The sequence below is a fragment of the Pseudomonas sp. P5_B3 genome (genome assembly GCF_056400405.1).
The window spans coordinates 1-57,671 of sequence record NZ_JBFULI010000023.1; the positions used below are offsets into that span (position 1 = coordinate 1).

The following is a 57,671-nucleotide window of genomic DNA, read 5'->3' on the forward strand; positions in this document are numbered from 1 at the left end:
GTCACTTTGGAAAAGCCCCAAAGTAACCAAAGGGCTCTTGCCCCTGACGTTCGGTGCCTAGCTGTGGCTCGGCATGCCCTCGCTCCGGTCCTGCTCCGTGGGCCCGCCGCCATCGGCCATCCATGGCCGGCGGCGGCTAACCCGGCATCCATGCCGGGTTGCCCACTGCGCAGAACCTGCGCTCGGCCTCACGAGGGGGCGTACACCGCAACAGCGCTCGAGGCGGCCTACCGGCCGGCCTGTTTGTTGGGTTCGTTCGTCTGTGGTGTATTTGATCGACTGACAGGCCGCTTTCGCGAGCAAGCTCGTTCCCACAGGGTTTGTGGTCGGCCACAATGTTGTGTTCGACCCCGATCCACTGTGTGCGAGCTTGCTCCGGGCGGCGATCCGACGATTGCTTTTCTGAAGTCCACCGGATTTACAGAATGCGGTAAAGCAACCGCTCGATCCGCACACGACTCACGCGCTTGAGGAACCTGGCCACGCCCGCCGGGTACTCGGCGAGGGTTTCCAGGTTCTGGAAATGCTCGATACGCGAGGTGTGCTGGAAGATCTTTGTCAGCTCATCGCGACGCGGCTCCAGCAGTTCGCCATGGGGATCATCGATCAACAAGGCGTTTTCCAGATCGAGTCGAAACGCCCGTGGGTTGAGGTTGTTGCCGGTCAGCAAGGTATAGCGCCGGTCGATCCACATGCCCTTGAGGTGATAGGTGTTGTCGCCATCACGCCACAGGTGCAGGTTCAACTGGCCGCTGTCGATGTCGCGCTGATGGCGCTTGGCAAACCGGCGCAAGCTGATTTCGTACAGGTACGGCAGCGCCGAAATAACCCGGAACGGTTCGCTCGGCGGAATGTAGAAATCGTTGGCCGTCTTGTCGCCGACCACAATGTCGATCTTCACCCCACGGGCCAACGCACGGTTGATCTCGCGGATGACCGCCAGCGGCAGGTTGAAGTACGGTGTGCAAATGGTCAGTTGCTGCTGGGCGCTGGCGATCAGTTCGCAGATCACCCGGTTCAGCGGATTGTTCTTGCCGACGCCGAGCAAGGGGCTGACAGACAAACCGCTCCTGTCGGTAGTGCCCCGCGAAGTGTCGTACGCCGCGTGCTTGAGGCGGCTGCGCAGGTCGCCGATGTCATGGCGCAGGCTGCGGGTGGTCGGCAGGTTCGGCAGGTCGAGGCGGTGCACCGCCTTGGAAGCCACCAGGCCGTGCTGCACCAGGTGCTGCATCGAATCGGCCAGATCACGATTGTGCAGCAGGTGATAGCGGTCGTAGCGGTACTTGTCGAACTTGTGCAGATAGACGTTGTTCAGGCTCGCGCCACTGTAGATCACGCAGTCATCGATCACGAAGCCTTTGAGGTGCAACACACCGAACAGTTCGCGGGTTTGCACCGGGACTCCGTAGATCGGCACTTCGCTGGCATGGGTGCGGGTCATTTCCTGATACCAGGCGGAGTTGCCCGGTTGCTTGCCGGCACCAATCAGGCCGCGCTGGGCGCGCAGCCAGTCGACGACCACCACCACGTCCAGTTCCGGACGCGCCAGCTTGGCCGCGTGCAAGGCATCGAGAATTTCCTGGCCGGCTTCATCCTGTTGCAGGTACAGCGCAACGATATAGATGCGCCGGGTCGCGCTGGCGATCTTCTCCAGCAGGCAACGACGGAATTCGGCAGCGCCAGAGAGGATGCCGACGGCATCGGCCGTCAGCGGAAAACTGCGCAGTTTGGGCAGCAGGGAACGTTTGAAAAGCAACGGCATAGGGCTCGCAATGGGTCGAATCCGAAGAACCCGAGAGCTTACACCATGCAAAGGTTCGGGTCTTGTTACCGTCAGTAATGACGCCATCGCGAGCAAGCTCGCTCCCACATGTTGATATGCGCTTCCCTGTGGGAGCGAGCTTGCTCGTGATAGCCATTTGTCAAACGACACAAAAACCGATTGACCATGGAGAACGATCGTTCTACTGTTAGCTACATGAACGAATTCACTAGCAATGAAACACGCGACATCATTCTGGATGTCACCGAAAAGTTGATCTACAAAAGTGGCATAGCCGCCACGGGCATGGATCTTCTGGTGAAAACCGCCGGCGTCTCCAGAAAGAGCATTTACCGCTACTTCGCCAACAAGGACGATCTGGTGGTAGCCGCCCTGCAACGTCGCGACCAGCGCTGGATGCACTGGTACAGAGGCGCAGTCTGCCAGGCACAAACCCCGGCCGAACGACTGCTTAACCTGTTTACCGTGCTCAAATCGTGGTTCGCGTCCGAGGGCTTTCGTGGCTGCGCCTTCATCAACACCAGTGGCGAAACCGGCGACCCGCAAGACCCGGTGCGCCTGGTCGCCAAAGAGCATAAACAGAAGCTGCTCGACTACGTGTGCGAGCTGTGTACCGAACATGGCGCCGAGGATCCGCAGATGCTGGCCAGACAACTGCTGATCCTGATCGATGGTGCCATTACCGTGGCGCTTGTAATGGGTGATCACAGTGCCGCCGATAATGCGCAATGCATGGCGCGAAAGTTATTGGACCTGTAGCAACCTGATCAAGCTCGACAATTGCTTGAACTTTAACTTGATACGGAGACTTGAAATGTCTGATGCCGAAGTTCGTCCGCCATTACCCCCTTTCACCCGTGAATCGGCCATTGAAAAAGTTCGCCTGGCTGAAGACGGCTGGAACTCCCGCGACCCCGAGCGCGTGTCCCTGGCCTACACCCTGGACACTCAATGGCGCAATCGCGCCGAGTTCGCCTACAACCGAGAAGAGGCCAAAGGCTTCCTGACCCGCAAATGGGCCAAGGAGCTGGATTATCGGCTGATCAAGGAACTCTGGGCCTTTACCGGCAACCGCATCGCCGTGCGTTATGCCTATGAGTGGCATGACGACTCGGGCAACTGGTTCCGCTCCTACGGCAACGAAAACTGGGAGTTCAACGAGGACGGCCTGATGGCCCGGCGCTTCGCCTGCATCAATGACCTGCCGATCAAGGAAAGCGAGCGCAAGTTCCACTGGCCGCTGGGGCGTCGGCCTGACGATCATCCGGGGCTGTCGGATCTTGGCTTGTAAACACTGATCAAACTGTAGGAGCGAGCCTGCTCGCGATAGCGATCTATCAGTCAACATGAATGTTGAATGTGATGACGCCATCGCGAGCAGGCTCGCTCCTACATTGGTTTTGTGTGTGCAGGTGGTTAAGATGCTGCCCTTCCCCGCAGCCTCTTCCTGCACCCGCCGAATAAGCCGATCCCATGCCTTTCGAACTCAGCGTTGACCTCTCCACCCTGGCCATCCTGGCCCTTGTCGCTTTTGTTGCCGGTTTCATCGATGCCATCGCCGGTGGCGGCGGCCTGTTGACCACCCCCGCCTTGTTGACCGCCGGCCTGCCGCCGCACCTGGTACTGGGCACCAACAAGCTCAGCTCGACCTTCGGTTCGGCGATTGCCAGTTTCACCTTCTACCGCCGCAAGCTGTTCCACCCCGCGCAATGGATGCACGCCATCATCGGCACCCTGGTCGGCGCGCTGACCGGTGCCGTGGTCGCGCATTACCTGCCGGCGGAGTGGCTGAACAAAATGCTGCCGGTGATCGTCTTCGCCTGTGGCGTTTATCTTTTGTTTGGCGGCACGCCGAAAGCGCCAACGGACAGCGATGCACCGATCAAGAAAAAGTGGCAGTCGACCCAAGGCTTCAGCCTCGGCTTCTATGACGGCGTGGCCGGTCCCGGCACGGGCGCGTTCTGGACCGTGAGCAGCCTGTTGCTCTACCCCGTCGACCTGGTGAAGGCCAGCGGCGTGGCGCGCAGCATGAACTTCGTCAGCAACGCGGCAGCGCTGTCGATCTTCATCTTTTCCGGTCAGGTGGACTGGATCATCGGCCTGTGCATGGGCTCGTCGTTGATGGTCGGCGCGTTCTTCGGCGCCCGCACCGCCATCAGTGGCGGTGCGAAATTCATTCGTCCGGTGTTCATCACCGTGGTGTTGGGCCTAACGGTGCGCCTAGCCTGGCAGCACTGGTTCAGCGTGGCCTAAGCGCCGCGCCACATAGACGTCGATCAGGTAACGGGCAATCGAGCGTGACGCCGGCAACGGCGGCAGCTCGTGCACGTTGAACCACTGGGCGTCCTCGATTTCGTCTTCCTGACAGACAATCTCGCCACCGGCATATTCGGCATGAAAGCCGAGCATCATCGAGTGCGGGAACGGCCAGCACTGGCTGCCCATGTACTGGATGTTCTTGACCTCGATGCTCACCTCTTCGCGAACCTCGCGAATCAGGCAGTCCTCGGCCGATTCGCCCGGCTCGGCAAACCCGGCCAGGGTGCTGTAGACCCCCGGCACAAAACGCGGCGAACGCCCCAGCAGAATCTCGTCGCCGCGGGTCACCAGTACGATCATGCTCGGCGAAATCCGTGGATAGCTGCGCAGATCGCACGGCTGGCAATACATCGCCCGTTCGCGCGGCACCTGGATCATGGCCTGACCGCAGTTACCGCAAAAGCGATGTTCACGGGCCCAGGTGCCGATCTGCGCGGCGTAACCAAGCACCTTGTAGAGCGTGTGATCGCCCTCCAGCATGAACGCCCGCAGGCCTTTCCAGTTGCAGCCCGGCACCTCGCTGTGATTGCGCAGCTCCAGCAGATAGACCGGCTCGCCATCGAGATGACCGATGCCATGCTCGGCGAGAATCGGCAGGTCCTGGCGCTTGAGCCATTCGCGCGCAAACAGTGCGCCATTGTCATCGAACAGAAAGCCTTCGGGGCTGCGCGCGACAGCCCAGCCGCCGGGTTGATCGGTGTCCAGTACTGCAGTGGTCCAGCGAGGAATCATGGTTTATCAATCCAGAAATTCGGGTTTCTGTTTGCTCATATGGGCGGCCATGGCCACGCGCAGATCGGTGGATTGCAGCATGGCGGCGTTCCAGGTAGCGATGTATTCGAGGCCGTCATCGATGCGATGGTCGCGCATGTAGCTGATCATCTCTTTGGTGCCGGTGACGGCGATCGGCGACTTGCCGGCGATTTCGCGGGCAATGCCCATGACGCCGTCGAGCAGGCTGGCGTTGTCGCTGTAGACGCGATTGACCAGGCCCATGCTCCTTGCTTCGTCGGCGCCAAACGTGCGACCAGTGTAAGCCAGTTCACGCAGCATGCCGTCACCGATGATCCGCGGCAAGCGTTGCAACGTGCCGACGTCGGCGGCCATGCCGATGTCGATTTCCTTGATCGAAAACTGTGCGTCCTCGGCGGCATAACGCATGTCGCACGCGGCAATCAGGTCGATGGCGCCACCCAGGCAGTAACCCTGAATCGCCGCAAGCACCGGTTTGCGGCAGTTATCGACGGCATTGAACGACGCTTGCAGGGTGAGGATCTTGCGCCGCAACAGGCGCGCATTGCGTCCGACGTCCTTGCCCAGTTCATTGGCCACGCCCGCCAGCATCATCAGGTCGATACCCGAGGAGAAATGCTTGCCTGCGCCGCTGAGAACCACCACGCGCACTTCATCGGTGTCGTCGATCCACTGGAAGATCTCGACGATCTCGCTCCAGAACGCAGCGTTCATCGAGTTGATCTTCTCCGGGCGGTTGATCTGCACATGGGCGATTTTATCGACCAGTTCGACGTTGAACGCGCTGTACCGAGACATGCCAGTGATCCTTTTGCGGGCAAAAATGAGGCCCGAACTATAACAAGGCACCAAGGTGGGCAGTAAGGCAGTGGTTCGGCCAAATGCGGGACTGGCCAGACTGCACCTTAACAGTGCACCACCACCAAAACGTGGCGCACATTTATGTGACTGCCCCGTGACTTTTTGCGGCCAAAACGCAAAAAAACATGCACTTCGTCGGGGCATTTGCACCTCGATCAGGCACGTCCGTACCGCTACAAACCGATTGTCGAACAATTTTGCCATCCGGCCTTCACCGCTCTAAGTTCTGGCCTAGACTCATTTTCTCGAGACGAAACCGGCCGGTCACAAAGTGGAAAAATAGTCGAAACTTTTTCCAGTCCCGATCGGTCCTCTGAAAAGACGGTGCGTTGCGACTGGTGCAATCTTTGCAGTGGCTCATTCACCCATTCTGCTTCAGCGCATTGGGCAGCGCTTGCTCACTGATGCGTAGCGCGTTTGCGCCCGGCCACGGAAATTGGCCATGGAACACCGTTTGCCAGACCTAAGAATTAGATCAACAACACGGGAGATTCATATGACCAGTACGGCTATGGAAATACAGGGAGAGCGTGCTCATCAGGTCGGTGAGTCGAGCGCCGTAACTGCCGCAAACACCCAACCCGTCAGTGTTCCAGGCAGCAGGACGCTGACCCCGGTAGCCAACCGGAATCCGAACCGAAAAAAAGTCTTGTTCGTTACCTCGGAAATCGCCGACCTGGTGAAAACCGGTGGCCTGGGCGACGTTTCCGCAGCGCTGCCGCGGGCCATGGCCCATCTGCACGATGTGCGGGTGTTGATCCCGGGTTACCCGCAGGTGATGCACAGCGAGAACCCCATTCATATCATCGGTGAGCTTGGCGGTCATGCTGCATTGCCACCGTGCAAGATCGGGCGCATGGACATGCCCGACGGTTTGGTCATTTACGTACTGGTCTGCCCCGAACTCTACGAGCGCGAAGGTTCGCCCTACGGCGCCAACAACGGCCGCGACTGGCCGGACAACCATATCCGTTTCGCCCGCCTGGGCCTGGCGGCGGCCGATATTGCCGCCAACCTCGCGCAAATCCACTGGTGCCCGGACCTGGTGCACGCCCATGACTGGCCGGCCGGTCTGGCCCCTGCTTATATGCACTGGCGTGGACAGCGCACGCCCACCCTGTTCACCATCCACAACCTGGCGTACCAGGGCGTGATCAGCCTGGGTTCGTGCCCCGAATTGGGCATCCCCCATCACGCGCTGCAGCAAGAAGGCATGGAGTTCTACGGCAAGATGTCGTTCCTCAAGGCCGGCATGGCCTATTCGAGCCACATCACCACGGTCAGCGCGACCTACGCCCAGGAAATCACTACCCCGGATTTCGGCTGCGGTCTCGACGGTTTTCTCGCCGCCAAGACCCAGCAAGGCCTGCTCAGCGGGATTCCCAACGGCATCGATGAAAGCTGGGATGCGGCGACCGATCCGCACCTGTTCTGCCCGTTCAGCATCGGCGACTGGGAGGGCAAGGCCGTGAACGCCGCTCATGTCCGCGAGCTGTTTGGCCTGGAACATTCCGAAGGCCCACTGTTTGCAGTGGTCTCGCGGCTGGTTTATCAGAAAGGCCTGGACCTCACCGAGGCGGTCTCTGAATACATCGTCAAATCCGGTGGCCAGATCGCGATCATCGGCCGTGGCGAGCCGGAAGAAGAACAGTCGATGCGCGAACTGGCCCTGCGTTTCCCCGGGCAGATCGGCGTGCGCATCGGCTTCAACGAAACCGACGCCCGACGCATGTTCGCCGGCAGCGACTTCCTGCTGATGCCGTCGCGTTACGAGCCGTGCGGCCTGAGCCAGATGTACGCCCAGCGCTTCGGCTCGTTGCCGGTGGCACGCAATACCGGTGGCCTGGCCGACACCATCGAGAACGGCGTAACCGGTTTCCTGTTCGATGAATCCACGGTGCAGAGCTATCAGGAAGCCCTGAGTCGCGCATTCAAGGTATTCGCCTTTCCCGACCTGCTGCACGCCATGCGTTGCCGGGCCATGGCCGCGCCGTTCAACTGGTGCAAGGCGGTCGAACCCTACGCCGAACTCTATGAACGGCTTGTGGCAAAAGCGTTGGGGAAATCGAACAAACAGTAAGAGGCTTTCAAGATGCCGTTACGGACCCTTGAGACCTGGCCTCACGGCGCAATCATGCTGGACGCAGAGCACACGCGATTCGCGTTGTGGGCGCCAGATGCGTTCTACGTCAGTGTCGAACTGGAAAATGGACAGTCCTTGCCGTTGCTGCCCCAGGCCGACGGCTGGTTCGTGAGCAACACCCGATGCCCGGCAGGCACGCGCTACCGCTACAGCATCGACGGCGAGCTGGAGGTGCCCGACCCTGCCTCTCGCGCTCAGGCCGGCGGCATTGACCAGCCCAGCGTGGTGGTCGATCCGTTGGCCTATGCGTGGCAACACAGTACCTGGCTGGGACGACCGTGGCACGAAGCGGTGATTTATGAGTTGCACGTCGGTGCGCTCGGCGGCTTCTCTGCCGTCGAGCAGCATCTGGCACGCCTGGTCGAACTGGGTGTCACCGCGATCGAACTGATGCCCATCGCGCAGTTTCCCGGTGAGCGCAATTGGGGCTATGACGGCGTCCTGCCCTACGCGCCCCAGGCTTCATACGGCTCACCCGAGCAACTCAAGCACTTGATCGACACCGCCCACGGCCACGGTCTGGCGGTGATTCTCGACGTGGTCTACAACCACTTCGGCCCGGACGGCAATTACCTGCATCGTTATGCCAGTGGTTTCTTTCGCGAAGACCGACACACGCCCTGGGGCGCGGCAATCGACTTGCGCCGTCGCGAAGTACGGGACTTCTTCATCGAAAACGCCTTGATGTGGCTGCTGGAATACCGTTTCGACGGATTGCGCCTGGACGCGGTGCACGCCATCCAGGATCCGGATTTTCTTCAGGAACTGGCGCGACGGGTGCGCCAGCAGACGGGACCGGCGCGGCATGTGTGGCTGATGGTCGAGAACGAACACAACCAGGCCAGCCTGCTCGAACAGGGTTACGACGCGCAATGGAATGATGACGGCCACAACGCCCTGCACGTATTGCTGACCGGCGAAACCGACGCCTATTACGCCGACTACGCGCAAAACCCCACCGAACAACTGGCGCGCTGCCTGAGCCAGGGTTTCGTGTTCCAGGGCCATCTCAACCGCCATGGTGTGGCGCGCGGTGAACCCAGCGGGCATTTGCCGCCCAACGCCTTCATCCTGTTTTTGCAGAACCATGACCAGATCGGCAATCGGGCGTTCGGCGAGCGCCTGCATCAACTCGCCCACCCGCAAGCGCTGCGGGCCGCCACGGCGTTGCTGCTGCTGTCGCCGATGATTCCGCTGCTGTTCATGGGTGACGAGTTTGCCGTCGAGCAACCCTTCCTGTTTTTCACCAGCCATCATGGTGAGTTGGCGAAGTTAGTCCGCGATGGCCGGCGCAACGAGTTCGCGGCGTTCAGCGCGTTTGCGGACTCGCGTCAACGCGAACACATTCCGGACCCGAATGATCCGCAGACATTTGCAGCGTCCTGCCCTGTCCTGCCCTCGATCGGCCACAGCGAGATGCACGACCTGTACTGCCGACTGTTGCAGATCCGGCACCGGCTCATCGTCCCGCACTTGCCGGGCACCCAGGCACTGGGCACCGACGTGCTGGGCGAAGGCGCGGTCAGTGCAGCCTGGCGATTGGGCGATGGCAGCCAGCTGCGCATTGACCTGAACCTCAGCGACAGGCCCGTAGGCCACACCTCACAGACCGGTGCCGTGCGGTTATTCGAATACCCGCCAGAGAGTGCCGGCCTTCTGGACCAGGGCACCCTTGCCCCGTATTGCGCGCTCGTCAGCCTCACCGCTGCAGCCCCCTTTGCTACCTCGTTTGGAGAGCGTCCATGAGTGATGCGCAACTGGAAATCCTGGCCAGCCGTGCCGGTCTCGCGGTCGACTGGATCGACGCCAACGGCCGCCCGCAAAAAGTCGCGCCGTCAGTGTTGCGCAACGTGCTGAGCGGCCTTGGCCACCCGGCCGGCAGTGCCCAGGAAATCGACGCCAGCCTGCTGGAATTGCAAGCGGCGCAACAGACCCACCACTTGCCGCCATTGATCACCGCCGATGTGGGGGTGGGCCTGGACCTGGCGCGTTATTTCGAGCCCCAAACCCCTTGCGAAATCCACCTCGAAGACGGTTCGCGGCTCAACCTGAGACTGGACGCCAACGCGGTGCTGCCCGGGCTGGTACCGGTCGGCTATCAACAGGTCGGCATCGACGGACAAACCTTTACCCTGGCGGTGGCCCCGGCCCGTTGTTACAGCGTGGCCGACGCCGTGGATAACCCCATTCCTCGTGCCTGGGGCCTGAGCGTGCAGTTGTACGGATTGCGCCGCTCCGGCGATGGCGGGTTTGGTGACACCCAGGCTCTGGAGGACCTCGCCCGGGTGGCCGGTGAGCGTGGCGCCGAGGCGCTGGCGATCAGCCCGTTGCATGCGATGTTTTCAAGCGACACCCAACGCTATAGCCCGTATTCGCCGTCCAGCCGTTTGTTTCTCAACAGCCTTTACTGCGCCCCCGGCACCATTCTCGGCGAACGCGCCCTGCGTACCGCCATCGATGCAACCGGCCTGGCCATTGAATTCAAAGCGCTGCAAGAACGTCCGCTGATTGACTGGCCGGCCGCCGCCGAAGCCAAGCATCGGTTGTTGCAGGCCCTATATGAAGGCTTCGTCCAGGGTGAACACCCGTTGCACGAAGACTTCAGCAGTTTTCGTCACGCGGCGGGCGAAGCGCTGGAAAACCACTGTCGCTTCGAAGCCATCCAGGAGGCGCGCGCCGCCCGCGGTGAACACCTCGACTGGCGGCAGTGGCCCGAACCCTGGCGCAATCCGCGCAGCGCCGAACTGGCGGCATTCGCCGAAGAAAATGCCGGACGCATCGGCTTCTTCGCCTTCTGCCAGTGGCTGATCACGCGCTGCCTGGAGCGCGCGCAAACCGCCGCCCGCGCCAGCGGCATGAGCATCGGCCTGATTGCCGATCTGGCCGTCGGTGCCGATGGCGGAGGCAGCCAGGCCTGGAGCCGTCAGGACGAACTGCTCGCCTCTCTCACCGTCGGTGCGCCACCGGACATTCTCAACCGCAGTGGCCAGGGCTGGGGGATTTCCGCGTTCTCCCCCGAAGGCCTGGTACGCAATGGTTTCCGGGCCTTCATCGAAATGCTGCGGGCCAACTTCGCCCACTCCGGTGGCTTGCGCATCGACCATGTCATGGGCTTGCAGCGTCTGTGGGTAATCCCTAACGGTTCGCCGCCGGCCGACGGCGCCTACCTGTATTACCCGGTGGACGATCTGCTGCGTCTGCTGACCCTGGAATCCCATCGTCACCAGGCCATCGTCCTTGGCGAAGACCTCGGCACCGTGCCGGACGGCCTGCGGGAAAAACTCATCGCCCGTTCGATACTCGGCATGCGGGTGTTGCTGTTCGAGCAGGACAACACGCACTTCAAGCCCATCCTCGACTGGCCGGACAATGCCCTGGCGACCACCAGCACCCATGACCTGCCCACCCTCAACGGCTGGTGGCATGGCCGCGATATCGACTGGAACGCCCGGCTCGGCATGGTCGATGCCAGCGCTGAAATCGAATGGCGCCAGCACCGCGAGCGCGAGCGTGAGGGCCTGCGCCGGGCGTTGAGCCAGGACCCGCAGAACTTCCGCGAAGAGTCCCACGAAACCGACCAGGTGCTCGATGCCAGCGTGCGCTTCCTCGGCCATACCCGCTCGCCGCTGGTGTTGCTGCCACTGGAAGATGCCCTTGGCGTGGAACAACAGGCCAATCTGCCGGGCACTATCGATACTCACCCGAACTGGTCGCGACGCTTGCCCGGATACAGTGAGGCCCTGCTCGATGGAGCGGATGCCGCGCGGCGTCTGGAACTGCTCGCCTGTGCGCGACTGCAGGCGGCCGAGCGTGATCGATGACTCAAGTGCCGACCCGACCACTGCGCGCCACGTTGCGCCTGCAATTTCATAAAGGCTTCACGCTGGAAGACGCGGTGCCACTGGTGCCGTACTTCGCCCGTCTCGGCATCAGCCATGTCTACGCCTCCCCGCTGTTGCGCGCGCGCGCCGGGTCGACGCACGGCTACGACGTGGTGGACCCGACAAGGGTCAATCCTGAGCTGGGCGGCGAAGCGGCGCTGCGCAGCCTGGTCGGTGCCCTGCACGGGCACAACATGGGGTTGATCCTCGATATCGTCTCCAACCACATGGCGGTCGGCGGCAGTGATAATCCCTGGTGGCTGGATTTGCTGGAGTGGGGGCGCCTGAGCCCCTACGGCGAATTTTTCGACATCCAGTGGCACTCGCCCGACCCGTTGATGGAGGGCCAGTTACTCCTGCCGTTTCTGGGCAGCGACTATGGCGTCGCGTTGCAGGACGGCACCCTGCCCCTGCGCTTCGATGCCTGGCACGGAAGCTTTCATGTCGAGTACTACGAACACCGTTTTCCCATTTGCCCCTGGGATTACGGCGAGCTGCTCAAGGTCGATGCGCCGCTCGATACGCAACAGGCCGAACAACTCAAATCCCTGGCCGATCGCTTCAGCACCCTGAGCTACCAGACCGATGCCCACAGCCTGGCGCTACCGCTGAAAGCAGAACTGCGCGACCTGACCGGCGATCCGGCCATTGCCCAAGCCATTGACCAGCACCTGAAAAACTACGACTCAGTGACCCGCGAGGGCTTGCAGCGCCTGCACAACCTGCTGGAGCGGCAGAGCTATCGCCTGGCCAGTTGGCGCACCGCCGCCGACGACATCAACTGGCGGCGCTTCTTTGATATCAATGAACTCGGTGGACTGCGCGTCGAGCGTCCCGCCGTGTTCGAAGCCACCCATGCGAAGATCTTCCAACTGGTGGCTGAAGGGCTGATCGACGGGTTGCGCATCGACCATATCGACGGCCTTGCCGACCCGCGGGGCTACTGCCGAAAACTGCGCCGTCGGGTCGACAGCCTGTCCGCGGGGCGCCACCTGCCCATCTATGTCGAAAAGATCCTCGGCGCAGGTGAAAGCCTGCCTCGTGACTGGTCGGTGGATGGCACCACTGGTTACGAATTCATGAACCAGTTGTCACTGCTGCAAACCGACCCCAGGGGTGCGCAGGCGCTGGCCGAGCGCTGGAAGCGTCACAGCGAGCGGACCGCCGACTTCTCCCAGGAAGCACAACTGGCCCGTCAGCAAATCCTCAATGGCTCCCTCGCCGGGGATTTCGAAAGCGTTGCCCAGGCCTTGCTGCAAGTGGCCCGGGACAATCTCATGACCCGCGACCTGACCCTTGGCGCCATTCGCCGGGCCTTGCAGGCGTTGATCGTGCATTTCCCGGTGTACCGCACCTACATCGGCCCCCTTGGCCGGTCAGCCCAGGACGAGGTGTTTTTCCAGCAGGCCATGGCCGGTGCCCGGCAAACCCTGGGCGAAGCAGACTGGCCGGTGCTCGACTGCCTGGCCGGCTGGCTCGGCGGTGAACCCTGGCGGCAGCGCCCGGCCGGTCGCCAGCGCAAACGCCTCAAGCACGCCTGCGTACGCTTCCAGCAACTGACTTCGCCGGCCGCGGCGAAAGCGGTCGAAGACACCGCGCTCTATCGGTCGGCGGTCCTGCTCTCGCGCAACGATGTGGGGTTCAACACCCAGCAGTTCAGTGCGCCGGTTGCCGACTTTCATCAAGCCTGCATCGAGCGTCTCGACGCCTTCCCGGACAATCTGCTGGCCAGCGCTACCCACGACCACAAGCGCGGGGAAGATTCACGGGCGCGGCTGGCGGTATTGAGCGAGCGCAGCGACTGGTACGCCGACCAGATCGGTCTGTGGCGCACCCTCGCCCGGCCACTGCGCAGTGACGATCAAGTGCCTTCGGCGGGCGATGAATTGATTCTGTACCAGACAATTCTCGGCAGTTGGCCTCTGCAATTGCGTTTCGATAATCCGCTCGCGCTCGAAGACTACGCAAAACGCCTGAGGCAATGGCAACGCAAGGCCCTGCGCGAAGCCAAACTGCAAAGCAGCTGGAGCGCGCCCAATGACACTTGTGAGCAAGCGAGCGAGGACTTCATCCAGCGCCTGTTGCTCAGCCCCGAAGGTGAGCTGTTGCGTACGGCCCTCGCCAAGGCTGCCCGTTCGATTGCCGTGCCCGGTGCACTCAACGGTTTGGCGCAAACCTTGCTGCGCATGACCGTACCCGGCGTGCCGGATCTGTATCAGGGTAACGATTTCTGGGACTTCAGCCTGGTCGATCCGGACAACCGCCGCCCGGTGGATTACACCAGCCGCCAGCAGGCGCTGCAGCAAGCGGTGGACCTGCCGGACTTGTTGCTGAACTGGCGTGACGGGCGCATCAAGCAGGCCTTGATTGCGCGCACCCTGGGTTTGCGTGCCGAGCATGCCGAGCTGTTTCGGCGTGGCACTTACCAGGCCCTGGAAGTGGTGGGCAGCGAGGCCCATCGAGTGCTGGGTTTTGTCCGTGAACGGGAGGGAACACGCGCCATCGTGATTGTGCCGATACGTTGTGCCGAGCTGCTGGAAAACGGTGCCGAACCACAGGTCAACGCGCCGCTGTGGGGCGATACCCGGGTCAAATTGCCGTTCACCGTCCCTGACGAAAATCTGCAGGGACTTTTTTCCGGCGTCGCAGTCACACAACACAGGGAGCTGCTGGTCAGCGCCGCGCTGGGGGATTTCCCGGTCAATCTCTTTATTCAAACTACCCACACTTGAGTTCAGTTCAGGAGCATTGCGATGAGTACCGACGATAAACGCATCCGCGAATTCGCCTATCAGATCTGGGAATCCGAAGGAAAACCCGAGGGCCAGGAAGCCCGCCACTGGGAGATGGCGCGCAAACTGGCAGAAGCCGAAGCCCTGGCACCGAAAAAGTCACCGAAGGCCCCCGCCAGCAAGACAGCGCCGAAGAAAACCGCAGACGCAAAACTCAGCCCGGACAAGACCCTCAATGGCAAGACCGCTGCGCCGAAAGCCAAGGCCAAACCTGCGGCAGCTTCGAAAGTCATTCCGCCCGGAGAAAAGGCAGTCGAGAAAAAGCCCCGGGCTGCGCGAAAACCGCCGGCGGTTTGAGGCGCACGCCGTTTGACCTGATTGAAGGGGTGCCGAGTCCGCTTGCCACGTTGGGTAATGCTCGCCCTGAAAAACTGTGGGAGCGAGCTTGCTCGCGATATCGGTCCACCATTCAACACCCATGTGGACTGACACACCGCTATCGCGAGCAAGCTCGCTCCCACAGGTTGCAGTACTGACAAGTATTTGTGGGAGTACCTATGACCAGTCCGAAGAAAGCCTCAGCGCCAGCCCCGCGTGCCGAAGCCACGCGAATCCGCGAAGGCCTGCCCTTTCCGCTGGGTGCCACCTGGGATGGCCTGGGCGTCAACTTCGCGCTGTTTTCCGCCCACGCCACCAAAGTTGAACTGTGCCTGTTCGACGACACCGGCGAGGTGGAACTCGAACGCATCGAACTGCCCGAATACACCGACGAGATCTATCACGGCTACCTGCCCGACGCCCATCCGGGGTTGATCTACGGCTATCGCGTGTACGGTCCGTACGACCCGGCCAACGGCCATCGCTTCAACCCCAACAAACTGCTGATCGACCCCTACGCCAAACAACTGGTCGGCAAGCTGAAATGGTCCGAAGCGCTGTTCGGCTACACCATCGGCCACCCCGAGGCCGACCTCAGCTTCGATGAACGGGACAGCGCGCCCTTCGTGCCCAAATGCAAGGTCATCGACCCGGCGCACACCTGGGGCCACGATCATCGCGTCAGCGTGCCGTGGGACAAGACAATCATCTATGAAACCCATGTGCGCGGCTTCAGCATGCGTCACCCTGCCGTTCCCGAAAACCTGCGCGGCACCTTTGCCGGGTTGATGGTCGATGATGTGATGGAGCACATCCGCAAGCTCGGCGTGTCGACCGTGGAGTTGCTGCCGATCCACGCTTTCGTCAATGACCAGCACCTGCTGCACAAGGGCATGACCAATTACTGGGGCTACAACAGCATCGCGTTCTTCGCCCCCGACCCGCGTTACCTGGCCAGTGGCAAGATCGCCGAATTCAAGGAAATGGTCGCGCACCTGCACGAAGCCAATCTGGAGGTGATCCTCGACGTGGTCTACAACCACACCGCCGAGGGCAACGAGCAAGGCCCGACCCTGTCCATGCGCGGTATCGACAATGCGTCCTACTACCGCCTCAAGCCCGATGACAAGCGCTTCTATATCAACGATTCCGGCACCGGCAACACCCTGGACCTGAGCCATCCGTGCGTGCTGCAAATGGTCACCGACTCCCTGCGCTACTGGGCCTCGGAAATGCATGTGGACGGCTTCCGCTTCGACTTGGCGACCATCCTCGGGCGATACCACGATGGCTTCGACGAGCGCCACAGTTTCCTCGTGGCCTGCCGCCAGGACCCGGTGTTGCGTCAGGTCAAACTGATCGCCGAACCCTGGGACTGTGGCCCCGGCGGTTATCAGGTGGGCAACTTCCCCCCGGGCTGGGTCGAGTGGAACGATAAGTTCCGCGACACCGTGCGCGCCTTCTGGAAAGGCGACGACGGCCAACTGGCGGACTTTGCCAGCCGCCTGACCGCGTCAGGCGAGATGTTCAATCAGCGTGGTCGCCGCCCCTATTCATCGGTGAACTTCGTCACCGCCCATGACGGCTTCACCCTCAACGACCTGGTGTCGTACAACGACAAGCACAACGAAGCCAACGACGAAAACAATCAGGACGGCAGCAACAACAACCTGTCCTGGAACCACGGCGTCGAAGGCCCCACCGACGATCCCGACATCAACGCATTGCGCCATCGGCAGATGCGCAATTTCTTCGCCACCCTGCTGCTGGCCCAGGGCACGCCGATGCTGGTGGCTGGCGACGAGTTCGCCCGCACCCAGGACGGCAACAACAATGCGTACTGCCAGGACAGCGAGATAGGCTGGGTCAACTGGGACCTCAGCGAAGACGGCAAGGCCCTGCTCAAGTTCGTCAAACGCCTGATCAAGTTGCGCCTGACCTATCCGATCCTGCGGCGCGGGCGTTTCCTGGTGGGTAATTACAACGAGGACATCGGCGTCAAGGACGTGACCTGGCTGGCGCCGGACGGCACGGAAATGACCACCAGACATTGGCACGATGCGCACAATCGTTGCCTGGGCATGCTGCTTGATGGTCGCGCCCAGGAAACCGGCATTCGCCGCAAAGGCGCCGACGCAACGTTGATGCTGGTGGTCAACGCGCATCACGACATCGTCAATTTCCGGCTACCGGAAGTGCCTGACGGTGGTTTCTGGACGTGCATGATCGACACCAACCAGCCGTCGATCCACGGCCAGGAGCGCTTCGAGTTTGGCCACGAGTACTCGGTCACCGGCCGTTCGTTGCTGCTGTTCGAGTTGCAGCATGAGGAAGAAGAGTAACGACGAGGTTGAAAAATCACGGCGCCACTGCCGTAGAGCGGAAAAATCATATTGGTTAAGTTCGCGATGCGACGAATAGCGTTACATGAGCAATACTCGATTCGCGGCCATCAAGGGTCGGGCTTGTCGCACCACGCTATCCACCAGCCCTCACGGGTCGGCCGGGCTTGACTCGCGCACGACTGAAGGCGAAACACAACAAGGACGTAATCCCCATGAAATCCGTTTCCGTCAGCGAAGCCAGCCTGGCATCACAAGTCTGGAACAGTGCCCCGCAACTGGACAGCATCCCGGTCATCAGCACCCAATCCCTGGTGCCCACCGGCGCACGCGCGGTGCTCATTGCCCCGCACCCCGGCGATGAGGTCGTGACCTGCGGCGGCCTGCTGCAATTGCTCAGCAACCTGGGCCACCCGCTGCAATTGATCTCGATCACCGACGGCAGCGCCAGCCATCCAGGCTCTCGGCAGTGGTCGGAAAAACGGCTCAGCGTATTTCGTCCCCAGGAAAGCGTGGAAGCCATCCGCCGACTCGGTTTGCCGATGCACAGCCTGAAATGGATTCGTGGCGGGTTTACCGACAATGCCCTGGTGGAACACGAAGAACAGATCGCCCGATTCATCGCGCGCTACCTGCGCCCCGGTGATGTGGTGTTCAGCACCTGGTGCGAGGACGGCAACGTCGACCACGACACCGTCGGCCGGGCCAGCGCCAGGGCGGCGGCCAACGCAGGGGCATCCTACAACGACGTACCGCTCTGGGCCTGGCACTGGCCGGCACGGGACCGGGAGCTGATTCCCTGGCATCGTGCACGCAAGGTGCGCCTCGATACCTGGACCGTCGCCCGCAAGAGCCACGCCATCCACGCCTACGCCAGCCAACTCGACGGCGAACCGGCCATCGGTCTCGCGCCATTGCTGCCACGGGCGCTGCTCGAGCGTATCCGTTTGCCTTATGAAATCGTGTTGGTTTGAAAGCGCACCCCGTCAGACTGAACTGCCTGCCGACGCATCAGTCGCATACATAAGCAGCCCTGAATCAGAGGAGTGGATGTGGCCAGTCATTCAAAACGGCAGCTAGCCCAATCAACGCCGTTGAACACACCCCCGGCGATTCATCGACTTCGCGTGCTGACGGTCAACACCCATAAGGGGTTTACCGCACTCAACCGGCGCTTCATCCTCCCGGAGTTGCGTGAAGCGGTGCGCAGTACGTCRGCAGACCTGGTGTTTCTGCAAGAAGTCGTCGGCGAACACGACCGGTATTCCTCCCGCTACAACGATTGGCCACAAACCTCGCAGTACGAATTTCTCGCCGACAGCATGTGGGGCGACTTCGCCTATGGACGCAATGCCGTCTATCCCGACGGTCATCATGGCAATGCCTTGCTGTCGAAATACCCGATCCGCGAGTACCGAAACCTGGATGTTTCCATTACCGGCCCGGAACGTCGCGGCTTGCTGCACTGCGTACTGGACGTGCCGGGACATAACGAAGTACATGCCATTTGCGTGCACCTCAGCCTGCTGGAAAGTCATCGCCAGCTGCAGTTGCAGTTGCTCTGCCAACTCCTCGAGTCCCTGCCGGATGATGCGCCGGTGATCATTGCCGGCGACTTCAACGACTGGCAGCTGCAGGGCAATGCCGCCCTGGCCCGTCGCGATTATCTGCACGAAGCCTTCGAACGCCACCATGGCCGCCCGGCCAAAACCTACCCCGCGCGGTTTCCCTTGTTGCGCCTGGACCGCGTCTACCTGCGCAACGCCAGCAGCCATGAGCCGCAAATACTCGGGCACAAGCCGTGGACGCACCTGTCCGACCATTTGCCGTTGGCGGTGGAAGTGCATCTCTGAATCACCGCCATTCATTGCCAGGCGCCAAATGTCGGCGTCGACTGCACCGGCCCCTTCGCGGGCAGGCCCGCTCCCACACGGGTTTTGAGTACGACATCAATCCAGTGTGGGAGCGAGCCTGCTCGCGAATAGCAGCACCGCCGACTTCGGATCAGCCCTGCGGCCTTAACATCAACACCGCCAACGGCGGCAAATTCAGCACCAGTGACAACGCCTGCCCATGGCTCGGCGTTTCCTCGGCCACCGCCCCGCCACTGTTGCCGTAGTTGGAACCGGCATAGATCGACGAATCGCTGTTGAGCACTTCACTCCACTGCCCGGCAAACGGCACCCCGACGCGATAAGCCTCGCGCGGCACCGGCGTAAAGTTGGCCACCACCAGCACAGGCCGGCCGTCCTTGCTCCAGCGCAGCCACGCATAAACGCTGTTGATCGCGTCATCGCCGATCAGCCATTGGAAACCCTGCGGCACATCGTCCTGCTCGTGCAGCGCCGGCTCTTCGCGGTACAAACGATTGAGGTCAGACACCAGTTTCTGCACGCCCTTGTGCTCGGGGTATTGCAACAGGTACCAGTCCAGCTGCTGGTCGTGGTTCCACTCGCGCCACTGGCCGAACTCACAGCCCATGAACAGCAATTTCTTGCCCGGATGCGCCCACATGAAACTCAGGTAGGCCCGCAGGTTGGCGAATTTCTGCCAGCGGTCGCCGGGCATCTTGTCGATCAGCGAGTGTTTGCCGTGCACCACTTCATCATGGGAAATCGGCAGGATGAAGCGCTCGGACCAGGCATACACCAGGCCGAAACTCAACTCGTTATGGTGATGGGCGCGGTACACCGGATCTTGCTGGATGTAGTGCAGCGAATCGTGCATCCAGCCCATGTTCCATTTGTAGGCAAAGCCCAGGCCGCCCTGTTGCGTGCCCTGGCTGACACCCGGCCAGGCGGTGGATTCTTCGGCGATGACCAATGCACCAGGCGCTTCCAGGGCCACTACGTCATTGAGGTGGCGCAGGAAGTCGATGGCTTCGAGGTTCTCTCGCCCGCCATGGCGGTTCGGCACCCATTCGCCAGCCTTGCGCGAGTAGTCGCGGTACAGCATCGAGGCCACCGCATCGACCCGCAGGCCGTCAACGTGGAAATGCTTGAGCCAGTGCAGCGCCGACGCCAGCATGTAGCCGTGCACTTCGGTGCGCCCCAGGTTGTAGATCAGCGTGTCCCAGTCCTGGTGGAAACCTTCCTGGGGGTTGCCGTACTCGTACAACGCCGTGCCGTCGAACTGGGCCAGGCCATGGGTATCGGTGGGGAAATGCGCCGGCACCCAATCGAGGATCACCCCGAGCCCGGCCACATGGCAGGCGTTGACGAAGGCGGCGAACTCGTCCGGCGTGCCATACCGCGCACTCGGCGCGAATTGCGACAACAACTGATAGCCCCACGAACCGCCGAACGGGTGCTCCATGATCGGCATCAGTTCGATGTGGGTAAAACCCAGGTCTTTTACATAGGGAATCAGTCGCTCGGTCAATTCGGGCCAGGTGTACTGGCGGGCCACTTCGCCCAGGTCATCCAGCTCACATTGCCATGAGCCGGCGTGCAATTCGTAGATCGACAAGGGCGCAGTCACCCGGTGGCGGTCGCTCCGGGCCAGCATCCAGTCCTGATCCTGCCAGTCGACGTTCAAGGGTGAAGCGACTTTCGAGGCGGTGTCCGGTGGCAGGCTGGTGGCCAGTGCCACGGGATCAGCCTTCAAGGGCAGAATGCCGTGGGCGCCGAGAATCTCGTATTTGTAGGTGTCCCCGGCTCGCAGACGCGGGATGAACAACTCCCAGACGCCAGTGGGATGACGCAGGCGCATCGGATGCCGGCGTCCGTCCCAGACGTTGAAATCACCGACCACCGACACCCGCCGGGCATTCGGCGCCCACACTGCGAAACGCACGCCGTCGACGCCGTCCACAGTCTTGAGTTGCGCGCCCAGGCACGCACTGAGGTCGCGGTGATTGCCTTCGGCAAACAGGTACAAATCCATTTCGCCCAACAACGGGCCGAAGCTGTAAGGATCTTCCGCGGTTTGCTCGCCGCCGGCCCAACGGGTGCGCAGCAGATACGCCAGCGCACGCTGGAAATGCCCGACAAACAACCCCGGTGTCTCTGTGGCTTGAAGATTCCCAAGCGCTTCGCCCGAGTCCCGGGCCAGCACTTCTACACTCAGGGCGCCCGGCAGATAAGCGCGAATGAACTGCCCGCCGACGCCATCGGCGTGAGGGCCGAGAATCGCAAAAGGGTCGATATGCTCGGCGCGCACCAATGCGTCGATATCCCGCGCGCTGGGCAGCAGCGCTTCTTTGTGATGACCCTGTTCCTTGTTCGAGACACTCATGACTACTCTCCACCAAGATCGGAAAAGGGTTTAAGCCCACTCAATAATCCATATAAACCGTGCAACGGGACGGGCAACCAGGTGGGGCGATTTTCCGCCTCATAGGCCACTTCGTACGCCGCCTTCTCCAGACCGAACAACGCCAGCGCGGCATCCTCGCCTTCGGGATCTTGCCATGCATGGGCAAGAGTAGCTGCCGCTAGCCGATAAGCGTCGACAAATGCTTGCCGCGCCTCGCTCAAGTAGCGATCGGTGACCCGCAAGCGCGCGGCAGCGGCTGACGAGGTGTTATCGAGGCTCTGCACATTGATCGCCATCGCCGCCGCATAGTCGAAGGAACGCAGCACACCGCTGACATCCTTGTACGGGCTGTGTTTGCACCGTCGATCATGCAATGGTCGCGCCGGTTCGCCTTCGAAGTCGATCAGGTAGGCATCGCCCTTGATCACCAGCACCTGCCCCAGATGCAGGTCGCCGTGCACGCGAATACGCAAGCCGCCCGCGGTCTTTTTGCCCAACTCTTGCACATGACTGAGAATGACTTTTTTGTTGTCCTGTAAACGGCTGACCAGGGTCTGGTCCGCCGTGTTCAGTTGATTTTTATGCTGCTCGAGCAAGCTCAATGCATGCTCGATTTGTGCCGCAACATCCTTGGCCGTAGCCTGAGCTTCTTTCTGCGTGGTGACCTGCGGCAGGAAGTCCGGGTTGACACTCGGCGCTGCCAGTACCTGATGCATTTCCCCCAGGCGCCGACCGAGCATACCGGCGAAATCTTTCAGTTCGCCGAGGGCGTTGTAGTGTTGTTCCTGCTCGGACACGGCGTCGGCCAGCTCATCGCGCAGCGCCCGCTCAAGGTTGTTCTGCGTCCACTCCCAGGCGTCGCCCTGATTGCTCAGATAGCCTTGGGCGATCATCAGCAGGTTGTCTTCACCTGCCGCATCCCGGCGCACCACGGCCCCCAGCAATGGCGAAATATTGCCGAACCCGGCGTTGGTCAGATACGCGCTCATTTCCAGTTCCGGATGCACGCCTGAGGCGACCTTGCGGATCAGTTTAAGCACCAGGCTGTTGCCGATCACCACCGAGCTGTTGGACTGCTCGGCCGACAGGTAGCGCACCGGGGACTCGGCATTGAGGCCGAGTTTTTCAAGTTCCGCGGTGGACTCGAAGCGAATGTCGCCATCACTGGATGCCAACACGGTGCCGGCCTGAATGCCCTGTAATACGGCATGCACAAAGGTGTCCAGGCTGAAGGCATCGGTGATCAGGCCGACCTGACGTCCACGCCGTACCCGCGACAACGCCAACTGCTGCGGCAACGGAGTACCGACCTGATCCTCGGAAATAAAGCCGAACGGCAACTGGTAGCGACTGACCTGGCCAGCACTGGTGACATTGATCTCACTGAACAGCACCGGATGCTGCGGATCGCCGAAACGCACGCCATAGGCCAGATCGACCCGTTCAATGGCGGCGTCCTTGCCGGCGAACCAGCGGCGATTCTGCAACCAGTTCGGCAGGATGCTTTGCTCCAGCATGGTGCGTGACGGCGCTTCGAGCAGCTCTTCCATGCGTTTTTTCAGCACCAGCGTGGTGAAGTCCGGCAGGCTTTGTGCGGGCTCCACGTGCCAGCTCGGCATCTGGTTTTCCGCGGCGAGGCCGAACCAGTAAAAGCCGTAGGGCGCCAGCGTCAGGAGGAAATTCAGCTGGCCGATCGGCGGGAACGCGTTACCCCCGAGCATTTCCACCGGCACCATGCCGACGTAGGCCGACAAATCCAGCTCGGCGGCCTGGGCACTGCGCGACACATTGGCCACGCACAGAATGACTTCGTGCTTGCCATCCACCCCGGTGTATTCACGGGTGTAGGCCAGAATCCGTCGGTTGCTGGGTGAAAGCATCCTCAACGTACCGCGCCCGAAGGCCTTGGATTGCTTGCGCACGGCAAGCATGCGCCGGGTCCAGTTCAACAGCGAATGCGGGTCGCCAGCCTGGGTTTCGACGTTGACCGACAGGTAGCCATATTGCGGGTCCATGATCGGTGGCAGCACCAGGCTGGCCGGGTCGGCGCGGGAGAAACCGCCGTTGCGGTCGATGGACCATTGCATCGGCGTGCGTACGCCGTCGCGGTCACCGAGGTAGATGTTGTCGCCCATGCCGATTTCATCGCCGTAGTACAGGGTTGGCGTGCCGGGCATCGACAGTAGCAGGCTATTGAGCAGCTCGACCCGACGGCGGTCGCGCTCCACCAAAGGCGCCAGACGGCGGCGAATCCCCAGATTGATCCGCGCCCTGCGGTCGGCAGCGTAGTAATTCCACAGGTAGTCGCGCTCCTTGTCGGTGACCATCTCCAGGGTCAGCTCATCGTGGTTGCGCAGGAAAATCGCCCACTGGCAATTGGCCGGAATATCCGGGGTCTGGCGCAGAATGTCGGTAATCGGGAAGCGATCTTCCTGAGCCAGCGCCATGTACATGCGCGGCATCAACGGAAAGTGAAAGGCCATGTGGCATTCGTCGCCATTCAAGCCTTTTTTATCGGTGTCACCGAAGTACAACTGGGTGTCCTCCGGCCATTGATTGGCCTCGGCCAGCAGCATGCGATCGGGGTAGTTGGCGTCGATTTCGGCGCGGATCTTTTTCAGGACGTCGTGGGTTTCCGGCAGGTTCTCGTTGTTGGTACCGTCGCGTTCGATCAGATAAGGAATGGCGTCCAGGCGCAAGCCGTCGATGCCCATGTCGAGCCAGTAACGCATCACCGACAGCACCGCCTTCATGACTTGCGGGTTATCGAAATTCAGGTCCGGCTGGTGGGAGTAGAAGCGGTGCCAGAAGTATTGGCCGGCGACCGGGTCCCAGGTCCAGTTGGACTTTTCGGTGTCGAGGAAAATGATGCGGGTGCCGTCGTATTTCTGATCGTCATCGGACCACACGTAGAAGTCCCGGGCGGCCGAACCCTTTTTGGCCTTGCGTGCGCGCTGGAACCACGGGTGCTGGTCGGAAGTGTGGTTGATGACCAGTTCGGTGATCACCCGCAGGCCGCGTTTGTGTGCCTCGGCAATGAAACGCCTGGCATCGGCCATGGTGCCGTAGTCACTGTGCACGCCGCGATACTCGGCGATGTCGTAACCGTCATCGCGCCGTGGCGAGGGATAGAACGGCAACAACCAGATGGTGTTGACCCCAAGGTCGGCGATGTAGTCGAGCTTGGCGATGAGGCCGGGAAAATCGCCAATTCCGTCGTTGTTGGAGTCGAAATACGATTTGACATGAACTTGATAGATCACCGCGTCCTTGTACCAGAGCGGGTCCTTGATGAACGTGGCTGCCTTGGGTTTCTTCGCCATGTGAAACTCCTGGTGAATTCGAAAGTTCCGCCGGGCTGATCACTCGAGTCAAACGCAATGAGATTTCTGTGGGAGCGAGCTTGCTCGCGATGACAATTGAACATTCAACAAAGAGGTTGCCCACAAAATTGCTATCGCGAGCAAGCTCGCTCCCACAGGTTTTGCGTTTAAGCAGTTATCCTCCAAATCCCGAACGGCTGGTACGCCGGATCGATCCGCATGAATTGCTGCTTGCCGTGCCAGGTCCAGCGATGACCATTCATCAGGTCTTCGCCCTGGGTGCTGGCGTCATCGGGCAGGCCCATTTCCCACAACGGCAACTCAAAGCTCGCTTCCTGTACGTTGTGCGGATCGAGGCTGACCGCCACCAGAATGAAATTGCCGCCGTCAAAGCTGCGTTTGCCGAAGTACAGGATGTTGTCGTTCCAGGCGTTGTAGACCTTCAGTCCCAGATGTGTGTGCAACGCCGGGTTCTGCCTGCGAATGCGGTTGAGCTGGGCGATCTCGGCAATGATGTTGCCCGGCGCGTTGAAGTCTCTGGGGCGGATCTCGTACTTCTCGGAGTCAAGGTACTCCTCCTTGCCCGGCACCGGCGCCGACTCGCACAACTCGAAACCCGAATACATGCCCCACAAGCCTGAACCCATGGTCGCCAACACGGCGCGGATGAGGAACCCGGGGCGCCCTGAATCATGGAGGAACGCCGGGTTGATGTCCGGTGTATTGACGAAAAAGTTCGGCCGGTAGCATTCGCGCCATGGCGATTCGTTGAGTTCAGTGAAGTAGGTCGCCAGTTCGGCCTTGGTGTTGCGCCAGGTAAAATAGGTGTAGCTCTGGGAATAACCGACCTTGCCCAGGCGCGCCATCATTGCCGGGGTGGTAAAGGCTTCAGCGAGGAAGATCACCTCGGGGTACAACGCCCGTACATCGGCGATCAGCCACTGCCAGAACGGCAAAGGCTTGGTGTGCGGGTTATCGACGCGGAAGATCTTCACACCCTCCTCGACCCAGCCCACCACGATGTCGCGCAGTTCCACCCACAGGCCCGGAATCGCCTCGGGGGCATAGAAGTCGACGTTGACGATGTCCTGGTATTTCTTCGGTGGGTTCTCGGCATATTTGATCGTGCCGTCCGGCCGCCAGTTGAACCAGCCGGGGTGTTGCTTGAGCCAAGGGTGGTCCTGGGAACACTGGATGGCGAAGTCGAGGGCGATTTCCAGGCCATGGGCCGCGGCGGCCGCCACCAGTCGGCGAAAGTCTTCGCGCGTGCCCAACTGCTTGTGAATCGCCTCGTGCCCGCCCTCTTCGCTGCCGATTGCATAAGGACTGCCCGGATCATCGGGGCCCGCCGTCAGGGAGTTGTTCGGGCCTTTGCGGTAGCTGCGCCCGATCGGGTGGATCGGCGGGAAATACAGCACGTCGAAGCCCATGTCCTGAATCATCGCCAGCCGTGAATGCACGTCATTGAAGGTGCCGTGGCGCGCCGGATTGTCGGTGATCGAACGCGGGAACAACTCATACCAACTGGCGAACTGCGCCAGTTCGCGCTCCACATCCACCGGGTACTCCGGGCTCAGGCTCAGGAAAGCACGATGATTCGCGCGGGCCATGAGGTCGGCACTACGCGGGTGCAAAAACAGCGCGACCTGCTCGGCTTCGAGCAGTCCTGACAGCTCATGGTGCAAGGCCGCCAGTTGCTCGCTGAGTGGCCCTTCGCTGCGCTCGGCGGCTTGTTGCACTTGAATTCGCCCTTCCTGCAGCTCCAGGCTGACGGGCACCGCCGCCGTATGCTTCTTTTCCAGTTCGTAGCAAAAACTGGCGAACTGATCGATCCAGGCTTCGATACAGAACAGATAACGGCCCTGGCTGTCGACACGGAACTGCCCTTGCCAACCGTTGTTGCCCAGATCGTCCATGACCGCGCTTTGCCAGACGTCCTCATCCTCGGCCCGCCAACGCACGCGAACCGCCAGTTTGTCATGCCCGTCGGCAAACACCTTGGCGGTCACCACCACGTCCTGCCCCACCACGGCCTTGACCGCGAATTGCCCGCCTTCAAGGGTCGGCATGATGTTTTCCATGACGATACGCGGCAGCAACAACGCCTGCGACAGCGGCATGTGCGGGTTGTAGCTCAACTCAGTCGGTTTTTCAGCCGTCATCGAGCCTCTCTCCTGACGCCCCATGGACGCGCGTGTGTCTGGTCACCATCCCGCTGGACTGTCCGCCCCGGGATGCACTTACTTAGGTTCCGAGCGACAGTCGCCGGGAAAGTTTCATCTGCAATTTGCGCAATCAAGTCTTTGGCGCAGCGGTTAACCCACTAGTCCACCTACTTAAGCACGACTCACGCCATGTGCCAGTGGAGGTTTGAACAATGAACAATCCATTCCCGTTTGCCCCAACGCTGTCTCCTCACTGCCTCACTGCCTCACTGCCTCACTGCCCAGCCCGGCCGCAACGCCGGCATTTGAAAGCCACCGCCAGTGATTCGGTGATTTGACTGACGTTGATCAACATCCGCCGCAGCTATTGTGGATAGGCGTTTGCACCGTTCTGCGGCGGGTGCTTCAAGTTGTCGCAGGCCGTGCGTCCAGCACCATCTGATCCGCTTTTTAATGCAATACCTGAGTCTGTTATGCAAACAGATCGCCACTCATAGTGCTCATGCCTGATGGAGGCTGATGAGCGAAAGACCATGAGCGAGAGAATCCCCGTCCGAACCGTAGAAACATTCGAGCCTTTGCGTCCGAAGATGAAGGCCAAATCCAGCGACAACCACATCCATACCCGCAGCTTCACCGGGCTGTTCCGCAACCTGCGCATCAGCGGTGCGGGTTTTCTGTTTTTGCTGTTCTTCGGCACCGTGTGGTTGAACTGGGGTGGCCGCCAGGCGGTGCTCTGGGATCTTTCCGAAAGCAAATTCCATATCTTCGGCGCGACTTTCTGGCCGCAGGATTTCATCCTGCTCTCGGCGTTGTTGATCATTGCCGCCTTCGGCCTGTTTGCGATCACCGTGTTCGCGGGACGGGTCTGGTGCGGCTACACCTGCCCGCAAAGTTCGTGGACCTGGATCTTCATGTGGTGCGAGAAGATCACCGAGGGCGAGCGCAACCAGCGGATCAAGTTACAAGCCGCGCCGTGGGGCCTGAACAAACTGATGCGTCGAGCGGCCAAGCACACCTTGTGGCTGGTCATCAGCCTGTTGACCGGCCTGACCTTCGTTGGCTACTTCACACCGATCCGGCCACTGGCCGAAGAGCTGCTGACCTTGCAAATGAGTGGCGTCAGCCTGTTCTGGGTGCTGTTTTTTACCGGCGCCACCTACATCAATGCCGGTTGGCTGCGTGAAGCGGTTTGCATGCACATGTGCCCCTACGCGCGGTTCCAGAGCGTGATGTTCGACAAGGACACCCTGACCATTTCCTACGACGTGGCCCGAGGTGAAAACCGTGGTCCGCGCAAACGCGAAGTCAAACCCGCCGAGGCCGGTTTGGGCGATTGCATCGATTGCCAGCTCTGCGTACAGGTCTGTCCGACCGGCATCGACATTCGCGATGGCTTGCAGATGGAGTGCATCGGTTGCGCCGCGTGCATCGACGCCTGTGATTCGATCATGGACAAAATGGGCTACGCCCGAGGATTGATCAGCTATACGTCCGAACATCAGTTGCAGGGTGGCAAGACCCAACTGCTGCGTCCGCGCCTGATCGGCTACACCGCCGTGCTGCTGGTGATGATCGCCGCCCTGGTGGTGGCCCTGGTGGAACGGCCGATGGTGTCGCTCGACGTCAGTAAGGACCGTGGCCTGTTCCGCGAGAACAGCCAGGGGCAGATCGAAAACATCTACAGTCTGAAGGTGATCAACAAGACCCAGCAGCGTCAGGACTACCAATTGCGCCTGGTCGATGCCGATGGTTTCGAGTTGCGGGGCAAGACCGGGTTGAGCCTGGCGCCGGGGGAGATTGTCGATGTGCCGGTGTCGGTGGCGATGCTCTCGGAGCGGCCGGCCAGCAGTTCGCAGAGCATCGGCTTCAAGGTGGTCGACAGCGATGAGCCCGACGTCTACAGCGTGGCGAAGAGCCGGTTTGTTGCGCCGATGAATCGCTGAGCCCTTAGACTGTGTTGCTGCCATCGCGGTGCGACGATTCGACTTGCCCGCGATGAACTCACCTCGATTTTCTTGAATGACAACCTTCCGGGCACTCGATGAAACGCTACGAAAAATTCGCCGACGACATCGCAGAACTGATCCGCTCCGGCGTCCTCGGCCCGGGCCAGCGTGTGCCGTCGGTGCGCTACGCCAGCCAGACCTACGGTGTCAGCCCGTCGACGGTGTTCCAGGCCTACTACCTGCTGGAACGTCGTGGACTGATCCGCGCCCGTCCGCGCTCCGGCTATTTCGTCAACGCCCACGCACCCCGGCCGTTTTCCGAGCCGGTGATCAGCAATGAGGTCAACGAGTCAACGGAAGTCGACGTCAGCGAACTGGTGTTCTCGGTGCTGGACTCGATCAAGGACCCGAACACCGTGCCCTTCGGCTCGGCGTTCCCCAGCCCGACCCTGTTTCCCCTGCAACGCTTGTCCCGCTCCCTGGCCAGCGCCAGCCGCGAGATGGACCCGCGCATGGTGGTCACCGACATGTCGCCGGGCAACCCGCAGCTGCGCCGGCAAATCGCCCTGCGCTACATGGTCGGCGGGCTGATGCTGCCCATGGAAGAACTGCTGATCACCAATGGCGCGCTGGAAGCCCTCAACCTGTGCCTGCAAGCGGTGACCCAACCCGGCGACCTGGTAGCCATCGAAGCCCCGGCGTTCTACGCCTGCCTGCAAGTGCTCGAACGCCTGAAGCTCAAGGCCGTGGAAATCCCCGTGCACCCGCGCGACGGCATTGACCTCGGTGTGCTCGAGCAAACCCTGGAGCGCCATCCGATCAAGGCCTGCTGGTGCATGACCAGCTTCCAGAACCCCATGGGTGCAACCGTGCCCGAGGCAAAGAAACAGCAGCTTGTGGAACTGCTGCGCCGCCACCAGGTGCCGCTGATCGAAGACGATGTCTACGCCGAACTGTATTACGGCCAGCAAGCACCGAAACCGGCCAAGGCCTTTGATACCGAAGGCCTGGTGATGCACTGCGGCTCGTTCGCCAAGAGCCTGGCCCCCGGCTACCGCATCGGCTGGGTTGCCGCCGGGCGCTATGCGCAGAAAATCGAACGACTGAAACTCATGACCTCACTCTGTGCCTCGATGCCAGCCCAGGCCGCCATCGCCGATTACCTGCAACACGGCGGCTACGACCGGCACCTGCGTAAATTGCGCCACGCGCTGGAAGACCAGCAAAGCGCCATGCTCGCCGCCATCGCCCGCTATTTTCCCGCGCAAACGCGGGTCAGCCAACCGGCGGGCGGGTACTTTTTGTGGCTGGAATTGCCGGAGCAGATGGATTCGCTGAAGTTGTTTCAGATGGCGTTGGCGCAGGGAATCAGCATTGCGCCGGGGCCGATCTTTTCACCGGCGCAGCGGTTCAGGAATTGTATTCGGTTGAATTATGGGAGCCCTTGGGATGAGGCTGCGGAAAAGGCGATGGAGACGCTCGGGCGGATTGTGCGCTCGTTCTGACAGCGCCATGTCGTTTGATAAATGGCTATCGCGAGCAAGCTCGCTCCCACAGGTTTCTCCGTACACACAAGATTTGTGAGCAGTTGAGATCCATTGTGGGAGCGAGCTTGCTCGCGATGAGGCCAGAGCAGACAACGTCTGTCTCAGGAACTAACGCCCACCACCAAGATCAACAAACGTCCCCGTCGCATAAGAAGCCTTGTCCGACAGCAACCAGACAATCGCCTCCGCCACCTCATCCGGACGCCCGCCCCGGGCCATCGGAATCGCCGATTCCAGTTTGCTGACCCGGTCCGGATCGCCGCTCAAGGCATGGAAATCGGTGTAGATGTAGCCCGGGCGCACGGCGTTGACCCGAATTCCCTCGCCCGCCACTTCCTTGGACAGACCGATGGTGAAGGTGTCCAGCGCACCTTTGGAGGCGGCGTAGTCGACATATTCATTGGGTGAGCCCAAACGCGAGGCCACCGAAGACACGTTGACGATGCTGCCGCCCTGCCCGCCGTGTCTGGGCGACATGCGCAGGATCGCGTGCTTGGCACAAAGGATCGGCGCCAGGACGTTGGTTTTCATGATCTTGAGAATGCGGAACTCGGACATTTCGTCGACCCGGGACTTTTGCCCGACGGTGCCGGCGTTGTTCACCAGCGCGGTGACCCGGCCCAGTTCACTGTCTACCCGATGGAACAGCGCGATGACTTCGTCTTCGATGCTGACATCGGCCCGTACCGCAATGGCTAGCGCACCGAGGGTGCGGACTTGCTCGAGCACGCCGAGCGCAGCCTTTTCGTCAGCCTGGTAGTTGATGCAGATCCGATAGCCCTGCGCGGCGGCCAACAGAGCGGTGGCGGCACCAATGCCGCGGCTACCGCCGGTGATGACGATGACTTTGTCCATGCGAGCTTTCCCCCAATCGAAGCTTAAGCGGTCGGGGGCAAGAATAACCGCCATTGACGGTTTTTGCATGGCTTCACGTCAGCTGTCATGTCATCGACATTTCGCGCTCGGCACTGGCTTTCAATTGCTCGACCAATTGCTCCCCGCGATGGATTTCCACCATGAAACCTGCAGCCGGCAGCGGATGCCCCAGCAGGTAACCCTGCAATGAATCGCAACCGAGCTGCGTCAGGAAGTCCTGCTGCACACCCGTCTCCACGCCTTCGGCGACGATGCGCAGCCCCAACGCCTGGCCAAGGGCGACGATGGCCGAAACAATGGCGGCGTCATCGCTGTCGTGCTCCAGGTCGCGGACAAAACCGCGGTCGATCTTCAGTTCGTTGGCCGGCAGGCGCTTGAGGTACATCAAGCTCGAATAACCAGTGCCAAAATCGTCGATGGACAAATCGACGCCCATTTCCGACAGCTCCTGAAGCACCCTCATGCTCGCATCGGCATCGCTCATGGCGGTGGTCTCAGTGATTTCCAGGGTCAGGCTGTTGGCCGGCAGATGGTGAGTCGCCAGGGCCTTGGCGACGCTCTGGACCAGCCCGGAATGGCAAAACTGGATGGCCGAAAGGTTCACCGCAATGCGCCAATCGGTGTAGCCCGACACGTACCACTCGCGCATCTGGCGGCAGGCTTCGTTGAGCACCCATTCGCCGATCGGAATGATCAGCCCGGTTTTTTCTGCAAGCTCGATGAATGTATCCGGCAACAGCATCCCTTGCGTGGGGTGCTCCCAGCGCAACAAGGCCTCGGCGCCCACCGGACGGCCATTGGCGGCGTCGAACTTGGGCTGGTAATACAGGCTGAATTCCTGTTGTTCCACGGCATTGCGCAAGTCCTGCAGCAATTGCAGCTGTTTGCGGGCGTTGCTGTTCATCGAGGCATCGAAAAAACTGTAGCCGTTTTTACCCGCGCCCTTGGCGTGATACATCGCCGCGTCGGCGTTCATCAGCAACTCGTGGGCGGACTGCCCATTACCCGGGTAGAGCGCAATGCCGACGCTGGCGGAAATATGCAAATCATGTTCGGCAACCCGGAACGCCCGCGCGATCAGCCCGACCTGGCGGGCCGCGAGGTTCAAGGCGTCGATCTGCTCGCTCAATTGCACCAGCAACACGAACTCATCACCGCCGATCCGCGCCAGGGTGTCCTGGCTACGCAAGTCTTCGCGCAGGCGCAAGGCCACTTCGCGCAACAGCAAATCACCCGTATGGTGGCCAAAGGCATCGTTGACCGGTTTGAAGCCGTCCAGATCGATGAACATCAGGGCAAAGCAGCCACCCTCTTCCCGAGCCCGCGACATGGCCTGATCGATACGATCGGCAAGCAACATCCGGTTCGGCAACCCGGTCAGGGTGTCGTGCAGCGCCAGTTGGGTCAGTTCACGGTTGGCCTCGGTCAGCGACTCGGCCAGGCTCGCGGTGCGGGCCTCCAGGCGCGCATCGAGGATCGAGGTCAGCAAAGCGATGCTCAGCACCGCCAGCGTGGTGACCAGCACCAGGTTGTCCAGGCCGTTGCCGCTCAGGCCATTGACCGCTGCCCCGCAAAAACTGCCATCGGCAAAGCGTGCGGCGGCCATGCCGGTGTAGTGCATGCCGACGATGGCGATACCCATGATCACCGCGGCACCACCACGGATCAGCCGGACATAAGGCGTGTGCTGGCGCAGGCGGAAAGCGATCCACAATGCCGCGCCCGATGCACCGACCGCGATCAGAAGCGAAGCGCCGAACAGCGTCGGATCGTAGTCGATGCCCGGTTGCATGCGCATGGCGGCCATGCCGGTGTAGTGCATCGCGCTGATGCCGGCGCCCATGACCAACGCGCCAAAGGCCAGCTGCCAGGCCGGCAATTGCGGTTGGCTGACCAGCCACAGCGCAAAACCGCTGGAGAGCACGCCGATCAGTAGCGACAACAGGGTGATCGTACCGTCGTAGCCCAGATCGATCGGCAACTTGAACGCGAGCATGCCGATAAAGTGCATCGACCAGATGCCGATGCCCATGGCAATGGCCCCGCCCGCGGTCCAAAAATGCACGGCGCGGCCTTTGGCAGTGGCAATGCGTCCGGTCAGGTCGAGTGCGGTGTATGAGGCGAGAATCGCAACACAGAGGGAAATGATGACCAGGGTGGGGGAATAGCTGCCGATGAGCATGGAGACTTCTCGCGAACGCCCCCTTGTTAATGGCATTCAATCTCGGGTGGGGGGCAAATGCGGCGATTGTACTGATTCCAATTGAGAACGCACTCACAAAATGAGCAAAGGGCCACCAGTCCGATGAAACGCTTGTTTTAAGGTAAAACATTAACTGCTGGCGCCAGCCACAAGGAAGGCGTCAAGAGTACAAAACCTGTGGGAGYGAGCTTGCTCGCGATAGCGGTGGGCCAGGCAACATCCATGCTGAATGTGACGCAGCCATCGCGAGCAAGCTCGCTCCCACAGGGATTGCGCTATCGGTTTTCGCTCACCTCAAGCTGCCCATCCCAGCCACCTCCCAACGCGGCAATCAACTGCACGCTGGCAATCAGGCGGTTTTGCAGCAGGTCCAGGTTACTGCGCTCATTGCTCAACGCCGCCGCCTGGGTCACCACTACGTCTATGTAGGCAATCAAACCGGCCTTGTATTGGTTCTGGGTCAGGCGTAGCGATTCACGGGCGGCATCCAGGGCCTGTTGGCGCACGACGGCCTCGTCTTCAAGCACCTTGAGCTGCACCAGGAAGTTTTCCACTTCGCGGAATCCGTCCAGCACGGTCTGGCGATATTTGGCCACCGTTTCGTCATAGGCCGCTTCACTGCGGTCGACTTCCGCCGAGCGCTGGCCGCCGTCGAACAGAGTCACGGCCAATTGCGGTCCCACCGACCAGAAGCGGTTCGGCAGGCTGATCCAGTTGGAATAGGTGCTGCTGCTGTAACCGCCGTTCATGTTCAGTGTCAGATCGGGGTAATAGGCGGCCTTGGCCACACCGATGTTGGCGTTGGCGGCCATCACCGAACGCTCGGCGGAAGCAATGTCCGGGCGCCGCTCCAGCAACTGTGAAGGCAAGGCCGGCGGCACTTGCGGCAACTGCGGGATGTCCTGGCTTTCCGCCAGGCTGAACTCCGAAGGCGGCAGGCCGATCAGCACGGCAATGGCGTTCTCGAACTGGGCGCGTTGCCAGATCAGGTCGACCATATCGGCTTCGGTGCCTTTGAGCTGTGTCTGGGCCTGGGCCACCGCGTCCTTGCCCGATACGCCGGCGCGGTACTGGTTCTCGGTCATCTTCAGCGAACGCCGATAAGCCTCGACCGTGTCCTGGAGCAAGCGCTTTTGGCCATCGATCACCCGCAGTTGCAGGTAATTTTGCACCAGCTCCGACTGTTGGCTCAGGCGCATGGCCGCCAGATCGGCAAAGCTCGCCTGGGCATTCGCGGTGTCGGCTTCGAGCCCCCGGCGCAGCTTGCCCCATACATCCGCTTCCCAACTGACGCCCGCCTGGGCGGAATACGTGTTGCGAATACCGCTGGATGAACTGCTCAGGCTGGAGCTGCTGCTGCCGGTGCCCTGGCTTGAACGGTTCTTGCTGACGTTCAGGTCGACCGTCGGGAAAAACGCCCCGCGTGCGCTGCGCACCAAGGCCTGGGCCTGCCGGTACTGCGCTTCGGACTGGGCAACGGTCTGATTCGAGCTGTTGAGTTTTTCGATCAGGCCGTTGAGCTGCCGGTCGCCGTACAACTCCCACCATGCGCCGCGCGCCAGGGCATCGCTCGGATTGGCCTGACGCCAGCCCTCTGCGGCCTTGTACTGCGCAGGTTCCGCGGTTTTCGGGCGCTGGTAATCCGGACCGACGGCGCAGGCACTGAGCATTGCCACGCACAGTGACAGGCTCAACAAACGCGAGCCTCGGGCCATGAGCAGCGGTGCAGCCAGGTTGAAAAGCGAACGTTCAGTCATAGCGGAGTTTCCAGAGCAGCATCGGTACGCACCCCACGCCATTTATTGAAGCGATGGCGCAGTTTGTCGAGATAGAGGTAAACCACCGGGGTGGTGTAAAGCGTCAGCACCTGGCTGAAGATCAGCCCGCCGATGATGGTCAGGCCCAGCGGCTGGCGCATTTCCGCCCCTTCGGCACGGCTCAGCAGTAACGGCAAGGCACCGAGGATTGCCGCCAGGGTGGTCATCAGAATAGGTCGCAGACGTTGCAGGCAGGCGCTGCGAATCGATTCCAGCGGTGCCATCCCCTGGTTTCGTTCCAGCTGCAACGCCAGGTCGATCATCAGAATCGCGTTTTTCTTCACCACGCCGATCAGCAGAAACAGCCCCAGCAATGAAATCAGGCTGAACTCGCCGCCCAGCGCATAGATCGACAGCAATGCGCCGACCCCGGCCGACGGCAGGGTGGACAGGATGGTCAGCGGATGAATGTAGCTTTCGTACAACACGCCGAGCACCAGATACACCGCCACCAGCGCGCCGAGAATCATGAACGGCTGGCTCTTTTGCGTGGCGGCAAAGGCGTCGGCGGTGCCGGCCATTTTCACGATCACGTCTTCCGGGAGGCCGACCTTGGTAATCGCTCGTTCAATGGCGGCACTGCCCTGCTCCACGGTCACGCCTTCGGCCATGTCGAAGGCAATGCTTTCCGACGCGAACTGGCCTTCGTGGCTGACCCGGTCGTTTTCCAGGCTGTTTTCGTAATGGGCGATGGTCGACAGTGGAATCCGCGCGCCATCAGCGGTGATCACCTGGACCTGCTTGAGAGTGATCGGGTCCTGGGCGTATTTCGGATTGACCTCCATCACCACCTGATACTGGTTGAGGCTGTCGTAGATGGTCGAAATCTGTCGCTGACTGTAGGCGTTGTTCAGCACCGCCGTGACCATATCCATGTCGACACCCAGGCGCTTGGCCTGGTCGCGGTCGACGATCAGCGTCACTTGTCGGGCGCCCCGGCCTTCCCGCGCATCGATCGCCGTCAGCTCCGGCAAGGCCCTGAGCGCGGTGACGACTTTCGGATACCACTCGCGCAACGACCCCAGATCACCGTTTTGCAGGATGTAGGAATACTGCGACGAGGTCTGCTCGCGGCCGCCGCCGAATTGCAGGTCCTGGTCCGCCATGAGCATCAGCTGTGCACCAGGGACCTTGGGCATCTCCTTGCGCAGACGCTCGATGACCTTTTGCGCGGAAATGTTGCGTTCCTTGATCGGCTTGAGGCGCACCAGCATGAAGGCGTTGTTGGTGCCGTTGTTACCGCCAATGAACCCGGCGACGCTTTCTACCGCCTCGTCCTTCAACACCGCCCGGCGGAAAATCTCCATCTTCGGCTGCATCACACTGAACGACAGGCCGTCGTCGCCGCGCACGAAACCGATCAACTGGCCTGTGTCCTGCTGCGGCATAAATGTTTTAGGAACAACCACATATAGCGCGATGTTCACGCCGATTGTCACGAACAGGCTGAGTAACGTCAGGCGCTTGTGACGCAGCACCCAGTCGAGGCTGGTGGCGTATTTACCAACCATCCAGTCGTTGGTTCGCCGGCTCCAGCGTTGCAGGCGGTTCTCCTGCCCCGGCGTGTGCGGCTTGAGCCAGCGGGCGCAGAGCATCGGCGTCAGGGTCAGCGACACCAGCAGCGAGACCACGATGGCCGCCGCCAGGGTGATGGAGAATTCGCGGAACAGGCTTTCGATGATCCCGCCCATGAACAGGATCGACAGGAACACCGCCACCAGCGACACGTTCATCGACAGCAAGGTAAAACCAACTTCCTGGGCGCCGAGGTATGCCGCCTTCATCGGCTTTACGCCCTCGTCGATATGCCGGGATATGTTCTCCAGCACCACGATGGCATCGTCCACCACCAGCCCGGTGGCCAGGATCAGCGCCATCAGCGACAGGTTGTTCAGCGAGAAACCGTAGAGGTACATCACCGCGAAGGTGCCGACCAGCGACACCGGCACCGCCAGGGTCGGAATCAGCGAGGCGCGGAAGTTACCGAGGAACAGGAACACCACCAGAATCACCAGTGCCACGGCGATCAGCAGGGTCATTTCCGCCTCGTGAAGCGTCGCCTTGATGACCGGGGAACGGTCCATGGCCAGGTTCAGCTTGACGCTGGCCGGCAACACCGCCTGCAACGCCGGCAACTGGGCCTTGATCTCGTTGACTGTCTCGATGATGTTGGCGCCGGCCTGCCGGTTGATCACCAGCAGCACCGCCGCGTCATCGTTGAAGAAGCCGCTGTTGTAGCGGTCCTCGACGCCATCGCTGACCTTGGCCACATCCTTCAGGCGCAGGGCTGCGCCACCGTTGTAGTGGATGATCAGCGACTCGTAGTCCTTGGCTTTTTCCAACTGATCGTTGGCCTGGACCTGCCACAGCCGTTGATCGTCTTCCACCGAGCCCTTGGGCCGGCGCACGTTGGCATTGGCGATGGTGTTGCGCACATCGTCCAGGGCCACGCCGTACTGGTTCAACGACTGCGGTTCGAGTTCGATACGCACCGCAGGCAGGGAACTGCCGCCGATCTGCACCTCACCGACGCCCTGCACCTGGGACAGGCTCTGGGACAGGATCGTCGAGGCCAGGTCATAGAGCTGGCCTTTTTCCAGCACATCCGAGGTCAGCGACAGCACCATGATCGGCGCCTGGGACGGGTTGACCTTCTTGTAGGTCGGCATGCTGCGCATCCCGCTGGGCAGCAGGTTGCGCGAGGCATTGATGGCTGCCTGCACTTCCCGCGCCGCGCCGTTGATGTCGCGGTCCAGGTCGAATTGCAGGATCACCCGGGTCGATCCCTGGCTGGACCGGCTGCTCATGGTGTTGACCCCGGCGATGGCGCCGAAAGAGCGCTCCAGCGGCGTGGCCACCGTCGACGCCATCACCTCGGGGCTTGCCCCGGGCAGGCTGGCCTGGACCACGATCACCGGAAAGTCCATTTGCGGCAGCGGCGATACGGGCAGCAAGCCGAAGCTCACGCCGCCCAGCAGCATGATCGCCAGGCTCAGCAACATGGTCGCGACCGGGCGCTTGATGAAAGGTCCCGAAAGGTTCATCGCTGTTGCGCCACTGTGGGAGCGAGCTTGCTCGCGATAGCGGTGGGTCGGCCGGCAATGATGTTGAACTTACGGGCCTCATCGCGAGCAAGCTCGTTCCCACAGGTTATGCAGGCCGTCATACCGCCGTCTCCTGAGCGCCGGTCTTGCCAAATCGCCGACCGAGACGGTCGAAATACAGGTAGATCACCGGCGTGGTGAACAGCGTCAGAACCTGGCTCAGCAACAGGCCGCCGACCATCACCAGACCCAGCGGCTGGCGCAGTTCTGCGCCGGAACCGGTGGCGAGCATCAACGGCACGGCACCGAACAACGCTGCCAGGGTGGTCATCAGGATCGGCCGGAAACGCAGCAGCGCGGCCTGATAGATCGCCGTCTGCGGGTCCATGCCCTGATTGCGCTCGGCGTCGAGGGCAAAGTCGATCATCATGATCGCGTTCTTCTTGACGATGCCGATCAGCAGAATGATGCCGATGATCGCGATCATGCCCAGGTCGTTGCCGCTCAGGATCAACGCCAACAACGCGCCGACCGCCGCCGAGGGCAAGGTCGAGAGAATGGTGATCGGGTGGATGTAGCTCTCGTAGAGCACGCCCAGCACGATGTACATGGTCACCACCGCTGCCAGAATCAGCAGCAAGGTGCTCGACAACGACGCCTGGAAAGCCTCGGCCGCGCCCTGGAACCGGGTCTGCACGCCAATCGGCATGCCGATGTCCTTCTGCACCTGCTCGATGATCTGCACCGCATGCCCCAACGCCACGCCCGGCGCGAGGTTGAAGGACATCATCACCGCCGGGAACTGGCCGATGTGGGTGATCACCAGTTGCGCCTGACGCTCCTCGATATGCGCCAGGCTGGACAGGCGTACCTGACCGCCATTGGTGGTCTTGACGTGAATCTGGTTCAACGCATCCGGGCCGATCTTCTCGCCGGACTGCGATTGCAGCACCACGCGGTACTGGCTCGCCTGGGTATAAATCGTGGAGATCTGCCGCTGACCGAAGGCGTCGTACAGCGCATCGGTGATGTTCGACACCGACACCCCGACCCGCGACGCCGCATCGCGGTCGATCACCAGATAGACCTGCAGGCCCTTGTCCTGCAAATCGCTGGCGACGTCGGTCAATTCCGGGCGGTCGGCCAGGGCTTCGACCAGGCGCCCGCTCCACAGGCTCAGCAGCTCCGAGTCCGGTGACGACATGCTGAACTGGTACTGCGTGCGGCTGACCCGGTCCTCGATGGTCAGGTCCTGCACCGGCTGCATGAACAGGCGGATGCCGACCAGCTTGTCCAGCTCCGGTTGCAGGCGGGCAATCACTTGCGTTGCACTCAGGTCACGGTCGTGGTGCGACTTGAGGTTGATCAGCAAACGACCGCTGTTGAGGGTCGAGTTGTCACCGTCCACACCGATGTAGGAGGACAGGCTCTCGACGGCCGGGTCGGCCAGAATGACCTTGGCCAGCTCCTGCTGACGCTCGCTCATGGCGGCGAAGGAAATCGATTGCGGCGCTTCGGAAATCCCCTGAATGACGCCGGTGTCCTGCACCGGGAAGAAGCCCTTGGGCACCACCATGTACAGGAATACCGTCAGCGCCAAAGTGCCAATGGCCACCATCAAGGTCAGCGGCTGGTGTTTGAGCACCCACTGCAACTTGCGTCCGTAGGCGGCAATCATCCAGTCGATGAACGCGCCACTGGCACGGTAGAAGCGGCCCTGCTCTGCTTCCTTGGGTTCACGCTTGAGCAACCGCGCACACATCATCGGCGTCAGGGTCAGGGAAACCACCAGGGAAATCAGAATCGCCACCGCCAGGGTGATGGCAAATTCGCGGAATAGCCGCCCGACCACGTCCGCCATGAACAGCAGCGGGATCAGCACGGCGATCAGCGACAACGTCAGGGAAATCAACGTGAAACCGATCTGCCTGGCGCCCTTGAGCGCCGCGTTCAGCGGGCTGTCGCCCTCTTCGATGAAGCGCGCAATGTTTTCCAGCATGACGATCGCATCGTCTACCACGAAGCCGGTGGCGATGGTCAGGGCCATCAGGGTCAGGTTGTTGACCGAGAACCCCGCCAGGTACATCACGCCGAACGTACCGATCAACGACAGCGGCACGGCCACCGACGGAATGATCGTGGCACTGGCGCGGCGCAGGAACAGAAAGGTGACCATCACCACCAGGGCGATGGCGATCAGCAATTCGTGCTGCACGTCCTTGACCGAGGCGCGGATGGTCTGGGTGCGGTCGGTCAGCACGACCACGTCGAGGCCGGCCGGCAGGTTGTCGGTGATGCTCGGCAGCAGGGCCTTGATCCGGTCCACCACCTCGATCACGTTGGCGCCGGGCTGACGCTGGATATTCAGCAGCACGGCCTGGTTTTCGTTGGCCCACGCAGCGAGACGTTCGTTCTCGGCGCCGTCGACGATTTCTGCCACGTCCTTGAGCCGCAACGGCGCGCCGTTGGCGTAGGCCAGGATCAGATTGGCGTAATCCTTGGGCGACGTCAGTTGATCGTTGGCATCGAGCATCGAAACCCGGGTCGGGCCGTCGAAGTTGCCCTTGGGCTGGTTGACGTTGGACGCCCCGATCAGGGTGCGCACGTCCGACAGATTCAAGCCATTGGCCGCCAGGGCCTCAGGGTTGACCTTGATCCGCACGGCCTGGCGCTGGCCGCCGGCAATGCTGACCATGCCGACACCGCTGATCTGGGCGATTTTCTGCGCCATGCGGGTGTCGACCAGGTCGTTGAGCTTGGGCAACAGCATGGTCTTGGAGGTAATCGCAAGGGTCAGCACCGGCGTGTCGGCCGGGTTGACCTTGTTGTACACCGGCGGTGCCGGCAGGTCCTTGGGCAGCAAGTTGGTCGCGGCGTTGATCGCCGCCTGAACTTGTTGCTCGGCCACGTCCATGTTGATGTCGAGGCTGAACCGCAGGGTCAGCACCGACGCCCCACCGGAACTGGTGGAGGCCATTTGCGTCAGGCCGGGCATTTGCCCGAACTGCCGCTCAAGCGGCGCGGTTACCGCGCTGGTCATGACATCCGGGCTGGCGCCGGGATATAGCGTCATGACGCGAATGGTCGGGTAGTCGACCTGAGGCAGCGCCGAAACCGGCAGCAACCGATAAGCGATCACACCGGCCAGAATAATCGCCAGCATGCTCAGCGTGGTGGCTACCGGGCGAAGGATGAACAGCCGCGAGAGATTCATGCGCCGCCCTTTTTCGCCTTGTCGGTGGTCGCAGGCGTTGCCGCGTCGGCCGCCGACTTGCCTTGCAGGTGTTCGGTTGGCGTGGCCGGCACGTCCTGGCTGTCGTTGACCACCTCCACCTCACTGCCGTCCTTCAGACGGTCGGTGCCTTCCAACACGACCCGCTCGCCCGCCGACAGGCCTTCGGTGACCACGGTGTTCACGCCATCGCTGGCGCCGACTTTCAACTGACGGATCTTGACCTTCTTGTCACCGTCCAGGGCATATACGAACGTGCCGTTGGTGCCGAACTGGATCGCGGCGGAAGGCGCGAGCACTACGTCCTTGAGGGTGTCGGCCAACAGGCGCACATTGACGAACTGGTTGGGAAACAGCGACTGATCGCGGTTCTCGTAACGGGCCTTGAATTTCAGGGTGCCGGTGGTGACGTCGATCTGGTTGTCCAGGCTCTGCAACACGCCAGTGGCTTGCAATTTGGTATCACCGCGATCCCAGGCTTCAGCCGGCAGTTTGGCGCCGCTGCGATAACGGGCGAGTACGGTGTCGAGGCTGTTTTCCGGAAGAGTGAAGGCCACGCTGATCGGTTGGGTCTGGGTGATGATCGCCAATGCGGTGGTGTCGTTGGCCGCTACCAGGTTGCCGACGTCCAGTTGACGCAGGCCGACGCGACCGGTGATCGGTGCGCGGATCTTGGTGAATTCGAGGTTGAGCCTGGCGTCGTTGACCGCTGCCTGATTGGTCTTGACCGTGCCCTGGAACTGACCGACCAGCGCTTCGGCGGTATCCAGGGTCTGCTTGGCAATACTGTCTTCGCGGTACAGGCCGCGATAGCGCTCGACGTCGACCWGGGCGTTTTTCAGCTGCGCCTGATTCTGCAGCAAGGTGCCTTCGGCCTGAAGCAAGGCGTTCTGGTAGGGGCGCGGGTCGATTTCGGCCAACAGGTCGCCAGCCTTGACCATCTGCCCTTCTTCGAAAGAGATCTTGACCAGCTCACCGCCGACGCGGCTGCGGACATTGATGGTATTCAGCGCCGTGACCGTGCCCAGCGCCTTGAAGTACAGAGGGAAATCGCCGGTGACTGCCGGAGCCACTCGCACCGGTACCGGCCCGGACGCCCCGCCGAATCCAGGTCGCATTCCGCCTGACCTGCCGGTATGCCCGGCGACGGCTTTCTGCCCCGCAGCCTCTTTGGACGCAGCGCTGCCGGGCCAGAATTTCCAGCACAGGGCGGCGATGACCAACAGGACTAGCAGGCCGAACAGCCAGCGACGAGGACTACGGGAAGCGGAGGATTGCATTGAGTGATCAACCATTGGGCGCGTGGGCTTTTTTTACATGAGGCTGAACGATAAGCACTGGCGGGTTTTAAGCAAAGCGCCTTTACCGGCAATTTACCTTCGGCTTACGTAACTGGAGTTTTCTGTAAGACACTGAAGCACAAATGAAAACGACCTGGACAGAGGGGGGCGATCTTAATTGATTTCCACGCCGCGCCGGGCCTGCTGTTGTGCAGGGCAAGGCGCGAGAAGCGCGGTTTGGTCATTCCAAATAAGCTTCGAGCAACGCAGCCCTGCACAACAGCAGGTCCGGCCCTTCGGGTTGTGCCTTAAAACGGGCCAGGCTGCGTTGCAGGCCTTGGAAAGGGAACAACCATTCCCAGCGGCCTGCGCCTTGCCTGGCCCGTTTTAAGGCGACAACGCGGCGGGGAAATCAATTAAGATCGCCCCCCTAGGCCGTTAACAATTGTAAAAGCGCTTACTTACTTGAGAACAGCCAGTGCCGCTTCATAGTTCGGCTCATCAGCGATTTCGCCAACCAGCTCACTGTGCAGCACGTTGTCGTTTTCGTCCAGAACGACCACAGCACGGGCAGTCAGGCCTTTGAGCGGGCCGTCAGCGATGGCCACGCCGTAGTTCTGGATGAACTCGACACCGCGCAGGGTCGACAGGTTCTGTACGTTTTCCAGGCCTTCGGCACCGCAGAAACGCTTCTGGGCGAACGGCAGGTCAGCGGAGATGCACAGTACGACAGTGTTGGCCACGTCGTTGGCCTGGGCGTTGAACTTGCGAACCGAGGTGGCGCAGGTCGGGGTGTCGATGCTTGGGAAAATGTTCAGCACTTTGCGCTTGCCGGCAAAGTCTTTCAGGGTGACGTCGGACAGATCGCCGGCAACCAGGGAAAAGGCTGGCGCCTTGGAACCGGCTTGTGGCAGTTGGCCGTTGACTTGAACCGGGTTGCCTTTAAGAGTGACTTGAGCCATGAACGGAGTCCTTCTGACGTTGGTGTGGAGTGTTTTGACGAGGCCGAAGTTAACCACGAAATTGTCCGACGACCTACGGTCAAACATAAATTGTCATGTATCGGCGTACAAAACTGGATACAACCCACAGGGACAGCGGCGTTATTTGAGTAACTCCAGCATATTGCGATGGCGCGCCTCGAAAATCCGTCGCATGTAGCCATTGACCAGCAACCACTCCATTGGCGCGCCACCTATCGCCGAATATGTCACCCGGTCGGTGTACAGCGTACCGCTCTCTCCTGCCGCTACTCGATGTTCGTGACGAAAGGCACGCATCGGTCCCTTGAGCATCTCGTCGATGAAATGCATTTCACCGACTTCACGGATCACTACCGTCCAGCTCGACGGAATCACATTGAACATCCAGTGGCGAAAGCGGAACTGCCGCCCGGCTTCAATCCGCAGGTTGTTCAGATCGACATCACCCAGCGGGGTAATGCGCTCGGGGAAAATCTTCGGAAAGTTGACCCCTTCCAGACAGAAGTCGAGGACCTGTCCGGGCGTGCGGCCGGGGATGAGTGTGGTGAGTTCCAGGGTTGGCATACAGGACACATTCCTTTGATCGTTGGACAGGCTTGCCAGAAATACGGTGTAGCGAAATGGCGGTCGAAAAGAAACCTGCCAAAGTGTCTTCTACAGCAATTTTGTCGAGGGGCTGTCGATTTGCACTACAGCCGTTCGACCATTTCGCGAGTCACTCAATTACAACGGAGAAATCACCATGCGATTCATGATCATCATCAAGGCCAGCCAGGATTCCGAAGCCGGCGTGATGCCCAGCCAGGAGCTATTGACCGCGATGGGCAACTACAACGAAGAACTGGTCAAGGCCGGCATCATGCTCGCAGGCGAAGGCCTGCACCCCAGCAGCAAAGGCGCCCGCGTAAAGTTTTCGGGGGAGCAACGCTCGGTCATCGACGGCCCCTTCATCGAAACCAAGGAACTGATCGCCGGTTTCTGGTTGTGGAAAGTGAAGTCCAAGCAAGAAGCCATCGAATGGGTCAAGCGCTGCCCCAACCCGATGCCGGGCACCGAGGCCGAGATCGAGATTCGGCAGGTGTTCGAGATGGAAGACTTCGGGGCGGAGTTCACCCCGGAACTACGGGAGCAGGAAGAGCGGGTATGGGAGCAGGCGAAGAAGAACTGAATACGCCCGATATATGCTCGATCACATTCAGGACATTTCCCGTTACCTGGGCATGATCGAGCACTTGATGCCCCCCCGTTAAACCGGATACTCAACTCGACTTCTGAACATGACGTACACCGGATCAAGCCCTGAGTCGGTAGGGAAAACCACAACATAGTCGTCGAATGGCGCTCCCTCGACTCCTTGCGGGAGGGATTCCATTGCCGGCACCGGCGAAGAGTAAACAAACTCCAAACGACGCGTTGAATCACGAGTGACGGGCGCGTTCCAGTTAACGGTAATTGGCGCAGCACCATCAGCGGTAAAAACTGAACGCTCCTGATTGCTCATTGAAATGGGCCGACCTGACTCGAACGCCCGTATGGCTTCTCAGGGATTCCGTGATGTGAATCTGCGACAGCGTCTTGATCTCGCGCAACCATTTGAATTTCGTCCCGGGTTCCACGGGTACTATTGCGGTACCGAGCCTGAAAGGAACATTTACCTCGGCCCCCTTCGCTGCCAGCGATTGCCAATCCAGCCCCTCAATCGGTAATAGCTCAATCAAAGGTATGCTGAGGCCATAGACCTGAGCATCCGCGCGGCTGGAAAACTCGAAATTTAAAATGGCAGCACAGAGGCTTTTATCGGCTGGCTCGATCGAGGTCTTGCGCCAGGTGAGTTCACCGACGACCGAGCGAATGGCTTTTTGCAAACTCGCTAGCTGACCCACCTCCAACTCCGAAGGTGCTCCTTCCAGCAAAACGGCGGGACGACTATTGGCAAAAGCCAATGATGCGTTAACCACACGAGCGGTCTGTGTCGGACCGACTCCCGCCAGCGTGCGCGATTGGATCAATCGTCCTTGCGCCGCAATCAACACTGCCTCGGCTTCATCATGTAGACCCCGATGGCGCTGGACAAAGTCTGCCAGCAACGCAACATGGCGGTCGTGTGTCGCATTGATCTGTAGAGCATYGCTCTGCCATAGAGCGTGTTCGGATCGTGCAAAGGCCAGGTTGTTTTTCGCACTGTTTCTGGCGAACTCCAACCTCATCTTCCAGGACTCCAAATTCCTGACGGCCTTATGGGTTTCATGCTGAGCGCGCTCCAGTGCACGAATACTTTCTTCCTGCAGGGAGACTTCCAGATCGACGCTCTGCTGCGTTCGCGCGTACTGAATGGCTTGAGCGAAAGTGCCGAGCGCCATTTCGACCAACTGCTGCGACACTGCAACGTCAGCAGTGATTTTATGCACCTCGGCCAAGTGTCGATATGCGGCACTTGCCGATGCCGGCGGGGGCGCCATGGGTATCGCTTCATCTTTGAATGCCGCGCTGTTTGTATGTTTTTGATGCCAGCCTCTGACGTGATGAATAACCGACTCCGGTCCGTCCCAACCGTTATCAACAGGGTAAAACAACAAATCCGCACCGCTGGGGTGCCCGACAATCTGGTCGAAATGGTTGATCAAGCGATCATGGTCTTGCTTGGGTAGATCAACGGCCCAGATCCTGCTCACCAGCGCCTGAAATTCTGCCGCTGTAAAATCTTTGAGGGTTGCTTTGAGTTCCATCCTGGTTCTTCCTTGAGCCCTTGGGGCAAGCTGTTGTAGACAAGGGCACTTGCTCGATCAGGGGCAAGTGCCGGCAAGTGTTGATAGAAGGTTATTCTGGTTTGAAGCCGGGTTTGTTATTGGCTGCGCGCCATTTTTTGGTGGCTTCCAGTACTTTCACCGGTGTATTTTTGCCCCGATCCTCCGGATTGCATAAGCCATGTATCCCATCTGGATGTTCAGTTACAGCCTCAAAATGCAACACACCCTTAATTATAAAAGAGTCGAACTCATCATCGGGCAGGTCTCGCGCCTCTTCAAATAGGCACCGAAGAAACTCTAGGAACTCCGCTTCTGTGTAGTCTTCAAATCTCTCTTTGAACTTCATTTCTGCTCTGTTCCTTTACCGTGAAAAAGAATATGCCTCTTGGGTGTCATCACCACCAAGTTATCCATGTCGTACACAGCACCTCCTTGGGCAACCTCGAACTGATAATGAATTTCGAATTTAATCCGCCCGCCATATCTATATTTAGGTAACGCTAAGGGAGCCTTGCCCTTTCGCATCAAATCCAAATCGATAGCTATGAACTGAGTGTTCAGTTCAGAATCTGCCGCAACCGCCTTCCAAAATGCCCGCCTGAATGCATGAAAATTCCGAAATTCCTGCAACCGCAGCTGATCAGCAATTTGCAAAGGAACCGGCGCCCCCTGTCCTCGCGCAGCATCTCCCAACCATACCCCCCGAAACCACCTGCCCTGCCCTGGTCGCGACACCCGGATCATCCCGCCGATCAAGAAACAGAAATCCGGCGAAGGCAGCCCCATATCCCCCGAAAACCCGGGAATACTCGCACCCATTTCGCCTTCATCGACAGCTGGATATGTACCGTTTTCCGGTAGGACTTGGCTGCCGGAATAATAGCGTTACATGCCTAATATTTTCTTATTAATTTAGATCGCAGTTACCCCCCGGCCCTACCCTGAACAACTGCGCGTACAGCCTTGCCTGCTATACCAAAGTTTTAGTCGTGCCCCTTGTCAATCAAAGTGAAGACCAACGTTTTTACTTCCATTGCAGCCGTGTATTGAAATACGACCTTCTTACCTGGATAAACAGCAGGATCCAATGGATAGGATTCCCAACCACCTGTTTGGCCCATTGGCTCAGGCATTTTGATTGGGCCTTTTGACTCCATTGGTTCGCCAAATAACGCATGTACATCGGACTGAGTCATTACCAACCTATAGGGCTCGGGAAGTTCGCCTCCGTATTTCACCGTAGTAGGCATTGTCTCCACCAAAGTAACAAATAAACTATCCAATACTTTGGTTTCATACCAAAACGTAAGCTCTACTCCATCTTCAACCTCAAGATCCAATCGATCGCAACCGGGATATAGCTCAGTAAGAGACTGGGCAGGAATAGTTCCGCTTGCCAACAATGACTCGTGAGTGTGACCAACTCCCTCTATTAGCTCCACCACTTTTATGGCGTCCATTAATACCACCCCTGTTGTTTGTGAAGAGCATGCAACCTTTCGCGCCCAATCTCGATGCTGCCTTCATCCAGGCCAGAGTCAAGCAACCCAGGCTTGATTGCATCAAAATTTTGATCTACCGCTTGCTCCAGATCAGATGCATCTTGAGACCGCTTCAATGCGGTATTACGCCCACCATAGGTTTCACTGAATTTTCTGTGTACCTCAGCGGGTATTGCTATGGCCGGGGCTCGCTGTGTATAACCTCTACGTTCACGTGGTGTCATATCGGCGAAGTTCTCTAAAAGGTACTCCTCCAAAGCTCTCCGCGATGGAATATGGTCAATATCCAACCCATCCCCCCTGCTCCTACCACTTAACTCGTTATACGGCCCAACCTCCAAAGGCTCAACCGGCGGACCAACGAAAACCAGTCCCGGCGAAGGCAGTTCCATATCCCCCGGAAACCCGGGAATACTCGCACCAATATCCCCTTCATCAACAGCCGGAAACGTCCCGTTTTCAGGTAGGACGGGGACGGCTGGGCTGCCGGGATAAACACCAGGAGCTACAGGCGTTATCGGCGATATGGTCGAACCAAGCAGTTCACTGCCCGGTGGAACCAGGGGTTTCCAAGAGCTCGCAGGCGGAATTGGCCAAGGCACAACCGTCGGCACGACGCCGATCCAACCCTCGGTATTGCTGGGTGTTTTGATACTGATTTGATCGAGATTGAAAGGATCAGACCAGAACCCCGGTCGCTCCTGGTAACGCAATTCGAACTCACGGTTTTCACCGGCCCATGTGCTTTTCGGCGCATAGGGGGCGTAACCTTGTTCGAGGCGTTTTTGGTTAACCTCGTCAAATTGCGAAACAATCTCGTGATGCTCTCCGAGCGTTCGCCACAACGCTTCGTCGAAGGCCTCGAACGACGTGAACTCCCGACCTCGAAACTGATCGCCGATCAGCGTCGGAATAGCGGCGCCTACAGGCTGTGTAGCGGCTTTCCACCAGTCTGTGGTAACTGGCTGACCTGTTCCCGTGACAACACCGGCGCCCATGGGCGGGGTATTGAAGGACAGATAGATCGGCTCCAGCCCCGGCACGCAAACGATGCAGTCCTGAATGCGCCAATCGACACCCGCCGGTATGCCCAAAGTCTGTGGTTGGGTGACAGCCAGGGGCTGCGGGTTCGGCACCTGCGCTTGAGGCGCCGAGTCTGGTGCGAATTCCACATAACGGGTCGGGGAACCGGGAACTTCAGCGGTGTACACGCCGGTCAACGGGTCCAGCGCTGCATTGACCACCGGTACCCGGGAGTCGATCTCGGCACCGGTGCTGGCGACAATGATCGCAGTGCCTTGGGCCTCGACTACTGGCTTTAAGCGGTACTCAACCGCCACCGAACCGCCCGCATCAGCGATGGCTTGCAACTCTCGACTGTCGTGAAGCTCCAGTGCGTGCGCCGGAACGGCAACCGCGTGAAACAGGCGAGCACGTTGTTCAGGCGTTAACTCTCCGTTGCCCAGTTCGGATGGATACGCTATCCCACCTACGAATATTGCGACTTGCGAAGTGGCAAGTGTTCCTGCTACTTCGCCCAACAGCACCACTGACCGGCTTACTGCGATTGCCAATGCATCGGCCGCCCCGGCGACCAATGCGCTGCCAGGAATAGCGAGTGTCGACACAGCAGGCACTGATGGATTGACCGCTAAACGGTAGGTGTTGGCCTGTTTCACCCGCTCTATGCGTATATCAGCGTCAGCCTGCTGCTTGAACCGCACCCGCGCATCACGCTGCTCGGCAACCTGTCGATGACGCTCCCAGATGCCTTCTCTTTCCCGCCAGGCAATGGTCTGCTCCGCGTGACGCACAGACAGCGTCGCAGACCGTTCCGTCAGTGCCTTGATCTGCGCCGATAACAACTGCGCTTCATGGGCCGCGTTGTAAGCGGTTTCCCAAGCCTGGTGGCCACTGTCGAGTGCATCGCCGAACTGGTCCAGCCGTGCCATGTAATCGCTGGTCGAACGGACGAGCGGATCGTGGCCATCGAATGAGCGGGCTAACGAACCCTGGGCATTGAATTCTGCAGCTTTACGGGCAATCAGCCCGTCGATTTCGATTTTTTCCCTGGTAATGAGATAGAGCTGCCAGCGCTCGCTCGGATTGATATCAGGTGGCCGTCGTGCAGCCAGGACTTCACCGTCAAGCGATGAGGCAAGCTGATCAGACCTTGCAGCAAAACTGCGATCTGCCTCGACCTTGAAGGCGCTTTGACGCTGGGCCATACCCTCAAGTTGTTGCTGCCGCGTTTGCAGGCGTGCCTGCTCTTGGGCCGCTTGGGCTCGGGCAATGGCTTCTGCCTGCTCTTTTGCCTGCCTGGCAGCATGCTCCAGCTTGGCCTGCCTCCTGAGCGCCCTGGTCCTGGCGCTGGGGCCACCGAAGTTGCCGGAGGCGCCCACACGGTTGCCGCCAAAACCACCACCGCTCCCACCGCCACCACCCGCGGCCGGCGGCCCCGACCTGATGACGACATCCCCAGTAGATCCATCGTGCAATGTTCGTTGTGCCATACAGTCTCTCCTTGTCTGTAGGGCACAGCTTGTCTACGGGGCAGCGATCAGGTGCGGTACATATTTATAGGATGCGATTGGTTTACGGGATCAATGAGCGATCGGATGGGCCGCGGCCTGAAACCGACCCGCCTCGGCCCGCGCCTGCAAACCTTCCTGCGGGCCTGTTCCTGTTACGGCCGTGAACCGGACAAAGATCAGGCGCTGCGCCAAATCAGGGAATCCTTGTCTACGCTGCATAGTCAGGCCGGGCGCAACAGGGAATCAGTCTCTTGTGCACTGCATCCGCTCAACCCCGTTCACGAGAAGGATTTCCCATGACGAATTCGATATCGCTGCGCCATCACCGAGCGTTCAGCTTCCTGCTGACCCTGGCCTTGAGCCTGCCGTTACTGGTTCAGGCGGCCGGGCCGCTACCCTCCTGGAACGATGGCCCGTCGAAAAAGCAGATCATCGAGTTCGTGCAGACGGTCACCGATCAAAACAGCAAGGACTTCGTAAAGCCCGAGGACCGCATTGCCGTGTTCGATAATGACGGCACTTTGTGGAGCGAGCAGCCGATGTACTTCGAGTTGCTGTTCGCCCTCGACGAAGTCAAGCGCACCGCGGCGCAGCACCCGGAATGGAAAACCACCCAGCCCTTCCAGGCGGTGCTGGAAAACGATCACAAGGCCCTGGCCGCCACTGGCATGGAAGGCCTGCTGAAGATTTTCGCAGCGACCCACTCCGGCATGACCACCGATGCCTTCGCTGACTACGCCAAAACCTGGCTTAGCCAGGCCCGCCATCCGAAAACCGGCAAGCCGTACACCGAGATGATCTTCCAGCCGATGCTGGAAATGCTCGACTACCTGCGCAGCCAGGACTTCAAGACCTACATCGTGTCCGGCGGCGACACCGGGTTCATGCGCGCCTTCGCCGAAAAGGTCTATGGCATCCCGCCAGAACAGGTCATTGGCACCACCTTTGTCACTGCCTATCAATTCAAGGACGGCCAGGCATCTATCCTGCGCACGCCAAAACTGGCCCACAACGACGATGGCCCGGGCAAACCGGAAAGCATCGACGCCGTGATCGGACGCCGGCCAATCCTCGCCTTTGGCAACTCCGACGGTGACTTGCAAATGCTCCAGTGGACCGCCGCCGGTCCCGGTAAACGCTTCATGGGCCTGGTGCATCACACCGACGCCAAACGCGAATGGGCTTACGACCGGCAATCGCAGATCGGTCGTCTGGACAAGGCCCTGGACGAAGCAAACAAACGTGGCTGGACGGTCGTCGACATGGCGTCCGAATGGCGTCGGATCTATCCGTTCGATGCCTCCACAGCCGAGCAAGCTCAATAAGAAGACGTCATGCAGGATTGCAATAAACGTATGTCGCAGCACATTACCGGTGGTTTGTGGGGGAGTGATTGGGTGCCTGATAGATCGCCATCGCGAGCAAGCTCGCTCCCACAGGTTCGGTATCGATCACTACATTTGGGCACGACATAAACCCTGYGGGAGCGAGCTTGCTCGCGAAGGGGCCATCAGCTTCACAACATCCGTTATTTGACAGACGCCAACCATCCGACAAAGCTGCATCAAGCTTCATCGCGCGCTGCAAGGCAAACGCACCTGGACCATGGAAGTCGTGATGCCGAAACATAAAAATAAAGCTGCAAACCCACACCCTGATTCGCAACCGACCCTGATCAACCGTTATCTGTTCCCGGTCACCATCGGCATCTTGCTGCTCACAGTGGCAGGTATTGGCTGGTTTCTGCTGAGCAGTACACCGACGCCGCTTCAGCCAGTCCCTGTCAGCGCCCCTGTCGTCGAACCGGCCAAACCGCGCCCGGTCACTGTCGCGCCGGCGAAGATGGTCGATGAGCAACAATGCCAGGGTTGCCACAGCAAGCAGGTCAAGGACTGGCAAGGCTCCCATCACCAGTTGGCGATGCAGCAAGCCAACGCCGACACCCTGCTCGGCGACTTCAATAACGTCACCTTCAAGACCGAAAAAGAGATCACGGTGTTCTCGCACAAAGGCGACGAATTCTGGGTCAACACCCCCGGCGTCGACGGCAAGAATGCCGACTTCAAGGTGGCCTATGCTTTTGGCGTCGCCCCCTTGCAGCAATACCTGATCGAGGTCGGCGAAGGCCGCTTGCAGGCCCTCGGCGTAGCCTGGGATACCGAGAAGCACCGCTGGTTTCACCTGTATCCGGGCCAGGGCGTGAACTTCAAGAGCCCGCTGCATTGGAGTAAACCGGGCCAGAACGCCAACTTCATGTGTGTCGAGTGCCATACCACCGGGTTCAAACGCAATTTCGATGCGCCGAAGAACACCTTCGACAGTCACTGGACCAGCCTCGGCGTCAGTTGTCAGGCCTGCCACGGTCCGGCGTCCAGCCATCTGGAATGGACGGCGAAGAAAACCGACCTGATCCATGCCGGGTTTGCCGTCGACCTCAAGGACAAGAACGCCACTGTCGAAATCGAAACCTGCGCCCGCTGCCACTCGCGCCGCGCACCATTGGACGACGGTTACACAGTCGGCAAGCGCCTGATGGACGACTACCTGCCGAGCGCCCTGACCCGTGAGCTGTACGCGCTGGACGGCAAGATCAAGGACGAAGTGTTCGAACACGGCTCCTTTGCCCAGAGCAAAATGTTCGACAAGGGCGTGCGTTGCAGCAACTGCCACAACCCGCACAGCACTCAATTGAAAGCGCCAGGCAACGGCGTATGCCTGCAATGCCATAACACCGCTGGCAAAACCACTGTGGAAGGTGTCGACGGCAAGGGCCTGCAAGCGAAAAACTACGATTCAATCGAACACACGCGCCACACCATGGGCCAACCGGGTCCGCAGTGCGTGGATTGCCACATGCCCGCCAAGTTCTACATGGGCAATGACTTGCGGCATGACCACAGCTTCAGCATTCCCAACCCTGAGCGAGCAAAGAAACTCGGTACACCTGACGCCTGCCTGACCTGCCACCAGGGCAAGGCCGGCGACAAGATCACCGAGCAATTCAAACTGTGGAACACCGCCAGCGCCAGCGCGGTGCAAGCCCCGCGTTACGACGAAAGCCTGTGGCTGATCCGTAACGGTCAACCGGGTGCGGCGCAGGCGCTGTTCGAGCAACTGCAACGCAGCAATCTGCCGGCGATCCAGCGCGCGACGCTGCTCGGCGAATTGTCGCTGTATCCGAGCGAACAAGCGTTGAAACTGGTCACCAGGGACCTGAACAACACGGCGCCTCAAGTACGTGAGAGCGCCATGCGCGCGCTCAGTGCATTCCTGCCGCCACCGGAACGCGCGCAACTGCTGACCCCCTTGTTGAATGATCCTGTCAGAGCAGTGCGCATCGCCGCCGCCCGGGATTTGCTCAGTGTGGCGCGCAACGGCCTGGGCACGGCTCGGGACAGCTGGAATGCCGCTATCGTCGAATACGAAATGGTTCAGAAAAACCTGCTCGAACGCGCCGAAGCGAACCTCAATCTGGCGATGCTGTATCAGGCCAGCGGTCGCAACGCTGAAGTCGAAGGCTTCCTGCGCGCGGCCCTGCAGTGCGATCCGGACTTCTACCCGGCGCTGGTCACCCTGGTGCAATGGCTGGAGGTCAACGGTCGCAGTCAGGAAGCCCATGCCCTGCTGGCGCAAAGCCTCAAGGACCACCCCGACTCAGGCCTGCTGCAACACACCCAGGGCCTTGCGCTGATTCGCGCGGGCCAGGCCGCTCAAGCCATGCCGTACCTGCGCAAGGCCGCGCAACTGGAACCACAGAGCGGACAGTTCGGCTATGTGCTGGCGGTGGCCCTGCATGACAGCGGCAAGATTGACGAGGCGTGCGCAGAGCTGGAACGGTTGTTGAAAGAACAACCGTCCAACCGCAATGCCCGCTTGTCGTTGATCCGGTACTACCTGGACAACGGCCAGGAACCCAAGGCGCAGGTTCTGTTGCAGGGCTGGAAGAAAATGAACATGGGCGATCCGGCACTGAAATGATGCGGGGCTCAAAGGCCTGTCTGACCTGAGTTTTTTATCGGCATTACCGACGTCATCGCGAGCAAGCTCGCTCCCACAGGGTCATGTGTCGTTGATCAAAGGCTCAGCCACGATCCCGGGGAATCAGGCTCTGCAACTGCTGCGCCAGAAGATTCGCATCGAACGGGAAGATATCCGGATCCTTCAGTCCATTGGTCTTGCGCCACTGCCAGCTACGCGACGGTGGTTGGCAAACCAGCGAGACACTGCCGAAACGCGCAGCGGTCAATCCCATCACCGCCAATGAAATCTGCCCACCTGCCCCCATGACTTCCGGGACAAATTCCACCGGTCTGCCGGCAATCACAATGGACAGTTTCTCGGTCTTGAATGGCGATGTCTCGACAGGAATGCTGGGGCCCGAGGCGACATACGCTTCGCGGTTCACTTCCAGCAGGTTCGGCGCCTGCACCGGCTCCAGCCATTGCTGAATCTGATCGAACAACTCATTAATGCAGGTGGCCCAAACCGCCGATTGCGACTCGAACAGTTGCTTCTTGTGTGCTTCGCTTTCGGCGTAGTGGCGCAGCATTTCACCCAGTTGCTGTACATCGTCCATTGCAGTGTTCCTTTGGTTGCAGCGGTGCTACGGACTTTGAGCATGGCAGATGCGTGCAGCCGGTGTGCAACTAACAGCCGGGAGGTACGCCAGAGGTTCGCCCTGGGCGGCTGACTCAACCGGCCTTGGGCGGGCGACGCAGGCGCGCCATGCTCAAGGTGTCCACCAGCACGCCGTCGCGCACGGCGTAATCACGGAACAGGCCCTCGGTTTCGAAGCCGAACTTGCGGTACAGGGCAATGGCCGCTTCGTTGTCGGCGTACACCGAAAGCTCGATGCGCTGCAGATTCATCCAGTTGTCAGCGATATCCAGTGCCGTCGCGACCAGCTTCGAACCCACGCCCTTGCCCTGCCACGCCACCGCAACGCCCATACCGAAACTGCCGGCATGGCTGCGACGAATGCGTGAGAACTGCTCCAGGCCAATGTTACCGATGACCGTCCCTTGATGCAGGGCCACCACTTTCACCAGGCGTTCGTTATCCAGCGCCAGGCGACTGCGCCAGAGCTCGGTGGACTGAAACGGCATTTGCAGGGTTTGTCGGGCGATCTGCGGGTCGTTGTACAGCGCCGTGATGCCTTCGATATGGGACTCGTTGAAGCGTTCGAGGGTGATAACGGGTTCGGTGGCTGGCATGGGTGAATCATCCTTGAAGCAGACATGGCCGCTCACTCTATCCCGAACGAAACCTTTGTGGCGAGGGAGCTTGCAGTCTATTCAAGCGATCTTCATTCAAACCACGCCCGGCGCTCGCTGAAGGTGTTTTCGATCAACTCGACGATCATCCGTACCTGCGCATCGTCCCCGGAATGGGCATTGACCGCCATCCACACCTGACGTCGCATCGGCTGGTCAAACAAGCCCGGCAAGGCAACCAGCCCGCGGTCGAAGTGGCTCATGTAGTGCGGCAGCAGGCCGATGCAGGCACTGCAACGGATCATCTCCAGCATCAGCTCCCAGGATTGCAGCTGCACCGCTCCGGCCAGGCGCTGATCCACCAGCGCATTCCATGGCCGCAAGCTTTCAACCTGGCCGTCCTGCTGCCATTGCACCAGGAGAAAACCGGCCAGGTCATCCAGGCATTCCGGCCTGGAAGCGACCCGCGAGTAGCGCTTGGCAATATGCGGCAGGTAATCCAGTTGCACCAGACGCCGGGGTTCAGTGGTGGCAAAGCTTGGCCCCGGTGATGGCGACTCGGTCTCGCCCAGCCACACCACCACGTCGGCGCTGACCGCCTGCAATGACAATTCGCTGTCGAGCGTGATGATGTCCAGCCGCACGCTGGCGTTGCGCCGCAGCAGTGTAACCAGGCCGCGTCCGAGAAGGTCATGCAGGATCGAATCCGCCACGGCCAGCCGAATCAACGGCTGCTCGATCACCGGTAAATTGCGCTCATGGGCCAGGGCGATCAATTGTGCGTGCAGCCGCAAGCCATCGCGGCTGAGGCTGAATCCATTGTCGGAATGAACGAACAGCGAACACTGGAGTTGCGTCTCCAGCAGCACCAGTTGCCTGCGCAGGCGGGTGGCCTTGAGGTTGAGACTGCGGGCGGCCTGCATGAAGCAACCGCAACGGGCGCTGGCGGTGAAACACAGCGCCAGTTCGGGGTCGATACCTGCTGCCAACTGGCGCCAGGAGGGGTTTTTATCAATGGCTACACGATACTCGGTAGCCCCCAGGCGGGTGCTGGTTTCCATGACTGACATCTAAGACTCCCTGTCGATCTGACACTGACAGTTACATCCTGCGGATCGTTCATGAACCTGGCATGACAAAGACTCAGGTGCTGGGCGTCTGGCGAAAGCTCACGGCCAGGCGGTTCCAGCTGTTGATGGTGGTGACGGCGATGGTCAAGTCGACCATTTCGCTTTCACTGAACTGCTCCCGGGTTTGGGCGTAGACATCGTCCGGCACGTGGCTTTCGCAGAGCAAGGTGACCGCCTCGGTCCAGGCCAGCGCGGCTCTTTCCCGCGGATTGAAAAAATTACTGTCGCGCCAGACCACTATGCAATAGAGGCGCCGATCGCTTTCGCCCAGGCGCCGTGCATCCACCGAATGCATGTCGGTGCAAAAGGCACAGCCATTGAGCTGCGAAGCGCGGATCTTGATCAGGTGCAGCAGGCCCTGCTCGATGCTCAGGCTGCTGGTCAGGGCCTCCATCGCGATCATGGCTTTCATCGCTTTGGGGGACGCGCTGTAGTAATCCAGGCGGGGGGTCATGGAGCGATCTCGTGCAGCAGTGATGTGATTCTCACGGTAGTCGCTGGCGCGGGGGCATGACAGATCCAATCAGGCGAATTCTCCGGGGACCACCGCCGCCAGACCAATTGACGGTTTTTCCACTGCACAACTTCTGCACGACAAGCGGATAGGGGTAATCTTGCGCGACGCACACGCGCCTCAACAGCCCCGGAGCCTCGCCGGTATGGAACTACATGTTGTC

At 60.4% G+C, this 57,671-nt stretch carries 41 protein-coding genes and 1 pseudogene (1 of these 42 running past the window's edge); 18 read left to right on the plus strand and 24 right to left on the minus strand.

Features of this window, described 5'->3' with window-relative positions:
- Window positions 1–418: 418 nt before the first annotated feature.
- Window positions 419–1,762 (minus strand): CDP-diacylglycerol--serine O-phosphatidyltransferase, encoded by a 1,344-nt coding sequence (pssA, locus tag AC1DRN_RS15080; RefSeq protein ID WP_223462864.1) that lies wholly within the window; start codon window positions 1,760–1,762, stop codon window positions 419–421.
- A gap of 216 nt (window positions 1,763–1,978) precedes the next feature.
- Here pssA and AC1DRN_RS15085 point away from each other — a divergent pair, with 216 nt between their 5' ends.
- The 3 genes from AC1DRN_RS15085 (at window position 1,979) to AC1DRN_RS15095 (ending at window position 4,036) form a co-directional block, all read left to right on the plus strand.
- Complete coding sequence (locus AC1DRN_RS15085; RefSeq protein WP_223462865.1) at window positions 1,979–2,542, plus strand: TetR/AcrR family transcriptional regulator; 564 nt, start codon at window positions 1,979–1,981, stop codon at window positions 2,540–2,542.
- A 55-nt stretch (window positions 2,543–2,597) separates the two neighbouring features.
- The gene (locus tag AC1DRN_RS15090; protein ID WP_223462866.1) at window positions 2,598–3,074 is read left to right on the plus strand and encodes a nuclear transport factor 2 family protein; all 477 of its coding nucleotides are present in this window, start codon (window positions 2,598–2,600) and stop codon (window positions 3,072–3,074) included.
- A gap of 182 nt (window positions 3,075–3,256) precedes the next feature.
- A complete protein-coding gene (locus AC1DRN_RS15095; protein WP_223462867.1) occupies window positions 3,257–4,036 on the plus strand; it encodes a TSUP family transporter in 780 nt (259 codons plus the stop codon).
- On the opposite strand, the gene nudC is transcribed toward AC1DRN_RS15095, so the two are convergent.
- Both nudC and AC1DRN_RS15105 read right to left on the minus strand, forming a co-directional pair.
- Window positions 4,004–4,834 carry an NAD(+) diphosphatase gene (gene nudC / locus AC1DRN_RS15100; protein ID WP_223462868.1) on the minus strand — a complete coding sequence of 277 codons (831 nt, stop codon included), beginning with the start codon at window positions 4,832–4,834 and terminating at the stop codon, window positions 4,004–4,006. The genes AC1DRN_RS15095 and nudC overlap by 33 nt on opposite strands.
- A gap of 6 nt (window positions 4,835–4,840) precedes the next feature.
- Complete coding sequence (locus tag AC1DRN_RS15105; protein ID WP_223462869.1) at window positions 4,841–5,653, minus strand: crotonase/enoyl-CoA hydratase family protein; 813 nt, start codon at window positions 5,651–5,653, stop codon at window positions 4,841–4,843.
- A 559-nt stretch (window positions 5,654–6,212) separates the two neighbouring features.
- Here AC1DRN_RS15105 and glgA point away from each other — a divergent pair.
- From glgA to AC1DRN_RS15145, 8 genes are all read left to right on the plus strand, one after another.
- On the plus strand, window positions 6,213–7,796 hold the full coding sequence (gene glgA / locus AC1DRN_RS15110) for a glycogen synthase GlgA (protein ID WP_457266131.1): 1,584 nt from the start codon (window positions 6,213–6,215) through the stop codon (window positions 7,794–7,796).
- Between the two features lie 12 nt (window positions 7,797–7,808).
- Window positions 7,809–9,605: a malto-oligosyltrehalose trehalohydrolase gene (gene treZ / locus AC1DRN_RS15115; RefSeq protein WP_223462871.1), complete on the plus strand. Its 1,797-nt coding sequence runs from the start codon at window positions 7,809–7,811 to the stop codon at window positions 9,603–9,605.
- The gene (malQ, locus tag AC1DRN_RS15120) at window positions 9,602–11,680 is read left to right on the plus strand and encodes a 4-alpha-glucanotransferase (protein WP_223462872.1); all 2,079 of its coding nucleotides are present in this window, start codon (window positions 9,602–9,604) and stop codon (window positions 11,678–11,680) included. The genes treZ and malQ overlap by 4 nt, the downstream gene beginning before the upstream one ends.
- Window positions 11,677–14,472: a malto-oligosyltrehalose synthase gene (locus tag AC1DRN_RS15125; RefSeq protein WP_223462873.1), complete on the plus strand. Its 2,796-nt coding sequence runs from the start codon at window positions 11,677–11,679 to the stop codon at window positions 14,470–14,472. Before malQ ends, AC1DRN_RS15125 begins: the two co-directional genes overlap by 4 nt.
- Window positions 14,473–14,493: 21 nt before the next feature.
- A complete protein-coding gene (locus tag AC1DRN_RS15130) occupies window positions 14,494–14,829 on the plus strand; it encodes a DUF2934 domain-containing protein (protein WP_223462874.1) in 336 nt (111 codons plus the stop codon).
- A 200-nt stretch (window positions 14,830–15,029) separates the two neighbouring features.
- Entirely contained in the window at window positions 15,030–17,192 is a 2,163-nt protein-coding gene (gene glgX, locus AC1DRN_RS15135; RefSeq protein ID WP_223462875.1) for a glycogen debranching protein GlgX, read from the plus strand.
- Window positions 17,193–17,407: 215 nt separating this feature from the next.
- Complete coding sequence (locus AC1DRN_RS15140) at window positions 17,408–18,166, plus strand: PIG-L deacetylase family protein (protein ID WP_223462876.1); 759 nt, start codon at window positions 17,408–17,410, stop codon at window positions 18,164–18,166.
- Between the two features lie 78 nt (window positions 18,167–18,244).
- Window positions 18,245–19,045, plus strand: coding sequence for an endonuclease/exonuclease/phosphatase family protein (locus tag AC1DRN_RS15145; protein WP_223462877.1), 801 nt, complete (start codon window positions 18,245–18,247; stop codon window positions 19,043–19,045).
- A gap of 151 nt (window positions 19,046–19,196) precedes the next feature.
- On the opposite strand, the gene glgB is transcribed toward AC1DRN_RS15145, so the two are convergent.
- The 3 genes from glgB to AC1DRN_RS15160 all read right to left on the minus strand — a co-directional run bounded on the left by glgB (window position 19,197) and on the right by AC1DRN_RS15160 (window position 26,934).
- On the minus strand, window positions 19,197–21,428 hold the full coding sequence (gene glgB / locus AC1DRN_RS15150; RefSeq protein WP_223462878.1) for a 1,4-alpha-glucan branching protein GlgB: 2,232 nt from the start codon (window positions 21,426–21,428) through the stop codon (window positions 19,197–19,199).
- 2 nt (window positions 21,429–21,430) lie between these two features.
- Window positions 21,431–24,772, minus strand: coding sequence for a maltose alpha-D-glucosyltransferase (gene treS, locus AC1DRN_RS15155; RefSeq protein WP_223462879.1), 3,342 nt, complete (start codon window positions 24,770–24,772; stop codon window positions 21,431–21,433).
- A 167-nt stretch (window positions 24,773–24,939) separates the two neighbouring features.
- Window positions 24,940–26,934, minus strand: a complete 1,995-nt coding sequence (locus tag AC1DRN_RS15160; protein ID WP_223462880.1) for an alpha-1,4-glucan--maltose-1-phosphate maltosyltransferase — start codon at window positions 26,932–26,934, stop codon at window positions 24,940–24,942.
- Window positions 26,935–27,470: 536 nt separating this feature from the next.
- On the opposite strand from AC1DRN_RS15160, the gene ccoG reads away from it, so the two are divergent.
- Both ccoG and mapR read left to right on the plus strand, forming a co-directional pair.
- Entirely contained in the window at window positions 27,471–28,883 is a 1,413-nt protein-coding gene (gene ccoG / locus AC1DRN_RS15165; RefSeq protein WP_223462881.1) for a cytochrome c oxidase accessory protein CcoG, read from the plus strand.
- A gap of 98 nt (window positions 28,884–28,981) precedes the next feature.
- Window positions 28,982–30,391, plus strand: coding sequence for a GntR family transcriptional regulator MpaR (mapR, locus tag AC1DRN_RS15170; protein ID WP_223462882.1), 1,410 nt, complete (start codon window positions 28,982–28,984; stop codon window positions 30,389–30,391).
- 150 nt (window positions 30,392–30,541) lie between these two features.
- Here mapR and AC1DRN_RS15175 read toward each other — a convergent pair whose 3' ends face one another.
- The 8 genes from AC1DRN_RS15175 to AC1DRN_RS15210 form a co-directional block, all read right to left on the minus strand.
- Window positions 30,542–31,288 (minus strand): SDR family oxidoreductase, encoded by a 747-nt coding sequence (locus AC1DRN_RS15175; RefSeq protein WP_223462883.1) that lies wholly within the window; start codon window positions 31,286–31,288, stop codon window positions 30,542–30,544.
- 85 nt (window positions 31,289–31,373) lie between these two features.
- Window positions 31,374–33,491: a putative bifunctional diguanylate cyclase/phosphodiesterase gene (locus AC1DRN_RS15180; protein WP_223462884.1), complete on the minus strand. Its 2,118-nt coding sequence runs from the start codon at window positions 33,489–33,491 to the stop codon at window positions 31,374–31,376.
- 296 nt (window positions 33,492–33,787) lie between these two features.
- Entirely contained in the window at window positions 33,788–35,269 is a 1,482-nt protein-coding gene (locus tag AC1DRN_RS15185) for an efflux transporter outer membrane subunit (protein WP_223462885.1), read from the minus strand.
- Window positions 35,266–38,373, minus strand: a complete 3,108-nt coding sequence (locus AC1DRN_RS15190) for an efflux RND transporter permease subunit (protein ID WP_457266132.1) — start codon at window positions 38,371–38,373, stop codon at window positions 35,266–35,268. Before AC1DRN_RS15190 ends, AC1DRN_RS15185 begins: the two co-directional genes overlap by 4 nt.
- Before the next feature lie 118 nt (window positions 38,374–38,491).
- Entirely contained in the window at window positions 38,492–41,587 is a 3,096-nt protein-coding gene (locus AC1DRN_RS15195) for an MdtB/MuxB family multidrug efflux RND transporter permease subunit (protein WP_223462887.1), read from the minus strand.
- Window positions 41,584–42,900 carry an MdtA/MuxA family multidrug efflux RND transporter periplasmic adaptor subunit gene (locus tag AC1DRN_RS15200; RefSeq protein WP_477786743.1) on the minus strand — a complete coding sequence of 439 codons (1,317 nt, stop codon included), beginning with the start codon at window positions 42,898–42,900 and terminating at the stop codon, window positions 41,584–41,586. Before AC1DRN_RS15200 ends, AC1DRN_RS15195 begins: the two co-directional genes overlap by 4 nt.
- Window positions 42,901–43,346: 446 nt before the next feature.
- Window positions 43,347–43,847, minus strand: coding sequence for a thiol peroxidase (gene tpx, locus AC1DRN_RS15205; protein ID WP_223462889.1), 501 nt, complete (start codon window positions 43,845–43,847; stop codon window positions 43,347–43,349).
- A gap of 141 nt (window positions 43,848–43,988) precedes the next feature.
- Window positions 43,989–44,432 carry an SRPBCC family protein gene (locus AC1DRN_RS15210; protein WP_223462890.1) on the minus strand — a complete coding sequence of 148 codons (444 nt, stop codon included), beginning with the start codon at window positions 44,430–44,432 and terminating at the stop codon, window positions 43,989–43,991.
- Window positions 44,433–44,610: 178 nt separating this feature from the next.
- Here AC1DRN_RS15210 and AC1DRN_RS15215 point away from each other — a divergent pair, with 178 nt between their 5' ends.
- Window positions 44,611–45,036 (plus strand): YciI family protein, encoded by a 426-nt coding sequence (locus AC1DRN_RS15215; RefSeq protein ID WP_223462891.1) that lies wholly within the window; start codon window positions 44,611–44,613, stop codon window positions 45,034–45,036.
- 78 nt (window positions 45,037–45,114) lie between these two features.
- On the opposite strand, the gene AC1DRN_RS15220 is transcribed toward AC1DRN_RS15215, so the two are convergent.
- From AC1DRN_RS15220 to AC1DRN_RS15245, 6 genes are all read right to left on the minus strand, one after another.
- The gene (locus tag AC1DRN_RS15220) at window positions 45,115–45,369 is read right to left on the minus strand and encodes an S-type pyocin domain-containing protein (protein WP_223462892.1); all 255 of its coding nucleotides are present in this window, start codon (window positions 45,367–45,369) and stop codon (window positions 45,115–45,117) included.
- On the minus strand, window positions 45,335–46,594 hold the full coding sequence (locus AC1DRN_RS15225) for a bacteriocin immunity protein (RefSeq protein WP_477786744.1): 1,260 nt from the start codon (window positions 46,592–46,594) through the stop codon (window positions 45,335–45,337). Before AC1DRN_RS15225 ends, AC1DRN_RS15220 begins: the two co-directional genes overlap by 35 nt.
- A gap of 91 nt (window positions 46,595–46,685) precedes the next feature.
- Complete coding sequence (locus AC1DRN_RS15230) at window positions 46,686–46,961, minus strand: bacteriocin immunity protein (RefSeq protein ID WP_223462894.1); 276 nt, start codon at window positions 46,959–46,961, stop codon at window positions 46,686–46,688.
- A complete protein-coding gene (locus AC1DRN_RS15235) occupies window positions 46,958–47,434 on the minus strand; it encodes a hypothetical protein (protein ID WP_223462895.1) in 477 nt (158 codons plus the stop codon). The genes AC1DRN_RS15230 and AC1DRN_RS15235 overlap by 4 nt, the downstream gene beginning before the upstream one ends.
- A gap of 164 nt (window positions 47,435–47,598) precedes the next feature.
- Window positions 47,599–48,075 carry a DUF6392 family protein gene (locus AC1DRN_RS15240; protein WP_223462896.1) on the minus strand — a complete coding sequence of 159 codons (477 nt, stop codon included), beginning with the start codon at window positions 48,073–48,075 and terminating at the stop codon, window positions 47,599–47,601.
- Window positions 48,075–50,630 carry an S-type pyocin domain-containing protein gene (locus AC1DRN_RS15245; protein WP_223462897.1) on the minus strand — a complete coding sequence of 852 codons (2,556 nt, stop codon included), beginning with the start codon at window positions 50,628–50,630 and terminating at the stop codon, window positions 48,075–48,077. The genes AC1DRN_RS15240 and AC1DRN_RS15245 overlap by 1 nt, the downstream gene beginning before the upstream one ends.
- 102 nt (window positions 50,631–50,732) lie before the next feature.
- On the opposite strand from AC1DRN_RS15245, the pseudogene AC1DRN_RS15250 reads away from it, so the two are divergent.
- The 3 genes and pseudogenes from AC1DRN_RS15250 to AC1DRN_RS15260 form a co-directional block, all read left to right on the plus strand.
- Window positions 50,733–50,951 (plus strand): annotated as a pseudogene (locus AC1DRN_RS15250) (BatD family protein); the annotation flags it as partial.
- Entirely contained in the window at window positions 50,948–51,976 is a 1,029-nt protein-coding gene (locus AC1DRN_RS15255) for an HAD family hydrolase (protein ID WP_223462898.1), read from the plus strand. The pseudogene AC1DRN_RS15250 and the gene AC1DRN_RS15255, both read left to right, overlap by 4 nt.
- Before the next feature lie 292 nt (window positions 51,977–52,268).
- Window positions 52,269–54,629 carry a tetratricopeptide repeat protein gene (locus AC1DRN_RS15260; protein WP_223462899.1) on the plus strand — a complete coding sequence of 787 codons (2,361 nt, stop codon included), beginning with the start codon at window positions 52,269–52,271 and terminating at the stop codon, window positions 54,627–54,629.
- A gap of 103 nt (window positions 54,630–54,732) precedes the next feature.
- On the opposite strand, the gene AC1DRN_RS15265 is transcribed toward AC1DRN_RS15260, so the two are convergent.
- From AC1DRN_RS15265 to AC1DRN_RS15280, 4 genes are all read right to left on the minus strand, one after another.
- Complete coding sequence (locus AC1DRN_RS15265; protein WP_223462900.1) at window positions 54,733–55,227, minus strand: hypothetical protein; 495 nt, start codon at window positions 55,225–55,227, stop codon at window positions 54,733–54,735.
- Between the two features lie 115 nt (window positions 55,228–55,342).
- On the minus strand, window positions 55,343–55,864 hold the full coding sequence (locus AC1DRN_RS15270) for a GNAT family N-acetyltransferase (RefSeq protein ID WP_223462901.1): 522 nt from the start codon (window positions 55,862–55,864) through the stop codon (window positions 55,343–55,345).
- 92 nt (window positions 55,865–55,956) lie between these two features.
- On the minus strand, window positions 55,957–56,934 hold the full coding sequence (locus tag AC1DRN_RS15275; RefSeq protein WP_223462902.1) for a LysR family transcriptional regulator: 978 nt from the start codon (window positions 56,932–56,934) through the stop codon (window positions 55,957–55,959).
- Between the two features lie 73 nt (window positions 56,935–57,007).
- Window positions 57,008–57,448 (minus strand): carboxymuconolactone decarboxylase family protein, encoded by a 441-nt coding sequence (locus AC1DRN_RS15280; protein ID WP_223462903.1) that lies wholly within the window; start codon window positions 57,446–57,448, stop codon window positions 57,008–57,010.
- A gap of 205 nt (window positions 57,449–57,653) precedes the next feature.
- Here AC1DRN_RS15280 and pdxR point away from each other — a divergent pair, with 205 nt between their 5' ends.
- Window positions 57,654–57,671 carry the 5' portion of a MocR-like pyridoxine biosynthesis transcription factor PdxR gene (gene pdxR / locus AC1DRN_RS15285; protein WP_223462904.1) on the plus strand. It continues 1,416 nt past the right edge of the window, so 18 of the gene's 1,434 nt are visible here — the first part of the coding sequence; its start codon is at window positions 57,654–57,656; its stop codon lies off the right edge, out of view.

Coding starts and splice junctions, on each gene's coding strand:
- pssA (WP_223462864.1), bottom strand. CDS start 1,762: ATGCCGTTGCTTTTCAAACGTTCCCTGCTGCCCAAACTGCGCAGTTTT.
- AC1DRN_RS15085 (WP_223462865.1), top strand. CDS start 1,979: ATGAACGAATTCACTAGCAATGAAACACGCGACATCATTCTGGATGTC.
- AC1DRN_RS15090 (WP_223462866.1), top strand. CDS start 2,598: ATGTCTGATGCCGAAGTTCGTCCGCCATTACCCCCTTTCACCCGTGAA.
- AC1DRN_RS15095 (WP_223462867.1), top strand. CDS start 3,257: ATGCCTTTCGAACTCAGCGTTGACCTCTCCACCCTGGCCATCCTGGCC.
- nudC (WP_223462868.1), bottom strand. CDS start 4,834: ATGATTCCTCGCTGGACCACTGCAGTACTGGACACCGATCAACCCGGC.
- AC1DRN_RS15105 (WP_223462869.1), bottom strand. CDS start 5,653: ATGTCTCGGTACAGCGCGTTCAACGTCGAACTGGTCGATAAAATCGCC.
- glgA (WP_457266131.1), top strand. CDS start 6,213: ATGACCAGTACGGCTATGGAAATACAGGGAGAGCGTGCTCATCAGGTC.
- treZ (WP_223462871.1), top strand. CDS start 7,809: ATGCCGTTACGGACCCTTGAGACCTGGCCTCACGGCGCAATCATGCTG.
- malQ (WP_223462872.1), top strand. CDS start 9,602: ATGAGTGATGCGCAACTGGAAATCCTGGCCAGCCGTGCCGGTCTCGCG.
- AC1DRN_RS15125 (WP_223462873.1), top strand. CDS start 11,677: ATGACTCAAGTGCCGACCCGACCACTGCGCGCCACGTTGCGCCTGCAA.
- AC1DRN_RS15130 (WP_223462874.1), top strand. CDS start 14,494: ATGAGTACCGACGATAAACGCATCCGCGAATTCGCCTATCAGATCTGG.
- glgX (WP_223462875.1), top strand. CDS start 15,030: ATGACCAGTCCGAAGAAAGCCTCAGCGCCAGCCCCGCGTGCCGAAGCC.
- AC1DRN_RS15140 (WP_223462876.1), top strand. CDS start 17,408: ATGAAATCCGTTTCCGTCAGCGAAGCCAGCCTGGCATCACAAGTCTGG.
- glgB (WP_223462878.1), bottom strand. CDS start 21,428: ATGAGTGTCTCGAACAAGGAACAGGGTCATCACAAAGAAGCGCTGCTG.
- treS (WP_223462879.1), bottom strand. CDS start 24,772: ATGGCGAAGAAACCCAAGGCAGCCACGTTCATCAAGGACCCGCTCTGG.
- AC1DRN_RS15160 (WP_223462880.1), bottom strand. CDS start 26,934: ATGACGGCTGAAAAACCGACTGAGTTGAGCTACAACCCGCACATGCCG.
- ccoG (WP_223462881.1), top strand. CDS start 27,471: ATGAGCGAGAGAATCCCCGTCCGAACCGTAGAAACATTCGAGCCTTTG.
- mapR (WP_223462882.1), top strand. CDS start 28,982: ATGAAACGCTACGAAAAATTCGCCGACGACATCGCAGAACTGATCCGC.
- AC1DRN_RS15175 (WP_223462883.1), bottom strand. CDS start 31,288: ATGGACAAAGTCATCGTCATCACCGGCGGTAGCCGCGGCATTGGTGCC.
- AC1DRN_RS15180 (WP_223462884.1), bottom strand. CDS start 33,491: ATGCTCATCGGCAGCTATTCCCCCACCCTGGTCATCATTTCCCTCTGT.
- AC1DRN_RS15185 (WP_223462885.1), bottom strand. CDS start 35,269: ATGACTGAACGTTCGCTTTTCAACCTGGCTGCACCGCTGCTCATGGCC.
- AC1DRN_RS15190 (WP_457266132.1), bottom strand. CDS start 38,373: ATGAACCTTTCGGGACCTTTCATCAAGCGCCCGGTCGCGACCATGTTG.
- AC1DRN_RS15195 (WP_223462887.1), bottom strand. CDS start 41,587: ATGAATCTCTCGCGGCTGTTCATCCTTCGCCCGGTAGCCACCACGCTG.
- tpx (WP_223462889.1), bottom strand. CDS start 43,847: ATGGCTCAAGTCACTCTTAAAGGCAACCCGGTTCAAGTCAACGGCCAA.
- AC1DRN_RS15210 (WP_223462890.1), bottom strand. CDS start 44,432: ATGCCAACCCTGGAACTCACCACACTCATCCCCGGCCGCACGCCCGGA.
- AC1DRN_RS15215 (WP_223462891.1), top strand. CDS start 44,611: ATGCGATTCATGATCATCATCAAGGCCAGCCAGGATTCCGAAGCCGGC.
- AC1DRN_RS15220 (WP_223462892.1), bottom strand. CDS start 45,369: ATGAGCAATCAGGAGCGTTCAGTTTTTACCGCTGATGGTGCTGCGCCA.
- AC1DRN_RS15230 (WP_223462894.1), bottom strand. CDS start 46,961: ATGAAGTTCAAAGAGAGATTTGAAGACTACACAGAAGCGGAGTTCCTA.
- AC1DRN_RS15235 (WP_223462895.1), bottom strand. CDS start 47,434: ATGGGTGCGAGTATTCCCGGGTTTTCGGGGGATATGGGGCTGCCTTCG.
- AC1DRN_RS15240 (WP_223462896.1), bottom strand. CDS start 48,075: ATGGACGCCATAAAAGTGGTGGAGCTAATAGAGGGAGTTGGTCACACT.
- AC1DRN_RS15245 (WP_223462897.1), bottom strand. CDS start 50,630: ATGGCACAACGAACATTGCACGATGGATCTACTGGGGATGTCGTCATC.
- AC1DRN_RS15255 (WP_223462898.1), top strand. CDS start 50,948: ATGACGAATTCGATATCGCTGCGCCATCACCGAGCGTTCAGCTTCCTG.
- AC1DRN_RS15260 (WP_223462899.1), top strand. CDS start 52,269: ATGCCGAAACATAAAAATAAAGCTGCAAACCCACACCCTGATTCGCAA.
- AC1DRN_RS15265 (WP_223462900.1), bottom strand. CDS start 55,227: ATGGACGATGTACAGCAACTGGGTGAAATGCTGCGCCACTACGCCGAA.
- AC1DRN_RS15270 (WP_223462901.1), bottom strand. CDS start 55,864: ATGCCAGCCACCGAACCCGTTATCACCCTCGAACGCTTCAACGAGTCC.
- AC1DRN_RS15275 (WP_223462902.1), bottom strand. CDS start 56,934: ATGTCAGTCATGGAAACCAGCACCCGCCTGGGGGCTACCGAGTATCGT.
- AC1DRN_RS15280 (WP_223462903.1), bottom strand. CDS start 57,448: ATGACCCCCCGCCTGGATTACTACAGCGCGTCCCCCAAAGCGATGAAA.